The following is a 57671-nucleotide window of genomic DNA, read 5'->3' on the forward strand; positions in this document are numbered from 1 at the left end:
TCCGGATCGAGGTCGTGGTGCTCCGCCTCCTCGTCGCCGACGCCGAGGGCCGGCGGAACGAGGTCGTGGGCCGGGGCGGTGCCCTCGAGGAAGACGTCGCTGGAGGCCAGCCGCCCGCGGTCCACCGCGTGGGCCACGGCCTGGCGCAGATGCTGGGAGCGCAGCTGCGGATGGGCCAGGTTCATCCCGAGGTAGAGCACGGCCAGGGGATCGCGGGGAAGGACCTGCGTGCCGGCCTCCACGAGGGGGCGCAGCTGGCTGGGGGCCACCACGTCGATCACGTCCGCGGTGCCCCGGCGCAGCTCCCGCAGGCGGGTGCTCGCCCGGCCCCACGCGTGCACGGCCACCGGCCCCGTGGCGGGCGCGTCCCCGCGGTGGCGGTCGGCGGGCATGAGCAGGGTGACGTCGGCGGGGTCCGCGGCCGCCGGCTCCCGCGCCGCGTGCGCGGCGGCCTCCTCGGCCGTGGCCCAGCGGAAGGCCCCGGTCCCCGCGGGGGTGACGACGTCGGCGTCCCCCACCCGGACCGTCCGGTCCCACGAGCCGGGGGAGGAGATGGCGAAGGGCGGGGAGCTCAGCGCCGCGGGGAGGTGGTGGAGGCGGGAGCGCAGGCGCAGTCGGACGGTCCGCTCGTCGGGCGTCTCGACGCCCGCGAAGGCGGTCTCCTCGGTCCCCGCGTGTCCGCCGAACGCGGACACGAACGGGGAGGGCATCGCGACGGTCCCGTCCACGGGGGTCGGCGGCGTGGACCAGCGCGTGACGTTGGCGGCCACGGCGGCGGCGTCGCACGGTGCGCCGTCCTCGAAGACCACGCCGTCGAGGAGGCGGAACTCGTGGGTGAGGCCGTCGTCCGAGACCGTGTGGGACTCCACGAGCTGGGGGGTCGGGGCCCCCGTGTCCGGGTCCACGCCGAGCAGCGTCTCGAGCACCTGGCGGGAGAGGCGGAAGGTCTCCGCGTCCCAGGCGCCCGCGGGGTCACGCGTGAGCGGGCGGCCCGGCGCGCCCACCACGAACGGCCGAGGGACCGCGGGGGCTGCGGGCGCCGCGGACGGGACGGTGGGGGTGGACGCGGCAGGCGTGGCCGGGGCCTCCCGCGCGCACCCGCTCAGGCCCACGCCGAGCGAGGCCAGGCCGAGGCCCATGAACCCGCGACGGCTGAGCTCCATGTCCGTCTCCTCGTGTCAGTGCTGTGCGGGCGGGGGGACTCGAACCCCCACGTCCTTCGACACTGGAACCTAAATCCAGCGCGTCTGCCAATTCCGCCACGCCCGCCTGCCCCGCTCCTCGGGGGCGAGCTCAGATCCTACCGGCCGGTCCCTCAGTCGGTGACGCCCAGGAGGCGCCGCAGGCGCTCGACGTGGCCCGTGGCCTTCACGTTGTACAGCGCGTGGACGACCCGGCCGTCGGGGCCGACGACGACGGTGGAGCGGATCAGGCCCTCGTAGACCTTCCCGTAGTTCTTCTTCTCCCCCCACGCGCCGTAGGCCTGCGCCACGGCGTGGTCCTCGTCCGAGAGGAGCGGGAACGTGAGCTGCTCCTTCTGCGCGAAGCGGATGATCTTGCCGATCGGGTCGGGGGAGATGCCGAGGACCACGTGGCCGGCGCCGGCGAGGGAGGCGAGGCTGTCGCGGAAGTCGCACGCCTGGGTGGTGCACCCGGGCGTGGAGGCCGCCGGGTAGAAGTAGACGATCGTGCTCTTGCCCGCGCTGTCGCGCAGGGAGACGGGGCGCCCGTCCTGGTCCTGGAGGGTGAACGCCGGGGCGACGTCGCCGGGCTGGAGGCGGGAGGAGGTAGCGTCGGTCATGCCGCCCACGATAGGCGGGGCGCCCGCGCGGAGGCGAGCGGTCCGCGGAGACGACCCGCGGAGACGAGAAGGCCCCGTCATCGCGGCGGCGATGACGGGGCCCTCTCCTTCTGGTGCACCCCCCGGGACTCGAACCCGGAACCTGCTGATTAAGAGTCAGATGCTCTACCAATTGAGCTAGAGGTGCAGGCGCCGTACGGCCTTCCGATTCTCACCGGCGCGCCGTGCAACGAGTGGAAACCCTACCAGGTCTTCGGGGCGCCGTCCAAGCCTGGGTCGGGCGTGACCGCCTCCGCCGGGTCCGAGACCGCATACAGCCGGTCCAGCTCGTCCATGAACGCGGTCATGAATCCGTGGAAATCCGCGGCGTCCGCGCGCTGGTCGAGATCTGCGACACCGTCCTCGGTGAGATCCCCCACAGGGACACGCGCGTGCTCGGACACGTCGAACCACGTGCGGAAGCCGGTGACGGTCTCCACCTGGTAGCCGGAGCCCGTGTCCGCCACGGTCGCCACGTTGTGCAGCCCCACCGTCACGGGGTCCGGCTCCTGCGGCGCGCGGAGCACCGGCTCGGTGGCCGGGTCCACAGGGCAGAGGACCATCTCGAGAGGCACGTGGCGGTAGCCGATCACGAGGGGCGTGGAGGAGCCGGAGGGCTGCCCGTACACGAGGTTGTAATCGCCGTGGTTGAACACCCGCGCGTCGAATGCGGCGCGGAGGCGGCGCATGAGGTGGGGGGAGTCCATGTGTCCCACGCTACGCGTCGCGGCAGGAGGGCGCCACGTGAGGCGTCCGAGCGGAACCCCTCCGCGTCGTGTCACATCGTGACCCGTCCCATGGCCGGCGGGCCCGCCGTCCCTAGACTGCGCCCATGGAGAACACCGAGGCCCAGGGCTCCGCAGCCCCCGTCAGCACCGCCCCCGCCACGCCCGCCCCGGACATGAAGCCGCGCTCGCGCGACGTCACCGACGGCATGGAGCGCGCCGCCTCGCGCGGCATGCTCCGCGCCGTGGGCCTGGGCGACGACGACTTCGCCAAGCCCCAGATCGGCATCGCGTCCTCCTGGAACGAGATCACGCCGTGCAACCTCTCCCTGGACCGTCTCGCCCAGGCGGCCAAGGAGGGCGTCCACGCCGACGGCGGCTATCCGCTCGAGTTCGGCACCGTCTCCGTCTCGGACGGCATCTCGATGGGCCACGAGGGCATGCACTTCTCCCTCGTCTCCCGCGAGGTGATCGCCGACTCCGTGGAGACGGTCATGATGGCCGAGCGCCTCGACGGCTCGGTGCTCCTGGCCGGCTGCGACAAGTCCCTGCCCGGCATGCTCATGGCCGCGGCCCGCCTCGACCTGGCCAGCGTGTTCGTCTACGCCGGCTCCACGATGCCCGGCCACGCGCGCCTCTCCGACGGCACCGAGAAGCAGGTGACGATCATCGACGCGTTCGAGGCGGTCGGCGCGTGTGCCCGCGGCCTCATGAGCGAGGAGGACCTGCTGCGCATCGAGAAGGCGATCGTCCCCACCGAGGGCGCGTGCGGCGGCATGTACACCGCCAACACGATGGCCTCGATCGGCGAGGCGCTCGGCATGTCCCTGCCCGGCTCGGCCACGCCGCCCTCGCCGGACCGCCGCCGCGACGACTTCGCGCGCCGCTCCGGCGCCGCCGTCGTCCAACTCCTGCGCCTCGGCATCACCGCCCGGGACATCATGACGAAGGAGGCGTTCGAGAACGCCATCGCCGTGACCATGGCGTTCGGCGGCTCCACGAACGCGGTGCTGCACCTCCTCGCGATCGCGCGGGAGGCCGGCGTGGACCTCACCCTGGACGACTTCAACCGCGTGGGCGACCGCGTCCCGCACATCGCCGACCTCAAGCCCTTCGGCCGCTACGTGATGACGGACGTGGACCGCGTGGGCGGCGTGCCCGTGGTCATGAAGGCGCTGCTGGACGAGGGGCTGCTCCACGGCGATGCGCTCACGGTGACGGGAAAGACCCTTGCCGAGAACCTCGCCGCCCTGGCGCCGGACCCCGTGGACGGCACCGTCATCCGCCGCATGGACGAGCCCATGCACCCCAACGGCGGCATCGCGGTCCTGCGGGGCAGCCTCGCCCCGGAGGGCGCCGTCGTGAAGTCCGCCGGCTTCGACGCGGACGTCTTCGAGGGCACCGCCCGCGTGTTCGACCGCGAGCGCGCCGCCATGGACGCCCTCGAGGACGGCACCATCGCCGCGGGCGACGTCGTCGTGATCCGCTACGAGGGCCCGCGCGGCGGCCCGGGCATGCGGGAGATGCTCGCCATCACCGGCGCGATCAAGGGCGCCGGCCTCGGCAAGGACGTCCTGCTCCTCACCGACGGGCGCTTCTCCGGCGGCACCACGGGCCTGTGCATCGGGCACATCGCGCCCGAGGCGGCCGACGGCGGGCCGATCGCCCTGGTGCGCGACGGCGACCGGATCCGCGTGGACATCGCGGGCCGGACGCTCGACATCCTGGTGGACGCGGCCGAGCTGGAGGCGCGCCGGGCGGACTGGACGCCCGTCCCGCCGAAGTTCACCACGGGGGTGCTGGGCAAGTACGCCAAGCTCGTGCACTCCGCGGCCGAAGGTGCGTACCTGGGCTAAGGCCTGAGGCCTGAGGCCTGAGGCCTGAGGTGGGCGCGGGCGCGCGGGTGCTGCGGCATGGACGCATGGGGGGCGCCACGTGGGCCACGTCTCACATGGCGAGACATGGATGTCTCAAGTGGTGGTCGCCACGCAGGGGTCCCCATACTGGAGCCACCGACGAACGACCCGGCGGTCGGCGGCCCCACCTCAGGCCGTGACCGCACTCCGATCCGCCCGGCACTGCAGGACACCCCCAGCCACCCCGACGGATCACCCGGACCATCGTCCGGCGTGCCCCGCATGCCGGACGCCAGCAGCGATGAGCGCAGTGAGGTGCACTGATGAGCCCGACCCCCCGCCCCGAGTCCGCGGCGCCGCGCGTCCCCGGCCCGGGGAATCGCGTGGAGCCCACCCGCATGACGGGGTCCGAGGGCCTGATCCGCGCGCTCGAGGAGCTCGGGGTCACGGACGTCTTCGGGCTGCCCGGCGGAGCGATCCTCCCCACGTACGACCCGCTGATGGACTCCTCCGTCATCCGCCACATCCTGGTGCGCCACGAGCAGGGCGCGGGCCACGCGGCCCAGGGCTACCACCTCGCCACGGGCCGTCCCGGCGTGGCCATCGCGACGTCGGGGCCGGGGGCCACCAACCTCGTCACCGCGATCGCCGACGCGCACATGGACTCCCAGGCCGTCGTGTTCATCACGGGCCAGGTCACCTCCGCGGCCATCGGCTCGGACGCCTTCCAGGAGGCGGACATCGTCGGCATCACGATGCCCATCACGAAGCACTCGCGCCTCGTCACCCGCGCGGAGGACATTCCGCTGGCGCTCGCGGAGGCCTTCCACATCGCGACCACGGGGCGTCCGGGCCCCGTGCTGATCGACGTCACGAAGGACGCCCAACAGGGCGAGCTCGAGTTCTCCTGGCCGCCGCGGCTGGAGCTGCCCGGCTACCGACCCGTGCTGCGCGGCCATCCCCGCCAGGTCAAGGAGGCCGTCCGCCTCATCGCCGAGGCCCGGCGCCCCGTGCTGTACGTGGGCGGCGGCGTGGCCCGCGGCGAGGCGTCCGCGGAGCTGCGCGAGCTGGCCGAGGCCACCGGCGCCCCCGTGGTCACCACGCTCACGGCGCGCGGCGTGTTCCCGGACTCCCACCCCCAGCACCTCGGCATGCCCGGCATGCACGGCTCGGTGCCGGCGGTCGCCGCCCTCCAGCAGGCGGACCTGCTCATCGCCCTCGGCGCCCGCTTCGACGACCGCGTGACCGGGCACCTCGAGTCCTTCGCTCCGGGCTCGCGCGTGATCCACGTGGACGTGGACCCCGCCGAGATCTCGAAGAACCGCCTCGCGGACGTGCCGATCGTGGGGTCCGTCAAGGAGGTCATCCCGGACCTCACGGCGGCGCTGCGGGCGGCGGCCGAGCAGGCGCCGCTGCCGGACCTCGCCCCGTGGTGGGCCGTGCTGGACCGGCTGCGACAGACCTACCCGCTCGGCTGGACCGATCCGGCGGACGGGCTCATGGCCCCGCAGCACGTGATCTCGCGGCTCTCCGCGCTCTCCGGCCCCGAGGCCGTGTACGTGGCCGGCGTGGGCCAGCACCAGATGTGGTCCAGTCAGTTCGTGCAGTACGAGCGCCCCCGGCAGTGGCTGAACTCCGCGGGCCTGGGGACCATGGGCTTCTCCGTGCCCGCCGCGATGGGCGCCAAGGTCGGAGACCCGGACCGCGTGGTCTGGGCGATCGACGGCGACGGCTGCTTCCAGATGACCAACCAGGAGCTCGCCACCTGCGTGATCAACCGGATCCCCATCAAGGTGGCGGTGATCAACAACTCCTCGCTCGGCATGGTGCGCCAGTGGCAGACCCTGTTCTACGACGGCCGCTACTCCAACACGGACCTCAACACGGGCCACGGCACGGCCCGCGTGCCCGACTTCGTGAAGCTGGCGGACGCCTACGGCGCGGTCGGGCTGCGCTGCGAGCGCACCGAGGACCTGGACGACACCATCCGCCGGGCCCTGGAGGTCGACGACCGCCCCGTCGTCGTCGACTTCGTGGTCTCCCGCGATGCGATGGTGTGGCCCATGGTCCCCGCGGGCGTGAGCAACGACGCGATCCAGGTGGCCCGAGGGATGACGCCCGAGTGGGACCAGGAGGACTGAGGAGCGATGACCGTGGAACGACACACCCTGTCCGTGCTCGTGGAGGACGTCCCGGGCACGCTCACCCGCGTGGCCGGCCTGTTCGCCCGCCGCGCCTTCAACATCCACTCGCTCGCCGTGGGCGTCACCGAGGTGCCCGGGGTCTCCCGGATCACCGTCGTGGTGGACGCGGACGCCCACCTGCTGGAGCAGGTCACGAAGCAGCTCAACAAGCTGATCAACGTGCTCAAGGTGGTGGAGCTGGCCGACGACTCCTCGGTGCAGCGCGACCACCTGCTGGTCAAGGTCCGCGCCGACGCCGCCACCCGCGGCCAGGTGGTGCAGGCCGCCGACCTCTTCCGCGCCCACGTGGTGGACGTGGCCCCCGACTCGCTCACCCTCGAGGCCACCGGCACCCGGGAGAAGCTCCAGGCCTTCCTGGACCTCATGGAGCCGTACGGCGTGCGCGAGCTCGTCCGCTCCGGCACCGTGGCCCTGTCCCGCGGCTCGCGCTCCATGACCGACCGGGCCCAGGCCCGCTGAGCCGGCCGCCGAGCCCGCACACCCTCTGATCCCCCTCACCGCTAGGAGACCGCAATGACCGCCACGAAGTTCTACGACGACGACGCCGACCTCTCGATCATCCAGGGCCGCACCGTGGCCGTGATCGGCTACGGCTCGCAGGGCCACGCGCACTCGCTGTCCCTGCGCGACTCGGGCGTGGACGTCCGCATCGGCCTCGCCGAGGGCTCGACGTCCTGTGCGAAGGCCGAGGCCGAGGGCCTGCGCGTCGTGGACGTGGCCACCGCCGCCGCGGAAGCCGACCTCATCATGATCCTCACCCCGGACCAGGTTCAGGCCGACGTGTACGCCGAGCACATCGCTCCGAACCTCCAGGACGGCGACGCCCTGTTCTTCGCGCACGGCTTCAACGTCCGCTACGGCTACATCAAGGCCCCCAAGGGCGTGGACGTCGCCCTCGTGGCCCCCAAGGGCCCGGGCCACGTGGTCCGCCGCGAGTTCGAGGCCGGCCGCGGCGTGCCCGCCCTCATCGCGGTCGAGCAGGACGCCTCCGGCGAGGCCCGCGCGCTGGCGCTGTCCTACGCGAAGGCGATCGGCGGCACCCGCGCCGGCGTCATCGAGACCACCTTCACCGAGGAGACCGAGTCGGACCTCTTCGGCGAGCAGGCCGTGCTGTGCGGCGGCGCGTCCCAGCTGGTGCAGTACGGCTTCGAGACCCTGGTGGAGGCCGGCTACCAGCCCGAGATCGCCTACTTCGAGGTGCTGCACGAGCTCAAGCTGATCGTGGACCTCATGGTGGAGGGCGGCATCGCCAAGCAGCGCTGGTCCGTCTCGGACACGGCCGAGTACGGCGACTACGTCTCCGGCCCGCGCGTGATCGACCCCTCCGTGAAGGAGAACATGAAGGCCGTGCTGGCCGACATCCAGGACGGCGCCTTCGCGAAGCGCTTCATGGAGGACCAGAAGGCCGGCGCCCCGGAGTTCAGTGAGCTCCGCGCGAAGGGCGAGGCCCACCCGATCGAGAAGACCGGCCGTGAGCTGCGCCAGATGTTCGCGTGGCTCAAGGACACCGACGACGACTACACCGAGGGCACCGCGGCCCGCTGAGCCGCGGTCCGGACCCTCGAGTGGTCACGACACGCCACGTGCACCGCGGACGTGACGGCGTGTCGTGACCACTCGGCTGCGGCGTCGAAAGGGACTCCCTGCGGCGTCGAAAGGGACTCCCTGCGGCGCCGCCGTCGTCTGCGGTCCATGACAGATCCATGCGGCTAGGCTCGAGGCGGCGACGCGGGCCGCGCACCATCTGCCCACGTCGCCCCACCGTGCCACCGCCGAACAAGGAGCCGCCCGTGAGCGCCGCCCAGCCCGTCGTCCTCATCGCCGAGGAACTCTCGCCCGCCACCGTCGAGGCCCTCGGCCCCGACTTCGAGATCCGCCACACCGACGGCGCCGACCGCGCCCGCCTGCTGGCGGACCTGCCCGGCGTGGACGCGATCCTCGTGCGCTCCGCCACGCAGATGGACGCCGAGGCCATCGCCGCGGCCACGGACCTGAAGGTCATCGCGCGGGCCGGCGTCGGCCTGGACAACGTGGACGTCCCCGCCGCCACCGCGGCGGGCGTCATGGTGGTCAACGCGCCGACCTCCAACATCGTCTCGGCCGCCGAGCTGACGTGCGGCCACATCCTCTCCGTGGCGCGCAACATCGCCCCGGCGAACCGCGCCCTCAAGGCGGGGGAGTGGAAGCGCTCCAAGTACGCGGGTGTGGAGCTGTTCGAGAAGAAGCTCGGCGTGATCGGCCTCGGCCGCATCGGCGCGCTCGTGGCCGAGCGCATGAAGGCCTTCGGCATGGAGATCCTCGCGTACGACCCCTACATCAGCGCGGCCCGGGCCCAGCAGCTCGGTGCGACGCTCGTGGACCTGGACACCCTGCTCGAGCAGTCCGACTTCGTCACCATCCACATGCCCAAGACGCCGGAGACGGTCGGCATGATCGCGGACGAGCAGTTCGCGCGCATGAAGGACACCGCGTACGTGATCAACGTGGCCCGCGGCGGCCTCGTGGACGAGGACGCCCTCGCCCGCGCCCTGGACTCCGGAGCGATCGCCGGCGCCGGCATCGACGTGTTCAGCTCCGAGCCCGCCACGGACCTCGCGTTCTTCCAGCACGACTCCGCCGTCGTCACCCCCCACCTGGGCGCCTCCACCGCCGAGGCGCAGGAGAAGGCCGGCGTCGCCGTCGCCAAGTCCGTGCGCCTCGCCCTGGCCGGCGAGCTCGTGCCCGACGCGGTGAACGTGGCCGGCGGCGTCATCCACGAGGACGTGCGACCCGGCCTGCCCCTGGCCGAGAAGCTCGGCCGCACGCTCCGCGCGCTCGTCGGCGAGGCCTCTCTCGAGTCGGTGGACGTGGAGGTGGCCGGCGAGATCGCCGAGCATGACGTGAAGGCCGTCCGCCTCGCCGCCCTCAAGGGCGTGTTCACCGACGTGGTCTCCGAGCAGGTCTCCTACGTGAACGCCCCCGTGCTGGCCGAGCAGCGCGGCGTGGAGAGCCGCCTCACCACGACCCCGGTGGCGGAGTCCTACCGCAATGCCATCACCGTGAGCGGCGTGACGTCCACGGGCGGGAAGACCTCCGTGACCGGCACCCTGACCGGCCCGAAGCAGGTGCAGAAGCTGGTGGGCGTGGACGGCCACGAGATCGAGGTGCCCCTCGCCGAGCACCTGCTCGTGTTCGGCTACGCCGACCGCCCGGGCGTCGTCGGCATCCTCGGCCAGGCGCTGGGGGAGCAGGGCGTGAACATCGCCGGCATGGACGTGTCCCGCGATGCGGAGGGCACCGCGCTCGCGGTCCTGACCCTCGACGCCGGCATGGCGGCGGGAACGGTCGGCGCCCTCGCGCAGGCCATCGGCGCCGAGCGGGCCGCGGAGATCGACCTCTCCGAGTGAGCCCGCGGCCGGCGTCGACCGGCCCGTCGCCGACGTCGGCGCGTCGGGCCCGCCGCCGACGTCGGCGCGTCGGACCCGCCGCCGACGTCGGCGCGTCGCCTCCCCGAGGTGGCGCGCCGACGTCGTGGAGGGGAGCGGGACGGCCGGGGGCCCCGCCGGTAGACTCGCTGACCGTGACTGACGAGCGTGTGCCCTACTACCTGACCACCGCGATCCACTACCCGAACGGCGAGCCGCACATCGGCCACGCCTACGAGATGGTGGGCGCCGACGCGATGGCGCGCTTCGCCCGGCTCGACGGCCGCGACGTGCGCTTCCTCACGGGCACGGACGAGCATGGCCAGAAGATGGCGCAGACCGCCGAGCGTGAGGGCGTCACGCCCCTGGAGCTGGCCACGCGCAACTCCGGTGCGTTCCGGCGCATGGACGACGAGGTCCTGGACGTCTCCTACGACCGGTTCATCCGCACCACGGACGCCGACCACCACGCCGCCGCCCAGGAGATCTGGCGCCGCATGGAGGCCAACGGGGACATCTACCTGGACCGCTACGCCGGCTGGTACTCCGTGCGGGACGAGCGCTTCTTCACCGAGGAGGAGACCGAGGTCCGCGAGGACGGCACCCGCTGCGCGACCGAGACCGGCACCGAGGTGACGTGGACGGAGGAGGAGTCCTACTTCTTCCGCCTCTCCACGTACCAGGAGCCGCTCCTGCAGATGTACCGGGAGAACCCCGGCTTCGCCGCGCCGTCCTCCCGGTTCAACGAGGTCATCCGGTTCGTGGAGGGCGGCCTGACCGATCTCTCGATCTCCCGCACGTCCTTCGACTGGGGCATCCCGCTGCCCGCACCGGCCGACCCGTCCGCCGAGGATGCCCAGTCCCGAAAGAACCACGTCATGTACGTGTGGGTGGACGCGCTCGCGAACTACCTCACGGGCGCCGGCTGGCCGGAGACGGACCCGGCCGCGGTGGAGCGGTACTGGCCGGCCGACGTGCACATCATCGGCAAGGACATCTCCCGCTTCCACTGCGTGTTCTGGCCGGCGTTCCTCATGTCCGCCGGGATCGAGCTGCCGAAGCGCGTCATGATCCACGGGTTCCTGAACAACAACGGCGAGAAGATGTCCAAGTCGCTGGGCAACGTGGTGGCGCCCGCCGACTGGGTCGCCCGGTACGGCCTCGACGCCGTGCGCTTCTTCCTGCTGCGCGAGTTCCCCTTCGGCGCGGACGGCTCGTACAGCCACGACGCCGTGGTGGGCCGCAAGAACGCGGACCTCGCCAACAACCTCGGCAACCTGGCCCAGCGCTCGCTCTCCATGGTGGCCAAGAACTGCGACGCCGCCGTGCCCCGGCCGGGCGGGCTCAGCGAGGCGGATGCCGCGATCCTCGCCCAGGTGGACGCGCTCCTGGAGAAGACGCGCGCCGCCTATGCGGAGCAGGACTTCCACGCGGCGCTCGAGGAGACGTGGCGCGTGCTCGGCGAGGTCAACGCGTACTTCGCGGACCAGGCCCCGTGGGTGCTGAAGAAGTCCGACGAGCCGCGCATGCGCACCGTGCTCTACGTGACGCTGCAGGCCGTGCGCCGCGTCGCGCTGCTCGTGCAGCCCGTCATGCCCGGCTCGGCCACGCGCCTGCTGGACCTGCTCGGCGTGGCCGCCGAGGGCGACGCCGGCCGCACCGGCGCCTCGGGCACCGGCGCCCGCTCGTTCGCCGCGTTCGGCGACGACCTCGTGCCCGGAACGCCCCTGCCGAAGCCCGAGGGCGTCTTCCCGCGCCACGAGGAGGCGGCCGAGGGCTGAGCGGCGCCTCACCCCGCCCCGGACGGCGGCGCCCCGGTCCCGCGGCCGGCGCGCCGCCGTCGCCGTCCTGCTGTCCACGAGGTGAGACGCCGCGTCACGCAATGTGGTCCGGGCGGGGCCCGGTCCTAGCCTGGAGCGCATGACCGAGACGCCCCGCACCGACGCCCTGCGCAGCACCGACGTGACGGCCCTGGACCTGGCCGTGATCGGCGGTGACGGGATCGGCCCCGAGGTGACGGAGCAGGCCGTGGCCGTCCTGCAGGCGGCGCTCGCCGCTGAGGGCCGCCCCGAGGCCCGGCTGACCGACTACGCGCTCGGCGCCGAGCACTGGCTGGCGACCGGCGAGACCCTGACCGATGAGACCCTCGAGGCCCTGCGCGGCCACGACGCGATCCTCTTCGGCGCGGTGGGCGCCGCCCCCGGGGACACGCGCGTCCCGTCCGGGCTGATCGAGCGCCAGATGCTGCTGCGCCTGCGCTTCGCGCTGGACCACGGCGTGAACCTGCGTCCCGCCACCCTGTACCCGGGTGCGAAGAGCCCGCTGACGCAGCCCCGGGACATCGACTTCACGGTGGTCCGCGAGGGCACCGAGGGCCCCTACGTGGGCAACGGCGGCGTGATCCGCGAGGGCACCGAGCACGAGATCGCCACCGAGGTGTCCGTCAACACCGCCCACGGCGTGCGCCGCGTGGTGCGGGACGCCTTCGAGCGCGCGGACGCGGGGGAGCGCAAGCGCCTGACCCTCGTGCACAAGCACAACGTGCTGGTGCACGCCGGGCACCTGTGGCGCCGCACCGTGGAGGCGGTGGCCGCCGACTTCCCCGAGGTCACGTGGGACTACATGCACGTGGACGCCGCGACGATCTTCCTGGTGACGGACCCCTCCCGCTTCGACGTGATCGTCACGGACAACCTCTTCGGCGACATCCTGACGGACCTCGCCGCCGCGATCACGGGCGGGATCGGCCTCGCCGCCTCGGGCAACATCAACGTGGAGGGCACGGCACCGTCCATGTTCGAGCCGGTCCACGGCTCCGCGCCGGACATCGCCGGCCAGGGCGTCGCGGACCCGGTCGCCGCGATCCTCTCCGCCGCCCTGCTGCTCGAGCACGTCGGGGAGGCCGGCGCGGCGGGACGCGTGCGCACTGCGGTGTGGGCGCACCTCGAGGACCGCGCGGACGGCGATCGGGGCTCGACCGCCGAGGTGGGCGCCGACGTCGCCCGCCGCGTCTGAGACGCGCGCCACAGACCGCCGCCCCCACGGGTCTACGATGGACCCGCGCCCACCCGCCCCACCCCGATGGAGGATCCCTCGTGTCCGAGACCGTGTTCACCCGGCAGCCGCACCTCTCCCCGCTCTCGGAGGAGGAGCGCGTGGAGATCCTGCAGGACCCCGGCTTCGGCAAGGTCTTCACGGACCACATGGTCTCCGTGGACTGGACGTGGAGCGAGGACGGCGGCGCGTGGCACGACGCCCGCGTGGAGCCCTACGGCCCCCTCTCCCTCGACCCGTCGGCGTCCGTGCTGCACTACGCCCAGGAGATCTTCGAGGGCCTGAAGGCCTACCGCCACGGGGACGGCTCGGTGTGGACGTTCCGCCCCGAGGCCAACGCCGCGCGCCTCAACCGCTCCGCCGTGCGCCTGGCCCTCCCCGAGCTGCCCGAGGAGATCTTCCTCGGCTCCCTGAAGGCCATCGTGGAGGCGGACCAGGGGTGGGTGCCGGACGGCGAGGGCCAGTCCCTCTACCTGCGCCCCTTCATGATCGCCACGGAGGCGTTCCTCGGCGTGCGGCCGGCGCGCGAGGTGCGCTACATGGTGATCGCCTCGCCGGCCGGCAACTACTTCGGCGGCGAGGTCAAGCCCGTCACCATCTGGGTCTCCCGCGAGTACGCCCGCGCGGGCAAGGGCGGCATGGGCGCGGCGAAGACCGGCGGCAACTACGCGGCGTCCCTCCTCCCGCAGCTGCAGGCCGCGTCGAAGGGCGCGGATCAGGTGGTCTTCCTCGACTCCGCGAACGACGACGCCATCGAGGAGCTCGGCGGCATGAACGTGTTCTTCGTGTTCTCCGACGGCCGCCTCGTCACCCCCGCGCTGAGCGGCAGCATCCTCGAGGGCGTCACCCGCTCCTCGATCCTCCAGCTGGGTCGTGACATGGGCCTGACCGTGGAGGAGCGCCGCATCACCCTGGCCGAGTGGGCCGAGGGCGTGCGCTCCGGGGAGATCACGGAGGTGTTCGCGTGCGGCACGGCCGCGGTGGTCACGCCCATCGGGCGCCTGCTCGACGGGGACGACGTCATCGAGTCCGCCGGCGGTGCCGACGTCACCTTCAGGATCCGCGCCGAGCTCGAGGGCATCCAGACCGGCACGGTCGAGGACCGCCACGGCTGGCTGCACCGCCTGGTCTGAGCAGGCCCGAACCAGGGTCTGCATGCATGGACAGGGTCTGCGTCCAGGACGCAGACCCTGTCCACGTCGTCAGATCCGACGGCGGCCCGACCGCCGACGCCGCCGTCGCCGAGCGACCGGCGCGCGGGCACCGCGGTGAGACGTGAGACACTCCCGGGGTCGAATCCGTCACCCGCGATCAGGAGTCTCCGTGAGCTCGCACCGCTCCTCCATCCCCGCCCCCGCCGAGGGGACATCCCCCCACCCCGAGGAAGGCCAGGCACAGCTGCCGCCCGTCGAGGCGGAGCACCGCCCCCGCTGGACCCCCGTGAGCATCGCCGTCTGGGCCCTGCTCGCCCTGCTCGGCGGCGTCGCCTGGACCATGCTCGCCCTGCACCGCGGCGAGTCCATCAACGCCATCTGGTTCGTGTTCGCGTCCGTGGCCACGTTCCTGATCGGCTACCGCTTCTACTCGCGGTACGTGGAGCGCCTCATCGTCCGCCCGGACGACACCCGCGCCACCCCGGCCGAGTACCGCGCCGACGGCCGCGACTACGTGGCCACCGACCGCCGCGTGCTCTACGGCCACCACTTCGCCGCCATCGCCGGCGCCGGCCCGCTCGTCGGCCCGGTGCTCGCCGCGCAGATGGGCTATCTGCCGGGCACCATCTGGATCATCGTGGGCGTGATCCTCGCCGGCGCGGTCCAGGACTACCTCGTGCTGTTCTTCTCCATGCGCCGCGGCGGCCGCTCCCTCGGCCAGATGGCCCGGGAGGAGCTCGGCCGGTTCGGCGGCACCGCTGCCATCATCGCCACGCTGCTCATCATGGTGATCATCACCGCGATCCTGGCCCTCGTCGTCGTCAACTCCCTGGGCGAGTCCCCGTGGGGCGTCTTCTCCGTCGGCATGACCATCCCGATCGCCCTCTTCATGGGCCTGTACCTGCGCTACCTGCGCCCGGGCCGCATCACCGAGGTCTCGGTCATCGGCTTCGTCCTGCTCATGGCCGCCATCGTCGGCGGCGGCTGGGTGGCCGGCACGGAGTGGGGCGCGGCCCTCTTCACCCTGGACCGCGTCACGATCTCCTGGGCGATCATCGCCTACGGGTTCATCGCCGCCGTGCTGCCCGTGTGGCTGCTGCTCGCCCCGCGCGACTACCTCTCCACCTTCATGAAGATCGGCGTCATCGCGGGCCTGGCTGTCGCCATCGTCATCGTCCAGCCGCGCATCACCGCCCCGGCGTTCTCCGAGTTCGCCTCGGGCAACGCCGGCCCCGTCTGGCCGGGTTCGCTGTTCCCGTTCCTGTTCGTGACCATCGCGTGCGGCGCGCTCTCCGGCTTCCACGCCCTCATCGCCTCCGGCACCACGCCGAAGATGGTGGAGAAGGAGCGTCAGACCCGCTTCATCGGCTACGGCGGCATGCTCATGGAGGCCTTCGTGGCCATCATGGCGCTCGTGGCGGCCGTGTCCATCGACCGCGGCGTGTACTTCGCCATGAACGCCCCCGCCGCGCTCACCGGCGGCACCCCGGAGTCCGCGGCGGCCTGGGTCATGTCCCTCGGCCTGGCCGGCGTGGACGTCACCCCGGAGCACCTGACCACGCTCGCGAACCTCGTGGGCGAGGAGACGGTGGTCTCCCGCACGGGCGGCGCCCCGACGCTCGCCGTCGGGCTCTCCCTCATCATGGGCCAGCTGGTCGGCGGCGAGGCCCTCATGGGCTTCTGGTACCACTTCGCCATCATGTTCGAGGCACTGTTCATCCTCACCGCCGTCGACGCCGGCACGCGCGTGGCGCGCTTCATGCTCCAGGACTCCCTCGGCAACGTCGTCCCGCGCTTCCGGGATCCGTCCTGGCGCGTGGGCGCGTGGGTGTGCACCGCGATCATGGTGGCCGCGTGGGGCGCCGTCCTGATCATGGGCGTCACCGACCCGCTCGGCGGCATCAACACCCTGTTCCCGCTGTTCGGCATCGCCAACCAGCTGCTGGCGGCGATCGCGCTCGCCGTCGTGCTCACCATCGTGGCGCGCCGCACCCGCGGGAAGGGCCTGTGGATCGTGGCCCTGCCGCTCGCGTTCATCACGGTGGTGACCACCGTGGCGAGCTTCCAGAAGATCTTCTCGCCGGTGCCGGCGGTCGGCTACTGGGCGCAGCACCGTGCGTTCCAGGACGCGATCGCGGCCGGCAAGACGAGCTTCGGCGCCGCCAAGACGCCCGAGGCCATGGACGCGGTGGTCCGCAACACGGCCATCCAGGGCACGCTCTCGGTGGTGTTCCTGGTGCTCGCCCTGATCGTGATCACCACGTCCGTGCTCGCCACCCTGCGCGCGCTGCGCGGTGTGGACGCGCCCAACCACGAGGACCCGTACGTGCCCTCGACGCGCTTCGCCCCGGCCGGCCTCGCGGCCACCGCCGAGGAGAAGGAGATCCAGCGTCAGTGGGACGCCCTGCCGGCGGAGAAGCAGCCGGTGCGGGGGCACTGACGTGCCCGGTCCGCACGCCACGACGCCGGACGTCGCCTCCCCCGCGGAGGCCGCGTCCGGCGTCGGCGGCCGGCGCGGCGCGTGGGCCTCGGCCCGCTGGTGGCTGCGCCAGCTCACGGGGGAGGGGAAGTACGACGCCTACCTGGCCCACCACCGGGCGCACCATCCGGGCGAGGAACCGATGACCGAGCGCGAGTTCTGGCGCGACGAGTACGCGAAGCAGGACGCGAACCCGGGCAGCCGCTGCTGCTGAGGGGCAGCGCCCTGCCACTAGGCTGGCCCCATGCGCATCGCCCGTTTCGTGGACCAGGCCGAACCGACCTACGGCATCGTGGAGGGCCCGGCCGACGCCGACCCCGCCGAGCTGAGCATCACCGCCCTGCAGGGCGACCCGTTCTTCCACGGGATCCAGCCCACCGGCACCAAGCACCGCCTCCAGGACGTGCGTCTCGTGGCCCCGATCATCCCGCGCTCGAAGATCGTGGGCGTCGGCCGCAACTGGGCCGAGCACGCGAAGGAGCTCGGCAACGAGGTCCCCGCCTCGCCGCAGTTCTTCCTCAAGCCGAACACCGCCGTCGTGGGTCCGAACGAGCCCGTGACCCTGCCCAGCTGGTCGGACGAGGTCTCCTACGAGGCCGAGCTCGCCGTCGTCATCGGCACCATCTGCAAGGACGTGCCGGTGAGTCGCGTGGACGACGTCGTGTTCGGCTACACCGTGGGCAACGACCTCACCGCCCGCGACGCCCAGCGGACCGACCTGCAGTGGGCCCGCGCCAAGGGCTTCGACGGTGCCTGCCCGCTGGGCCCGTGGATCGAGACGGAGCTGGACGTGGAGGCCGCCGGCGGCCTGCGCATCACCTCCCGGCTCGACGGCGAGACCCGCCAGGACGGCACGACGACGGACATGGTATTCGGCGTGCGCGAGCTGGTGGCCGCCGCCTCGGAGATCTTCACCCTCCTGCCGGGCGACGTGATCCTCACCGGCACCCCGGCCGGCGTCGGCAGGGTGGCCGAGGGCCAGCGCGTCGAGGCCGAGGTGGAGGGCATCGGCGTGCTCGCCACCCCCGTCCGCCGCTGAGCCTGGGGGAGCCCCGCGTAGACTCGGGACATCATGACTGAGCCCACCGCCCCCGTGTCCGAGAACACCACCGCCCCCGAGAACGCGCCCGCGATCTTCGCCGACGTCCCCCAGGTGGACGCCGACACTCCCGTGCGCGTGCGCTTCTGCCCCTCGCCCACGGGAACTCCGCACGTCGGGATGGTCCGCACGGCGCTGTTCAACTGGGGCTGGGCCCGCCACACCGGCGGCACGCTCGTCTTCCGCATCGAGGACACGGACGCGAAGCGCGACTCCGAGGAGTCCTACCAGCAGCTGCTCGACGCCCTGCGCTGGCTCGGCATCGACTGGGACGAGGGCGTCGAGGTGGGCGGCCCGCACGAGCCCTACCGCCAGTCCCAGCGCGGTGAGATCTACGCCGAGGTCATCGAGAAGCTCAAGGCCGGCGGCCACATCTACCCCTCCTACTCCACCCCGGACGAGATCGAGGCGCGCCACCGGGCCGCCGGGCGCGACCCCAAGCTCGGCTACGACGGCGTCGACCGCGACCTGACCGAGGACCAGGTCGCCGCCTTCGAGGCCGAGGGCCGCACGCCGGTGTGGCGCCTGCGCATGCCGGACACGGACATCACCTTCACCGACCTGGTGCGCGGGGAGATCACCTTCAAGGCCGGCTCCGTGCCGGACTTCGTGGTGGTCCGCGCGGACGGCTCGCCCCTGTACACCCTGGTCAACCCGGTGGACGACGCGCTCATGGGCGTCACCCACGTGCTGCGCGGCGAGGACCTGCTCTCCTCCACCCCCCGGCAGATCGCGCTCTACCGCGCCCTGTACGCGATCGGCGTCGCCCAGTACATGCCGGTGTTCGGCCACCTGCCGTACGTGATGGGCGAGGGCAACAAGAAGCTCTCCAAGCGCGACCCTCAGTCCAACCTGTTCCTGCACCGGGACAACGGCTTCATCCCGGAGGGCCTGCTGAACTACCTGGCCCTGCTGGGCTGGTCGCTCTCCGCGGACGAGGACATCTTCACGCCCGAGCAGTTCATCGAGAACTTCGACGTGCACAAGGTCCTGGCCAACCCCGCCCGCTTCGACGAGAAGAAGGCGATCGCCATCAACGGCACCCACGTGCGCATGCTGGAGCCGGCCGACTTCCAGGCCCGCCTGGTGCCGTACCTGCACGCCGCCGGCCTCGTGGACGCCCAGCCCACGGAGCGCGAGCAGCGCATCCTCGCCGCCGCCGCGCCGCTCGTGCAGGAGCGCGTCCAGCTGCTCGGCGAGGCCGTCGAGATGCTGCGCTTCCTCTTCACGGAGGACGGGGACATCGCCACGGAGGCCGGGGCCCTCAAGGGCATGCCCGCGGACCTGCGCGCCGCCGTCGCCGCGGCCCGCGAGGCGCTGGCCGCCCTGCCGGCGGATGAGTTCACCACCGAGCGGATCGAGGCCGCGCTGCGCGAGGCCCTCGTGGAGCGACTCGAGCTCAAGCCGCGCCAGGCCTTCGGGCCCGTGCGCGTGGCCGCGACCGGCCGCAAGGTGTCCCCGCCGCTGTTCGAGTCCCTCGAGATCCTCGGTCGCGACTCCGCGCTGGCCCGCCTGGACCGCTTCGCCGCGGAGCAGGGCCTCGACGCCGCGCTGCCCACGGACGCGTGAGCCGCGCCGCGGGGGCCGGCGGCCCGTCGGCCCCCGCGTGGGACGGGGTCCTCTTCGACCTCGACGACACGCTGCTGGACCTGCGCACGGCCCAGCACGCCGCGTTCCACGCCACCATGCGCCACCAGTGGGCCGGGGTGGGCGGCGTGGCCCCAGGGGTGCTCGCGGCAGCCGTCGAGGCGTTCGCCACGGACGCCGACGGCCACTACGACCGCTACCTCGCCGGCGAGCTGACCTTCGCGGGGCAGCGGCTGGCCCGGGCTCGTTCGGCGCTCGAGCGCCTGGGCGCGCCCGCGGAGGCGGCCGAGCCGCTCCAGGCGCTGTGGCTCACGGACTACGAGGACGAGATCCGCGCGCACTGGGCGCTCTTCCCTGCGACGGCGGACGTGCTGGCCGCGGTGCGCGCGTCCGGCCGCGCGGTGGGGATCGTCACGAACAACGTGGAGGAGTACCAGCGGGGCAAGGCGGACGCGCTCGGCCTGGACTGGGTGCGCGTGCTCATCGGCTCGGACACGGCCGGTGCCCCCAAGCCGGACCCCGCGCCGTTCCTCGCCGGGTGCGCGCGGATGGGGACCGAGCCGGCCCGCACGCTCATGGTGGGGGACAGCCTGTCCAGCGACGTCGCCGGGGCTCGCGGCGCCGGGCTGGTCCCCGTCTGGCTCGCGCCCGACGACGCGGGGGTCCCGCGCGACGCCACGGCGCCCGAGCCCGATCAGGACCCGGCGGCCGATGCCGCCCCCGTCGCGCCGCGCTGGGACGCGGAGCGGGAGTGCTGGCGGATGGACGCCGTCGGCGGCCTGCTCACCTGGCTCTGACGCCGATGTTGCGTGGGCGCCGGGCATGGGGTAGAGTTCCTACTCGTTGCCGGAGAGGTCCGGGGACATCCAGCTTGTGAATAGCACTGGTGGCAAGCGATGCTTGACATGCAGTGGGGTATGGTGTAATTGGCAACACAACGGTTTCTGGTACCGTCATTCTAGGTTCGAGTCCTGGTACCCCAGCGAGTCTTCGACTCAGTGAGCGCTGACAGCAGTCGGCGCGCACGGCCCCATCGTATAGCGGCCTAGTACGCCGCCCTCTCACGGCGGTAACGCGGGTTCAAATCCCGCTGGGGTCACGCACGCATCACGTCCACGGACGCGGTGCACGGACGGTCATACGAGCCGTCCACCTGCTCGGTGAGGCAGGCGCACAGAACTCTCCACCCGCTTCCGGCAGCGATGCCGGGGGCAGCTCGGCCCCATCGTATAGCGGCCTAGTACGCCGCCCTCTCACGGCGGTAACGCGGGTTCAAATCCCGCTGGGGTCACGTGAGTGACGCAAGCCCGGTCCATCTGGACCGGGCTTGCGCCGTCTCCGGGGCAGTGCCCACCCGTCCTGTTCCGGGCCCGGACGGGCCCCTCGTGTGAGAATGGGACGCGTGCATCCCACTGACGAGAACGCCGCCACTCCGCCGCAGGGCACCGCCACGCCGGGCATCGACACCGCCGTCCGCCGCGTACGCGACCACGTCGCCGACCTGGACCTCGGCTTCGAGACGCCGTCCGCGCAGGCGGACCGGGCCGAGCGCGAGCGCACCCTCCACCAGATCGACGACTACGTCCTTCCCCGCCTCGACTCCCTCGACGCCCCCCTGCTGGCCGTCGTCGGCGGCTCGACCGGCGCGGGCAAGTCGACCCTGGTCAACGCCCTCGTGGGGCGCCTGGTCTCCCGCTCCTCGGCCCTGCGCCCCACCACACGCCAGCCCCTGCTCGTGCACAACCCGGCCGACGCCGCGTGGTTCACCGGCCCCCGCGTGCTGCCGGACCTGGCCCGCGTGACCGTGCACCGCACGGAGGCCGGCGGCCCCGTGGAGCCGGACTCGAACGCGATGGACACGGTCGCGCTCGTCGCGGAGCCCTCCCTGCCCGCCGGCATCGCGCTGGTGGACGCCCCGGACATCGACTCCGTGGCCGACCAGAACCGCGCCCTGGCCCGCCAGCTCCTCGAGGCCGCGGACCTGTGGATCTTCACGACGACGGCGCACCGCTACGCCGACGCCGTCCCGTGGCAGCTCCTCGACCAGGCGGCCGCCCGCGACATCACGGTCGCCGTCGTGCTGGGCCGCGTGCCTGAGGGCGACGCCGAGTCCATCACCCCCGACCTCCAGCGCATGCTCACCGAGCACGGCCTGCCCGACGCCCGCATCCACGTGATCCCGGAGACGCGCTTCGACGAGACGGGCCTGCTCCCGCAGGAGCATGTGGCCAGCCTCCGCGCGTGGCTCGAGGAGCTCGCGCACGACGCCCAGACCCGCTCCGCCGTGGCCCGCCGCACCGTGGACGGCGTCCTCGCGCAGCTCGCGGACCGGGTGGAGGACCTCGCCCGCGCCGAGGAGGACCAACAGGTGGCCGCAGCCGGCCTGGCCCGCTCCGTCACGGACGCCACCGAGCAGGCCGTGGAGACCGTCCAGCACGCCACCTCGGACGGGACGCTCCTGCGCGGGGAGGTGCTGGCCCGCTGGCAGGACTTCGTGGGCACCGGCGAGTTCTTCCGCGGAGTCGAGAGCGCGATCGGCCGCATCCGCGACCGCGTGACCGCCCTCGTGCGCGGCCGCCCGGCCCCGGTGGAGGAGGTCGAGTCGGCGCTCGAGACCGGGCTGCACGCCGTCATGGTGGAGGCCGTCGCCACGGCCGCGGAGCAGGTGGAGCGCCGCTGGGCGGCCGAGCCCGCGGGCCGTGCCCTCGTGGCCGGCCGTGACCTCGGCGCGCTGCCCGCGGACGTGTCCGAGCGCGCCGCCGCCGTGGTCCGCACGTGGCAGCAGGACGTGCTGTCGCTCATCGAGGAGGAGGGCGCCGGCCGCCGCACCAGGGCTCGCCTGGCCGCCTTCGGCGTCAACGCGGCCGCCGTGTCCCTCATGGTCCTCTCGTTCGCCTCCACCGCGGGGCTGGCCGGCATCGAGGTCGGGATCGCCGGCGGCGCCGCCGTGGTGGGCCAGAAGCTGCTCGAGTCGATCTTCGGCGAGGACGCCGTGCGCCGCATGGCCAAGCGCGCCAACGACCTCCTCGAGGTCCGGGTGCGGACGCTGCTCGAGGAGGTCCTCGCGGGCCGCTTCCTGCCGCTGCTCGCCCTGGACCGCGACCCCTCGGACACCGCGGCGCTGCGCGCCCTCGTCCCGACCCTGCGTCGCGGCGTGGAGGCCGGCCTCGACGGCCACCCCGGTGAGGAGGGCGATGCGCCCGCCCTTCCCGGCGTCGACCTCACCGCGGCCGCACCGGCCGAGCGGAGGACCCCTCCCGCCGACGTCGTCGAGGGCCGCCTCGTCGCCGAGTCCGAGGAGGACGCCCGATGAGCCGCGCCGTCGCCACCCTGGACGAGCGCCTGAGCGCACTCGGCGAGGCCGCCGACCTGGGGCGGAACCGCCTGCCGGACGGGCCCGTGGACACCGCCGAGGCCGCCGTGCGCGCCGCGGGCGAGCGCCGCTCCCTGTCCGCCGAGCACACCGTGGTCGGCTTCTTCGGGGCCACCGGCTCCGGCAAGTCGTCCCTGTTCAACGCGCTGACCGGGCGTGACCTCGCCCGCGTGGCCGCCACCCGCCCGACCACGTCCGAGCCGCTCGCGGCGGTGTGGGGCGTGCGCCACGGCCAGGGCCTCGGCGGCGGCCCGGACGCGGACGGCACGGGGGAGGGCGGCGGCGCCGCGGCCCTGCTCGACTGGCTCGGCGTCACGCGCCGCCACCTGCTGGACGAGGCCCCCGTGCTCGACGGCGGCCGGAGCGGGTTCCTCGGCATCGGCCACAAGGACGGCGCGGACGCCACGGGCCTCATCCTGCTCGACCTGCCGGACATCGACTCGGTGGAGCTGAACAACCGGGAGATCACGTCCAAGCTGGCGGGCCACGTGGACGTGCTCGTGTGGGTCGTGGACCCGGAGAAGTACGCGGACGCCGTGATCCACCGCGACTTCCTCGCCACGATGGGCTCGCACGCCGCCGTCACGCTCGTGCTGCTGAACCAGGTGGACCGCCTCACCGTGGCGGACCGGGACACCGTGCTCGCCTCGCTGCGCCACATGCTCACGGGCCACGGCCTCGCGGACGTGCGCGTCCTGCCGGTCTCCGCCCGCACGGGCGAGGGGCTCGATGAGGTCGGCCGCCAGCTCGCGTCGATCGTCGCGGCCCGGGGCGCCGCCGTCGAGCGCCTGGGCGCCGACGTGGCCGCCCGGGCCGATGACCTCTCCGCGGCCTCCGGCACGGGCGATCCCGCCGGCGTCACGGACGGGCTCGAGCACCGCCTCGGCAAGGACCTCGCGGTGGCCGGCGGCGTGCCGGCCGTGGTGCGCGCGGTGGAGGGCTCCTACCGCCTCCGCTCGGCCAAGCAGACCAGCTGGCCGGTGCTGCGCTGGATGCACTCCTTCCGGGCCGATCCGCTGCGCCGCCTCCACCTCATGCCCGAGCGGGCCTCCGCCCGCCGCGACCGGGACGAGATCGAACGCGACCCCGCGGTGCACCGCACCTCGCTGCCCACGCGCACGGGGACCCAGCGGGCCGTCGTCGAGGGCGCTGTGCGCACCGTGGTCACGGAGGCGTCCGCGGGCGCGCCGGAGCCGTGGGCCGCGTCCATCCGCCGTGCCGGCCGCGCAGAGCTCGACGCCGTCCCGGACGCCGTGGACCAGGCGATCTCCGCCACCGACCTGGGTGCCGCCCAGGGCAGCTGGTGGTGGCCCGTCCTGAACGTGCTGCAGTGGCTCGCGCTGCTGACCGCGGTGGTCGGCGCAGGCTGGCTCGGCCTGCTGGCCCTCGCCGTGTACCTGCAGTTCGCGCTCCCGCCGGCGCCGAGCGTGGAGGGCTTCCCGATCCCGACGCTGCTGCTGGTCGGCGGCCTCGCGCTCGGCCTGCTGCTGGCGCTCCTGGCGGTCCCGCTCACGCGCTGGACCGCGGCGGCGCGCGGCCGCCGCGCCCGCCGTCGCCTCGAGGAGTCGACGACGGCGGTGGGCCGCCGCCTCGTGGTGGACCCCGTGACCGCCGAGATCGAGCGCTACCACCGCTTCCAGTCCGCGATCGGGACGGCGGCGGGCACGTCCGCCCGCGGCCGGGGACGGGCGCGCCGGTGACGGGTCCCGGTGGTGCCGGCCTCACGGTCGGCGAGCTGTCCGAAGAGGGCCTCCTGGAGATCATCCAGGGGGCCCTTGCCCCTGCCAGTGCCCCCGCGCTGTGGCCGGCCGACTCCGTTCCGCCCGGGGACGACGCCGCCGTCGTCCCCGCCCCGCGCGGCGCCGTGGTGGTCTCCACGGACGCCATGGGCGAGGGCACGGACTTCCTGCTGATGTGGCCTGCCGGGGTGCGCACGCGGGGCTACGACGCCGGCTGGAAGGCCGCCGCGCAGAACCTCTCCGACATCAACGCGATGGGGGCGAGCTCCTCCGCGCTCGTCACGGCGCTGACGCTCCCGGAGGGCACGGACGTCGCGTGGGTCCGCGGGTTCGCGCGGGGGATCGCGGGCGCCATCGCCCGGCTCGGCGCCGGCGGGTGCCGCGCCGCGGGCGGCGACCTCGGCACGGGGGAGCGGATCCAGGCCGCCGTGACGGTGCTCGGGGATCCGGGTGCGGGGGTGCTGGAGCGCCGACCGCGGCGCGCGGAGGACCGGGACCGCCTGCTCGCCGAGGGCGCGGACCTGGTCCACTGCCAGGTGCTCGGGGGACTCGTCGGCGGCGGACCGGGCTGGGCTGCCGCCGGGCTGCGCCTCCTGCTGACCGAGCGGGCCGAGCTCGAGCGCCGCTGGGACGCCCTGCCCGCGGAGCAGCGGCCGGGCGCCCGCGAGATCGCGCGCGCCGTCCGGGGGCAGCTGCGCCCGCGGCCGCCCCTCGCCGCGGGACCGGCCGCGCTGGCCGCCGGGGTGCTCACGCTCATGGACGTCTCCGACGGGATCGGCCGGGACGCGCACCGCATGGCGCGGGCCTGCGGCACGGGGGCCTCGGGCGGTCGGGTCGAGGACGGCCGGGCACGGACCCTGACCCCGTGGGTGGCCGACACCTGGGTGGCCGAGGTCGCCCGTCCGCTGGGGCCCGTGGCCGCGCTGGCCGGCGTCGCGCCGGAGGCCCTGGTTCTCGCAGGCGGCGAGGACTACGGGGTGGTGGGCCTGGCCTGGCCGGAGACCGCGCTGCCGGCGGGCTTCACCCGGATCGGGCGGATGCTCCCGGCCGGCGCCGAACCACCGGCCGGCCATCGGCCCCTGCCCGAGCGAGGCTGGGACCACTTCGGCGGCTGACGCGCCTCGGGCTGTCGCGCGCCGGGGCCGATGGCCGGCGGCCTCAGCGCCGCGCGGTGACCGACGCGGGGTCGAACCGGTGGCCCAGCCCCGTGACGGCCCAGCCGGCGGCCTCCCACGCGGCGGTGTCCAGCACGTTGCGGCCGTCGATCAGCAGCCGGTCGGCGACCTTGCCGCCCACGGCCTCCGGGTCCATCTCCCGGAACTCCTGCCACTCGGTCAGCAGGAGCGTCAGCTCGGCGCCCTCCACGGCCTCGTCCAGCGAGCCGACGTAGTCCAGGCGCGGGAAGCGGGCGGCCGCGTTGGCGCTGCCCTCGGGGTCGTACACCCGCACGTCCGCGCCGGCCGAGTAGAGGCGCGCGGCGACGTCGAGTGCGGGGGAGTCGCGCACGTCGTCGGAGTCCGGCTTGAAGGTCACGCCGAGCACCGCGATCCGGGCGCCGTTCAGGACCTCCTCGCCCGAGCCCGTCGTCGTGCCGCCGTACGGGCCGGCCGCCGCCGCCTCGTGGCCGTGGGCCGTGGAGAGCATCTCCACCGCCAGGTCCACCACGCGCTCCCGGCGGCGCAGGTTGATGTCGTCCACCTCGGCGAGGAAGCGCATGGTGCGGTCCAGGCCGAGCTCGGAGACGCGGGCCTGCAGCGCGCGGATGTCCTTGGGCAGGCAGCCGCCGCCGAAGCCCACGCCGGCGTTCAGGAATCGGCGGCCGATGCGGGCGTCGTGGCCGATCGCATCCGCCAGCGTGCGGATGTCCCCGCCCACGGTCTCCGTGATCTCGGAGAACGCGTTGATGAAGGAGATCTTCGTGGCCAGGAACGCGTTCGCGGCGACCTTGACGAGCTCCGCGGTCTCCAGGTCCGTGGAGACCCACGGCGTCTCCGCGGCCAGCTGCCGCGCGTAGACGCGGCGCAGGATCGGCTCGGCGCGCGGACCGGAGGTGCCGATCACGAGGCGGTCCGGGGTGAGCGTGTCCTGCACGGCGAAGCCCTCGCGCAGGAACTCGGGGTTCCAGGCGAGCTCGACGTCGCCCGGCAGGCCGGCCGCGGCGCGCACCTCGGCGACGAGGCCGGTCAGGCGCCGCGCGGTGCCCACGGGCACGGTGGACTTGCCCACGATCAGGGCGTCCCGGTCGATCGCCTGGGCGAGCGAGGTCACCGCGGCGTCCACATAGGTGAGGTCGGCGGCGGACGAGCCCGCCTGCTGCGGGGTGCCGACGCCGATGAAGTGCACGTCCGCCCAGCGCGCGGCCTCCTCGACGTCCGTGGTGAACCGCAGGCGGCCGGACTCCACGTGCGTGCGCAGCAGCTCCGGCAGGCCGGGCTCGTGGAACGGCACCTCGCCGCGGGCCAGCCGCTCGATCTTGGCCGGGTCCACGTCCACGCCCAGGACCTCGAAGCCGAGCTCGGCCATGCACGCCGCGTGCGTGGCGCCGAGATAGCCGGTGCCGATCACGGACAGACGCGGGCTCGCCGGCCGGCCGACCCCGTCCTCCCGTCCGGTCTCGACGGGGCTCGCGGGGGAGGTGCTCGGCTGCGTCACTTCGGACTCCTTGCGGGTGGGGCGGGCGGGGGCGGGCGGGCGACGGACGCCCCAAGGCTAAGCCGGACGCGTGAACACGCGCCGAACGCGGCGCGGACGCGGGGTGTTCCCGCGGTGGTCGCGGGACGAACCGGCCGCGGCGGCGCGGACTCAGGCCTCGCCGGAGCGGATCAGCTCGGTGAGGCGTGTGGCGGCGGCGACGACGGCCTCGGCGTGCACGCGCCCCGGCTGCCGGGAGAGGCGCTCGAGGGGGCCGGAGATGGAGACGGCGGCGATCACGCGGCCACTCGGCCCGCGCACCGGCGCGGACACGGAGGCGACGCCGGGCTCCCGCTCGGCGAGCGACTGCGCCCAGCCGCGGCGGCGCACGGCCGCGAGCACGGTGGGGGTGAAGACGGCCCCGGCGAGGCCCTCGACGAGACGCTCGTGGTCCTCCCAGGCGAGCAGCACCTGCGCCGCGGATCCGGCCTTCATGGACATGCGGGCGCCCACCGGGATGGTGTCCCGCAGGCCCCACGGTCGCTCGGCCGAGGCCACGCACACGCGCGAGTCGGCCTGGCGGCGGAACACCTGCGCGGACTCGCCCGTGGCGTCCCGCAGCCAGAGCAGGACGGGACCGGAGGCCGTGGTCAGCCGGTCCTCGCCCGCGGCGGAGGCCAGCTCGGCCAGGCGGGAGCCGAGCACGTAGCGGCCCTGCAGGTCCTTGCCCACGAGGCGGTGGTGAGCGAGCGCCGCCGCGAGGCGGTGCAGTGTGGGACGGGCGATGCCCGTGGCGGCCACGAGCTGGGCGAGGGTGGCCGGGCCGGACTCGAGCGCGTCCAGGATGGCCACGGACTTGTCCACCACGCCCACGCCGCTCGGGTGGCGGTGCAGCGCGGGTCCCAGGGCGTCGTTGCCCCGGGGGTCAGGAGAGTGGGGGAGGGTCATGTCGCGATCATAGCGTCTTGCAATGTGAGACGTTGCGGTTCGCGGGTCGAGATCCCCGGGGGCGGGGCGGCACAGTGGGACGACGACGCCGGGCCGCACCGCGGGGGCCCGCGGAGGACGAGGCGACCGCGGCACGACGAGGAGGACGACCCATGGGTCCCACGACGCATCCGCGCACGCTGGCCGAGAAGGTCTGGGACGAGCACGTGGTGGTCCGCGGCGAGGGCGAGGGGGCCTCCCGTGCGCCAGACCTGCTGTACATCGACCTCCACCTGCTGCACGAGGTGACGAGCCCCCAGGCGTTCGAGGGGCTGCGCCTGGCCGGCCGGCCCGTGCATCGCCCGGACCTGACGATCGCGACCGAGGACCACAACACCCCCACCCGCGAGATCGACCGGCCCATCGCCGACCCCGTCTCCCGCCTCCAGATCGAGACGCTGCGCTCCAACGCCGCCGAGTTCGGCATCCGCCTCCACTCCCTCGGGGACGTGGAGCAGGGGATCGTGCACGTGGTGGGCCCGCAGCTCGGCCTCAGCCAGCCCGGCCTGACCGTGGTGTGCGGCGACTCCCACACCTCCACGCACGGCGCGTTCGGCGCCCTCGCGTTCGGCATCGGCACCTCCGAGGTGGAGCACGTCCTCGCCACGCAGACCCTGCCGCTCAAGCCCTTCAAGACGATGGCGATCACGGTGGACGGCACCCTGCGCCCGGGCGTCACGGCCAAGGACATCGTCCTCGCCGTCATCGCGAAGATCGGCACGGGCGGCGGCCAGGGCTACGTGCTGGAGTACCGCGGCGAGGCCATCCGTGCTCTCTCCATGGAGGGCCGCATGACCATCTGCAACATGTCCATCGAGGCCGGCGCCCGCGCCGGCATGGTGGCCCCGGACGACACCACGTTCGAGTACCTGAAGGGGCGTCCGCACGCGCCGGTCGGCGAGGACTGGGACGCCGCCGTCGCGCACTGGCGCACGCTGGCCACGGACGAGGGCGCACGGTTCGACGCCGAGGTGGTCCTGGACGCGGACACGCTCGAGCCGTTCGTCACGTGGGGCACCAACCCCGGCCAGGGGATCAGCCTCAACGACGCCGTCCCCGCGCCGGAGGACTTCGCGGACCCCGCCGCCCAGGAGGCGGCCCGCAAGGCGCTGCGCTACATGGACCTCGCTCCCGGCACCCCCATGAAGGACGTGGCGGTGGACACGGTGTTCATGGGCTCGTGCACCAACTCCCGCATCGAGGACCTGCGCACCTTCGCGGAGATCGTGAAGGGCCGCACCAAGCCCGAGGGGCTGCGCGTCATGGTGGTCCCCGGCTCCGCGCGGGTGCGCCTGCAGGCCATGGAGGAGGGTCTGGACCGCGTGATCCAGGACTTCGGCGCCGAGTGGCGCTTCGCCGGCTGCTCGATGTGCCTGGGCATGAACCCGGACCAGCTCGCGCCGGGGGAGCGCTGCGCCTCCACCTCGAACCGCAACTTCGAGGGCCGCCAGGGCAAGGGCGGGCGCACCCACCTGGTCTCGCCCGTGGTGGCCGCCGCCACCGCCGTCCTCGGGCGCCTCGCGAGCCCGTCCGACCTGCCCGCCCTCACCGTCCAGGAGGCCTGAGCCATGGAGAAGTTCACCACCCACACCGGCATCGGCGTCCCGCTGCGCGCCTCCAACGTGGACACGGACCAGATCATCCCCGCCGTGTACCTCAAGCGGATCTCGCGCACGGGCTTCGAGGACGCCCTGTTCGCCGGCTGGCGCCAGGACCCGGAGTTCATCCTCAACACGGAGCCCTACAGCGCCGGCTCGGTGCTCGTGACCGGCGCGGACTTCGGCACGGGCTCCTCCCGTGAGCACGCCGTGTGGGCGCTCAAGGACTACGGCTTCAAGGCCGTGCTCTCCCCGCGCTTCGCGGACATCTTCCGCGGCAACTCCGCCAAGCAGGGCCTCGTGGCCGCCCAGGTGGAGCAGGCGGACATCGAGCGGATCTGGAAGGAGCTCGAGAACGAGCCGGGAGCGGCCGTGACCGTGGACCTCGAGCGCCGCACGGTGGAGTGCGGCGGCTTCAGCACCACCTTCCAGATCGACGACGACGCCCGGCGTCGCCTGCTCGCGGGGATCGACGACATCGGCGCCACCCTCGGCCACCGGGAGGCGATCGACGCCTACGAGGCGGCCCGCCCCGCCTGGAAGCCCACCACGCTGCCCGCGCGCACCGCCGCCGACTGACGCGCGCGCCGGGGCGGCGTCGGCGTGGCCGACGGCACAGGCGCCCAGCTGTCCGCCGCGCGGCGGGGCGTTGCGGCCGCGGCCCCCCCAGCACCTATGCTGGGTGCGATTCCGGGGCCGAGCGCGTGCAGCGCGGCCGGTGCCCGAACCCGCACGCCTCCGCTTCCCCCGGGGCGTCGCCGAGACCGTGGCCCGAGCGTCACGTTGAGGAAGGACACGAGAATGGCGAAGCTGCTGACGATCCACGGCGGAAAGCCGCTCACGGGCGAGGTCACGGTGCGCGGCGCCAAGAACCTCGTCCCGAAGGCCATGGTGGCCGCTCTGCTGGGCAACACGCCCTCCACGCTGCGCAGCGTCCCGGAGATCAAGGACGTGGACGTGGTCAGCTCCCTCCTCGAGATCCACGGCGTCACCGTGGACTGGGACAAGGAGTCGGGCTCCATCACCATGGATCCGGCCGGCGTGAAGTCCGCCCTCACCGCGGAGATCGACGCCCACGCGGGCGACTCGCGCATCCCGATCCTCTTCTGCGGCCCGCTGATGCACGCGATCGGCGAGGCCTTCATCCCCGACCTGGGCGGCTGCAAGATCGGCGACCGCCCGATCGACTACCACCTCGAGGTGCTGCGCAACTTCGGTGCGGTGGTGGACAAGCGCCCGGGCGGCATCTCCATCTCCGCCCCCAAGGGGCTGCACGGTGCGAAGCTCGAGCTGCCCTACCCCTCCGTGGGCGCGACGGAGCAGGTGCTGCTCACCGCCGTGAAGGCGGAGGGCATCACCGAGCTCAAGGGCGCCGCGGTGGAGCCGGAGATCCACAACCTCATCGACGTCCTCCAGAAGATGGGCGCGATCATCACGGTGCAGACGGACCGCACCATCCGCATCGAGGGCGTCGCCGAGATGCGCGGGTACAACCACGTCGCCCTGCCGGACCGCAACGAGTCCGCCTCGTGGGCCTCCGCAGCCCTGGCGACGCGCGGCGACATCTTCGTGCGCGGCGCCGCGCAGAGCGACCTCACGGCGTTCCTCAACACGTACCGCAAGATCGGCGGCGAGTTCGACGTCACCGACGACGGCATCCGCTTCTGGCACGCCGGCGGCGACCTCAACCCGCTCGTGCTGGAGACGGACGTGCACCCCGGCTTCATGACCGACTGGCAGCAGCCGCTCGTGGTGGCTCTGACCCAGGCCACGGGCGTCTCGATCGTCCACGAGACCGTGTACGAGAACCGCTTCGGCTTCACCGACGCGCTCGTGCGCATGGGCGCCTCCATCCAGCTGCACCGCGAGTGCCTGGGCTCCGTGCCGTGCCGCTTCGGCCAGCGCAACTTCCTGCACTCCGCCGTGATCTCCGGCCCCACGCCCCTGCACGGCGTGGACTTCGACATCCCTGACCTGCGCGGCGGCTTCTCCCACCTCATCGCCGCGCTCGCGGCCGAGGGCACCTCCACCGCCACGGGCCTGGAGATCATCAACCGCGGCTACGAGCACTTCATGGACAAGCTCCAGGGGCTCGGCGCCGACGTCGAGCTGGCCGAGACCGATCGATGACGTCCGTGGGCCCCGCGAACGCGACCCCTGGGACGGCCGCCCCCACCCGGGCGGAGCGACGGGGCTACGTGGTCCCGGCCGCGCTCGTCCGGCCGCTCATGCGCTCCCTCGTGCGCCAGCGCTGGGAGCACACGGACCGGATCCCGCGCACCGGAGCGATCCTCGCGGTGAACCACATCTCGGAGATCGACCCGCTCTCCGTGGCCCACATGGTCTACAACCAGGGCCTGCTGCCCACCATCATGGCGAAGGCCGAGCTGTGGAAGGTCCCGGGCCTGAAGCAGATGCTCCAGTCCACCCGCATGATCCCCGTGGACCGCTCCCGCGACGGCGGCCGCTCGCTCGAGGCGGCCCGGGCCGCCCTCGCCGCCGGCCGCGTGATCGTGGTGTACCCCGAGGGCACGGTGACCCGCGACCCCGACGGCTGGCCCATGGCGGCCCGCGCCGGCGCCGTCCGCCTGGCCCTGCAGACCGGCGCGCCGCTCGTCCCCGTGGGCCAGTGGGGCATCCAGGAGCTGCTGCCGTACCCGACCCACGCCCTGAAGCCCTTCCCGCGCAAGACCGCGCGCATGGTCGTGGGCGAGCCCGTGGACCTGGACGACCTCCGGGACGTCCCCCTCACGGCCACCGTCCTGCGCACCGGCACCGATCGGATGATGGACGCCGTCACGGACCTCGTGGCGCAGCTGCGCGGCGAGCCCGCCCCGGAGGGCCGGTGGAACCCGATGACCGGACGCCGGGAGCCCCGAGCGTGACGCACGCGAGTCCACAGGGCCTGCGCCCCGCCGGGGACCCCGCCGTCGTCGCCGTGCTGGGCGCCGGCAGCTGGGGCACCGCCTTCGCCCGCGTGCTGGGCACCAGCACGAGCCCCGAGGGGGCCCGCGCCCGCGAGGTGGTGGTCTGGTCGCGCCGCGCCGAGGTGGCCGAGGCCGTCAACCGCGACCACGCCAACCCGGAGTACCTGCCGGGGATCGAGCTGCCCGCGTGCGTGCGCGCCGTCACCGACGCCCGCGAGGCCGTCTCCGGCGCCGGCGTCGTGGTGGTCGCGGTGCCCGCACAGAGCGTGCGCGCCACCCTCGAGTCCGTGGCGGACGCGATCGCGCCGGACGCCGTCGTCGTCTCGCTCGTGAAGGGCCTCGAACGCGGCACGGATGCGCGCCCCTCCCAGGTGTGCGCCGACGTCCTGGGTCTGGCCGCCGACCGCTTCGCCGTGGTCTCCGGGCCCAACCTGGCCCTCGAGATCGCGCGCGGGGAGCCCACCGCCACCGTGGTCGCCTCGACGTCGGCGGCGACCGCCGAGCGCGTGGCCGCGCTCACCGCGGGCCGCACCTTCCGCCCCTACACCAACACGGACGTCGTGGGCGTGGAGATCGGCGGGATCGTGAAGAACGTGATCGCCCTCGCCGTGGGCATCTGCGACGGCCAGGGCCTGGGGGACAACTCGAAGGCCTCGATCATCACGCGCGGCCTGGCCGAGACCACCCGCCTGGCCGTGCGCCTGGGCGGCGACGCCGGCACCCTCGCCGGACTCGCGGGCCTGGGCGACCTCGTGGCCACGTGCGCCTCTCCGCTCTCGCGCAACCGCAGCGCCGGCCGTCTGCTCGGCACCGGCATGGGCGTGGACGAGGCCGTGGCCGCCATGAACCAGACCGCGGAGGGCCTGAAGTCCGTGTCCGCGATCGTCCACGTGGCCCGCGCGCACGGCGTGGAGATGCCCATCAGCGAGGCCATGGACCGGGTCGTCGCCGGCTCCGTGGACGTGCACCACCTGGCCGGCCTCCTGCTCGGCCGGGACCTGAAGTCGGAAGGACGCACCGCATGACCGCCACCCCCGAGGCCGTCCCGGCCGCCACCGTCCACGATGCCTCCGCCGCGGGCGGGCCTGCCGGCCGCCGCCCGCGCGTGCTCCTGCTGTTCGGCGGCCGCTCGAGCGAGCACCCCATCAGCTGCGTCACCGCCGCCGGTGTGCTGCACGCGGCGGACCCCGCGCGCTGGGACGTGGTGCCCGTGGGCGTCGCGCGCTCGGGCCTGTGGTCCCACGGCGAGGTGGACGTCGCGGGGTTCCGCCTCGACGCGGGCGAGCTCCCGGAGGTCCCCGAGCCGCAGGGCCCGGTGAGCGTGCGCACGCGCGCGGACGGCGCCGTCGAGCTCGTGGCCGAGGACGGCGCCTCCCTCGGCCCGGTGGACGTGGTGTTCCCCCTGCTGCACGGCCCGTTCGGCGAGGACGGGACGCTGCAGGGCATGTTCGAGTCCCTGGGCCTGCCCTACGTGGGCTGCGGCGTGCTCGCCTCCGCCGTCGGCATGGACAAGCACTTCATGAAGGTGGCCTTCCAGGCCGCCGGCCTCGAGGTGGGGCCGTGGGAGACCATCACGGACCGCCAGTGGGCGCGGGACCCCGAGGCCGCGCTCGAGCGCGCCGGCCGCCTCGCGCACCCGCTCTTCGTCAAGCCCGCCCGCGGCGGCTCCTCGTTCGGCATCACCCGCGTGGCCGAGGGCGAGGACCTGCGCGCCGCGATCGAGGAGGCGCGCCGCTACGACCCCAAGGTCGTGGTGGAGGCCGGCATCCTGGGCCGGGAGATCGAGTGCGCCGTCCTGGACGGCCACCGCACGGAGGCCCCGCGCGCCTCCCTGCCCGGGGAGATCGTGGTGAAGGGCTCCGAGGCCGGCCACCAGTTCTACGACTTCGAGGCGAAGTACCAGGACCGCGAGGCCGCGCAGCTCTCCTGCCCGGCCGAGCTGCCCGAGGAGCAGATCGCGCGCCTGCGCGAGCTCGCCGTCACCGCCTTCGAGGCCGTGGACGGCTCCGGCCTGGGCCGCTGCGACTTCTTCCACACCCCGGACGGGCGCTGGGTCGTCAACGAGATCAACACGATGCCCGGCTTCACCCCGATCAGCATGTACCCCGCGATGTGGGAGCGCACGGGCCTGCCCTACGCCGAGCTCATCTCGGAGCTGCTGGACCTCGCGCTCGAGCGCGGCACCGGCCTGCACTGAGCCGGGCCGCGCCGCGCGGCGGGCGGCCTCAGCCCACGGGCGTCGCGTCCTCCAGGTTCACGCACGCGCGCTCGGCGGGGATGCGGGCCACGGCGGAGGACAGGCCGGTCATCACCGAGTCCGAGCTCGCCCGGTCCTTCGCGAAGAGCACCTCGACGGCGGGCGTGCGGCCGTACGTGGTGAGGCGCCAGTTCGCGTCCTCGTCCCGCACCACCCAGTCCACCTCGTCCACGCGCAGGCACGGGTCCGTGGTGGGGCCGGGGGAGGGCACGCCGCAGCGCAGCACGACGGCCGCCGGGTCACCCCACACGGCGGTGGCCTGGCTGTCCGTGGGGCGCAACGGGAGGTCGGCCAGCTCGTCCGGCATGGCGATCATGGCGGGGGCGCACGCGGGGTCCGCGGCGTCGGGGGCGGCCTCCACGGTGGCCGTGCGGCCGGAGCACGCGGTGGTGGCCAGGGCGACGGCGGCCAGCAGGGCGGACAGGCGGACCGGAGCGGGGACGCGGGACGGCATCCTCCCAGGATAGGGGGCGGGCCCTGTCGCGTCGCCCCGGTGGCCTAGCATGGACGGGATCGACCCGCCGACCCGCGCGCCGCGTCCGGCGCCCCCGCACAGCAGGAGTACACGCCGTGAACAGCGCCCCCGCCTCCGCACCGGACGAGACCCTGCACCGCGCGCCGCGCCGCCGCCGGCCCGTGCTGCTCATCGTCCTGGCCGTCCTCCTGGCCGCCGTGCTGGCCCTCGGCATCACCGCCGCCGTGTACCTCTCCGGTCTGGCCCGCTCGGTGGACGAGGACACCCAGCGCTTCGACGGCGGTGCGTTCCCCGCGGAGTCGCTGCGTCCGGCGGAGCCCGGGAAGGACGGCGCGGGATCGGACGGCGACGGGAGCGGCGGGAACGACGGCAAGGGCGCGGCCGCCGGCAACGCCGCTCCCGGCGTGTGGACCCCCACCGCCCCGCCGCCCGGCGTGGACCCGACGATGGCCGAGGCCGCCGCCCAGGGCCCCGAGGCCCCCGCTGCGGACGAGAAGGCGGACGGCGCCGCCGTCGACTTCCTCCTCGTGGGCGAGGACGCCGGCGCGGAGGGCCGCGGCGAGACCGGCCGCTCCGACACGATGATGTGGGTCCATGTGCCCGGCGACCGCAGCCGCGTGGACGTCATGTCCGTCATGCGCGACCTCTGGGTGCCGATCCCCGGCCAGGGCGACCGCAAGGTCAACGCCGCCTACTCGCTCGGCGGGATCCCGTTGACCGTGAGCACCGTGGAGAACATGTTCCAGGCGCGCGTGGACCACGTGGTGGCGGTGGACCTGGCCGGCTTCCAGGGCCTCGTGGACGCCCTCGGCGGCGTGACCGTGCTGAACCCCACCGCGTTCACCTCCACCGGCGGCGTGGACTTCCCGGCGGGGACGGTGCAGATGGACGGGGCGAAGGCCCTGGTCTACGCCCGTGAGCGCTACACCCTGCCGCGCGGCGACTACGACCGCGTGGAGAACCAGCAGCGCCTCGTCAAGGCGATCATGGCCGAGTTCCTCTCCATGGACACCCTCTCGGACCCGGGCCGCGTGCAGCAGTCCGTGGAGCGCTTCGCCCCCTACCTGACCCTGGACGACTCCCTGGACTCGGGCGCCCTCGCCTCCCTCGCGTGGTCCCTGCGCGACGCGCGGGACGCCCCGATCGTCACGAGCACCGTGCCCACGCTGGGCGTCGGCACGGCGGGGGACAACCAGTCCGTCGTGTGGCCCGACTGGGCCGGCATCCGCGCGATCGGCAAGGGTATCCGCACGGGCGGCCTCGGCGAGGTCGTCGGGCAGTGAGCACCCCGAGCGGGCCGACGTCCGTGGAGCGCTGGCTGGTCCTCGCCGAGGACCTGGTCGGCCGTGCCGCGCCCCGCCTCAACGCCCTGAACGTCTTCCCGGTGCCGGACGCTGACACGGGGTCGAACATGCTCGCGACCCTGCGAGCCGCCCGCGCGGCCGCGGAGTCGGCGGAGACCGCTGACGTCGGGGCGGTCATGGCGCGGGTGGGCCGGGCCGCCCTGGACGCGGCGCACGGCAACTCGGGGACGCTCCTCGCCGTCGCCCTGGCCGGCGCGTCCGGGCCGCTGCGCGGCCGCCGGGAGGTGCGCGTGGCGGACCTGGCCGCGGCCTTCGGCGCGGCGGACGAGGCGGCGCGCGCCGCGCTCTCCGAGCCCCAGGAGGGCACCATCCTCACCGTGCTCACCGCGGCGGCCGAGAGCCTGGAGCGCTCGGCGGCCGAGGCGCCGTCGGGCACCGGGGAGGACTCCCGGCTGGCGGACGCCGTCACCGCGATGGTGGCGGGCAGCCTGCGAGCGGTGGAGGGGACGGAGGCGCTCCTGCCCACGCTCGCGGACGCCCACGTGGTGGACGCCGGCGCCGTGGGCCTGCTGTGGGTGCTCGAGGCCCTGCGCTCGGCCGTGACCGGCACCGAGGTGGACGCCGAGCTCGCCGCCGCTCTGCACGGGTACGCGGACGAGTCCCGCGAGGCCGTGGCCGCGCCCGCGGGGCACACGGCCGGCGTCGAGGTCATGGGCACTCTCGCGCTGACCCCCCTGGACGCCGCGGAGCTGCGCCGCCGCCTGGACGCGGTGGGGGACTCGCTGATCCTCGCCCCCGTGTCCAGGGAGCTGGACGAGCAGGGGCGGGTGCCGTGGCGCGTCCACGTGCACGTGCCCCGCGCCGAGGACGCCGTGGACGTGCTGCGCGCGGCGGGCGAGCCCGCGGGCCTGTCCGTCACAGACCTGAGCGCGCCGGCCCACGCGCACCGTCACGAGGCCGACGGGCGCCATGGCCGCTGACGTCGCCGTCACGGACCTGCCCCTCACCGAGGTGCTCTCCGGCACGCTGCCCGGGCGCCTCGAGAAGGAGCTCGGGCTCCGCACCGTCGGGGAGCTGCTGGACCACACGCCGCGCCGCTGGGTCGAGCGCGGGGAGCTGACGCCGATCGCGGCGCTCCCGTGGGACTCCGAGGTCACCGTGGTGGCCGTCGTCGAGTCCGTGAGCACCCGCCAGATGCGCAGCCGCGGCGGGTTCATCGTGGACGTGACCGTGGCGGACCCCTCCGTGGCCGGCGTGCCCGGGGCGAGCCTGTCCATGGCCTTCTTCAACGGCCACGACGCGCGCCGCCGCCTGGCCCCCGGCGTCACCGCCATGTTCCAGGGGAAGACCACCGAGTACCGCGGGCGGATCACGCTCAACAACCCGGACTTCGCGCTCCTGGACGACGACGTCGCGCCCGGCGAGGTGGACGTGCGCCCCGTGCCGATCTACCGCTCCACGGGCAAGCTGCCGAGCTGGACGGTCCGCTCGGCGCTCCAACGGGTCCTCGAGACCGTGGACCTGGACCGGATCCCGGAGGTCCTGACGCCCGAGATCCGCGCGATGACCGCCGCCGACCTCGACCTGGACGCACCCCTGCCCGGCACCGCCCAGGCCTACCGGGACCTCCACGCGCCGGACGACGTGGCCGACACCGGCCCCGCCCGCACGGCCCTCGCCCTGCGCGAGGCACTCGTGGTGCAGGCCGCGCTGGCGTGGCGCCGCAGCCGGGAGCGGGCCGTCCCCGCGGTCCCGCGCCCGCCCCGCGCCGGCGGGCTGCGGGAGTCCCTCGACGCGCGCCTGCCCTTCACGCTGACCGCGGGCCAGCGGCGCGTGGGGGAGGAGCTCGCCGCCGAGCTCGCCCGCGAGAGGCCGATGAGCCGCCTGCTCCAGGGCGACGTGGGCGCGGGCAAGACCCTCGTGGCCCTGCGCGCGATGCTCCAGGTGGTGGACGCCGGCGGCCAGGCCGCACTCGTGGCCCCCACGGAGGTCCTCGCCGCCCAGCACCACCGCGCCCTGCTGCGCCTCATGGGCCCGCTGGCCGACGACGGCGCCCGCGGGCTCGGCGGCGTCGGCACCCTCGGCCTCGACGACGGCCGGGAGGGCCCCCACACGGGCGTCGTCCTCGTGACCGGGTCCCAGCGGGTCGCCGCCCGGCGCGAGGCGCTGCTCGCGCTCGCCTCGGGGGAGGCGGGGATCGCCGTCGGGACGCACGCCCTGCTCTCGGACACGGTGGGGTTCGCGGAGCTCGCGCTCGCCGTGGTGGACGAGCAACACCGCTTCGGCGTGGACCAGCGCGAGGCCCTGCGCCGCGCCAACCCGGGCACGCACCTGCTCGTCATGTCCGCCACGCCCATCCCGCGCTCGGTGGCCATGACCGTCTTCGGCGACCTCGACCTCACCGTCCTCGAGGGCCTGCCCTCCGGCCGCCAGCCGGTCACCACGCACGTCGCGCGGATGGCGCACGGCCCGCGCGTGATCGGGCGCGTGTGGGAGCTGATCGCGGAGCACGTCGCCGCGGGGCACCAGGCCTTCGTGGTGTGCCCGCGGATCGACCCGGACGACGCGGACCCGGGCCACGCGAACGTGACGGAGATGGCCCCGCGGCTCGAGGCGCTGCCCGCGCTCGCGGCCGCCCGCCCGGGCGGGGCGCGGATCGGGGTGGTGCACGGCCGGATGGACCAGGCCGAGCAGGACACCGCGATGCAGGCGTTCGCGCGCGGGGAGACGGACGTGCTCGTGGCCACCACCGTCGTGGAGGTGGGCGTGGACGTGCCCAACGCCACCGTCATGGCCGTGCTGGACGCGGACGACTTCGGCCTCTCCACCCTCCACCAGCTGCGCGGCCGCGTGGGCCGCGGCCCCGGCGCGTCCGTGTGCCTCCTGGCCACGCGCCTGCCGGACGGGCACGCCTCCCTGCGCCGCCTCGAGGTGCTCGAGCAGACCCAGGACGGTCTGCGGATCGCGCAGGAGGACCTGGCCCACCGCGGCGTCGGCGACGTCCTCGGGGCGCAGCAGTCCGGCCTGGCCTCCGGGCTGCGCCACGTGGACGTCATCGCGGACGCCCCGCTCATCGGCCTGGCCGCGGACGCCGTGGCGCGCATCATGGCAGCCGGCGAGGGGCTCTCCGCGCACCCGGCGCTGGCCGCCGAGGTGACCCGCTGGGAGGGCGAGCACCTCATCGCCGCCGACTACCTCGAGAAGGGCTGACCCCGTGTCCCGCATCATCGCCGGCGCCGCCGCCGGCCGCCCCCTGCGCTCCGTGCCCGGCACGGGCACCCGCCCCACGACGGACCGCACCAAGGAGGCCCTCTTCTCCTGGCTCTCCGCGCGGGACTGGACGGACGGCACCCGCGTGCTCGACCTCTACGCCGGCTCCGGCTCGCTGGGGTGCGAGGCGGCGAGCCGGGGCGCGGCGAGCGTCGTGCTCGTGGAACGGCACCGCCGCGCCGCCGAGGTGTGCCGCGCCAACGCGGCGATGGTCAACGAGGCCCTCGGGAGGACAGTGGTGAGCGTGCGCGCCTCCTCCGTCGAACAGGTGCTCGCCGTCGGCGGGGCGCAGGGCCTCGAGGACGGAGGCGAGCCCGTGGACCTCATCCTCGCCGACCCGCCCTATCCCGAGGCGGGGGAGGCGTTCCACGCCGTCCTCGCCGCTGCCGCCGCGCGGCTCAGCCCCGGCGGGCTGCTCGTGCTGGAGCGCTCCGCGCGCGACCCGGCCCCGCGGCGCCCGGCCACGCTCGAGGAGGTCGACGTGCGCGCGTACGGCGAGACCGCCCTCTACCTGTGGCAGGACGAGCGCTGAGCCCCGTGTCCCCGCTCGGCGGGTGGGGGCCCGACGGCACGCGGCCGCGCGGGAGAGGGGAGCGTCAGCCCCGGCGCAGCCGGGGCGCGGCCTCGGCGAGGCGCCGCATGCCCTCGGCCACCACGTCCTCGGACTTGCAGAACGCCAGCCGCAGCCAGGAGGCGAGGTGGGCGTCGGCCGGATCGTCCGTCGGCCGGCACAGCGCGCTCACCGGGATGCCCGCGACGCCGGCCTCGCGCACCCAGTCCCGCACGGCCGCCGAGGCGTCCGTCACGCCCCAGGGGGCCAGGTCCACCACCACGAAGTAGCCGGCGTCCGGCACCACGGGCTCCAGGCCCACGGCGCGCAGCCCTGCCACGAGGGCGTCCCGCGTGGCGCGGTACCGCTCCCGCTGCCCCACGAGGTGCGCCTCGCCCCGCGGCAGGTAGGCGGCCATGGCCGCCTGGTACGCCGGGCCCGTGGAGAAGGTGAGGTACTGCTTCACGGCGCGCACCGCGGCCACGAGCTCGGCGGGCCCGGCCAGCCAGCCCACCTTCCACCCGGTCACGGCGAACGCCTTCCCGGCCCCGGACGCCGTCAGGGCGATCTCCCGGGCCCCGGGGATCGAGCGCAGGGAGACGTGCTCGCCCTCGAACACGAGGTGCTCGTACACCTCATCGGAGAGGATCAGCACGCCGCGCTCCCGGCACAGCCGCACGATCTCCTCGAGCAGGGCGCGCGGGTACACCGCGCCGGTCGGATTGTGCGGGGTGTTGAGGATGAGCAGCCGGGTGCGGTCGGTCAGCGCCGCCGCGATCCGGGCCGGGTCGGGCAGGAACGCGGGCGGCTCCACGGGCACGGTCACGTGGCGGGCGCCGGCCAGGGCGACGGTCGCGGCGTGGGAGTCGTAGAACGGCTCCACCGTCACCACCTCGTCGCCGGGGCCGACGAGGGCCAGCACGGTGGCGGCGATCGCCTCCGTCACCCCGGCGGTGACCAGCAGCTCGGCGTCCGGGTCCTCCGTCACGCCCCAGTGCGCCCGCCGGTGCTCGACGACGGCGCGGCGCAGCGCCGCGTCCCCGCCGCCGGGCGCGTACTGGTTCGGGCCCGCGAGGACGGCGTCCGCGGCCAGGCGCAGCAGGTCCGCGGGGCCGTCGGCGTCGGGGAAGCCCTGCCCCAGGTTCACGGCACCGTGCTCGGCCGCGAGGGCCGTCACCGTCTCGAAGACGGTGGGCGCGGGGACGCCCCCGCGCAGCAGCCCGGTGGCCTCGGCGGCGCGGCGCCATGGTCCGGGGACGGCGGCGGGAGTCGGGCGGGGGGCCGGGGTGTCCATGGCGGCCACTGTACTTTCCGGCCGGCCGGCCCGCGGGCGGGGGCGGAGAGCGGTCCTCGCCCCCGCCGGTCCCCCGGGGTAGGTTGGGCGCATGCGCCGTGCCGTCTGCCCCGGATCCTTCGACCCGCTGCACAAGGGTCACGTCGAGGTCATCATGCGGGCCGCCAACCTCTTCGACGAGGTGATCGTGGCCGTCTCCGTGAACCCCAAGAAGACGTACCGGTTCACCGTGGACGAGCGCATCGAGATGGTCGAGGCCACGGTCTCCTCCCTGTCCGGCGTGAGCGCCCGGCCCATGGGGACCGGCCTGCTCGCCGAGTTCTGCCGCTCCGTGGGCGCGGACACCATCGTGAAGGGCCTGCGGGACGGCGCCGACCTCGCCTTCGAGGCGCCCATGGCCACGATGAACCGCCACCTCACGGGCGTGGAGACCGTGTACCTGCAGGCCGATCCGCGGTTCGCCCACCTCTCCTCCTCCCTCATCAAGGAGGTCCACGGCCTGGGCGGAGACGTCCGCGACTTCGTCCCCGCCGCCGTGCTGCGGCGCCTGAACGCCGCACCGTCCCCGTCCGCCGTCCCCGACCCGTCCAGGAGCACCCGTCCATGACCGAGCAGACCCCCACCCGCCCGCGCACGCGCAAGGCCGTCATCCCGGCCGCCGGCCTGGGCACGCGCTTCCTCCCGGCCACGAAGGCCATGCCCAAGGAGATGCTGCCGGTGGTCGACCGCCCTGCCATCGAGTACGTGGTGGCGGAGGCCCGCCGCGCGGGGCTGTGCGACGTCCTGATGATCACAGGCCGCAACAAGCGCGCCCTCGAGGACCACTTCGACCGCCACCCGGCCCTCGAGGCCACGCTCGAGCGCAAGGGAGACCAGAAGCGCATCGACCTGATCCGCGAGTCGGACCTCGTGGGGGACATCCACTACGTGCGCCAGGGCGCCGCGCTCGGCCTCGGCCACGCCGTCGGCTGTGCGCGCCGCCACGTCGGGGACCAGCCGTTCGCGGTGCTCCTGGGCGACGACCTGATCGGCGCCGACGACGACCTGCTGGTCCGCATGATCGACGCCCAGGAGCGCCTCGGCGGCTCCGTCGTCGCGCTCATGGAGGTCCCGGAGGAGGCCGTCTCCTCGTACGGCGTGGCCGCCGTCGAGGCCGTGGAGGGCACCGACGAGGTGGTGCGCGTGACCGGGCTCGTGGAGAAGCCCGCCCGCGAGGACGCCCCCTCTCGTCTCGCGGTCATCGGCCGCTACGTGCTCTCCCCGGCGGTGTTCGACGTGCTCGAGGAGACCGCTCCGGGCCGCGGCGGCGAGATCCAGCTGACGGACGCGCTGCAGACCCTCGCGGAGGGCGAGGGCGAGGGGTACGGCGTGCACGCCGTCGTCTTCGAGGGCCGCCGCTACGACACGGGGGACAAGCTGGGCTACCTCCAGGCCGTGGTGGAGCTCGGCGTGGACCACCCCGAGCTCGGCGACGACCTGCGGGCCTGGCTCAAGGGGTTCGCCGCCGGACTCTGAGGCGCGCCGCCCGTGCGCCGCTTTGGCGTGGAACGGGGCAGCCGCTAGGATGGGCTGTCGGTCCATCGTGGCCTGACCCTGCCTGCACGCGTCGAACGGTCCGATCCGGACAGTCGGCGCGGCCCGTCCCACCGCCGAGAGGAGCGATCATGGACACCGACGAACGCCCCGACGCGGGGTCGCCGTGGGTCATCTCCGTGCGCGACCTCCTGCGCGGAGCCGGGATCCAGCGTCACGTGACGGCCCAGTGGCCCGCCCCCGAGGGGGTGAGCACGCCTGTCCTCGGCGTCCCCGCGGGGGACCTCGTGGACGTCGAGCTGCGCCTCGAGGCCGTCCACGAGGGCGTGCTCGTCACCGGCACCGCGGACGCGGACCTGGTGGGCGAGTGCGGCCGCTGCCTGACCCCTCTGCGCGAGGGGATCACCGTGGACCTGCAGGAGCTGTTCCTCACCGGCGCGTCCCGGGACGAGGCCGGCGACCAGCCGATCGTGGTGCACGAGACCGTGGACCTGGAACCCGTGTTCCGGGACGCCGTGGTCATCACCCTGCCGTTCCAGCCGCTGTGCCGGCCGGACTGCGAGGGCCTGTGCGCCGACTGCGGCATCCGCCTCGAGGACGCGCCCGAGGGGCACGTCCACGAGCGCGTGGATCCGCGCTGGGCGGCGCTCGCCGCCCTCGCGGGCACCGAAGAGACCTCCAACACCGAGACAGAAGAGAGATAGCCGTGGCAGTCCCGAAGCGGAAGATGTCCCGTTCCAACACCCGTTCCCGTCGTTCCCAGTGGAAGGCCGAGGCCCCCACGCTGGTCAAGACCGTGGAGAACGGCCGCGTGTCCTACCGCCTGCCCCACCAGGCCGAGCTGAAGACCGACGCCGCCGGCACCCCGCTGTTCTTCGAGTACAAGGGCCGCAAGGTCGCTGACGCCTGAGATGGCGTCGTCACCGGCTCGCCGCGGGGTCGCCCCCGCGCCGGAGACACCTGAACTGTTCGAGCGTCTCGGCGTGCACATCACGTCCGAGACGCTCGAACGTGCTTTGACGCACCGTTCGTACGCGTACGAGCACGGCGGCCTGCCCACCAACGAGCGCCTCGAGTTCCTCGGGGACTCGGTGCTGGGCTACGTGGTCACGGACCACATCTTCGCCGTGTACCCGGACCTGCCCGAGGGCGACCTCGCCCGGCGCCGGGCCGCCGTCGTCTCGACGCGTGCGCTCGCGAAGGTGGCTCGCCGGATCGGCATCGGCCCGTTCATCAAGCTCGGCACGGGCGAGGCCCGCACGGGCGGCGCGGACAAGGACTCGATCCTCGCGGACAGCCTCGAGGCCCTCATCGGCGCCACCTACGTGGACCACGGGGCGGTGGCCGCCGCGGCCCTCGTGCACCGGCACGTCGTGCCGCTGCTCGACGAGCCGGACCTGATGCGCGAGAGCACCGACTGGAAGACCGTGGTGGCCGAGGCCGCCAGCCGGCACCGCCTCGGCGAGGTCGTGTACGTCATCGAGGGGCAGGGCCCCGCGCACGACCCGCGCTACCGCGCCACCCTGCGTGTGGGCGGGAAGGACTACGGCTCCGCCGTCGCCAGCTCGAAGAAGCAGGCCGAGCGCGAGGCCGCGGCCGAGTCCTGGCCGGCCCTGGAGGCCGACCTGCCCGCCGCGGGGCGCTGAGCCCGCCGTGCCGGAGCTCCCCGAGGCCGAGGTCGTGCGCCGGGGCATCGCCCGCAGCGCCGCCGGTGCCGCCGCCGGCTCCCTCGAGGTGCTCGACGCCCGCTCGGTGCGCCGCAGCCCCGGGGGACCCGCCGCGCTGCGCGCGCGCCTCGACGGGGCCGTCCTCGCCGAGCCCGCGCGGCGCGGCAAGTTCCTGTGGCTGCCGCTCGCGGACGGCGACGACGCCGTCGTCGTCCACCTGGGGATGAGCGGCCAGGTGCTCGTGGACGAGCCCGCCGATCCTGACCCGCGCCACCTGCGGCTGCGCCTCCCGATCACCACGGGCGACGGCGCGGCGCGCGAGCTGCGGTTCGTGGACCAGCGGATCTTCGGCGGCTGGTGGCTGGACCCGCTCGTCACCGAGGCCGCGACGGGGGAGCGGATCCCCGCGACGGCGGCTCACATCGCCCTGGACCCCCTCCACCCGCTCTTCGACCCCGCGGCCGTGCACGACCGCCTGGCGCGGCGGCGCAGCGTCCTCAAGCGTGCGCTCCTGGACCAGTCGCTCGTGTCCGGGATCGGCAACATCTACGCGGACGAGGCGCTCTGGGCGGCTCGGCTGCACCCCGAACGCCCCACCTCCCGCCTGCGCCGCGCCGAGACCGTGGGCGTCCTCGAGGCCGTGCGGGAGATCATGGGGCGCGCCCTCGAGCAGGGCGGCACGAGCTTCGACGCGCTCTACGTGAACGTGGACGGGCGCTCCGGCGAGTATGCCCGCTCCCTGCAGGCGTACGGCCGCACGGGCTCGCCGTGCCGGCGCTGCGCGGCGGAGGGCGTCGTCTCCCTGATCGTGCGCGAGCCGTTCATGGGGCGGGCCTCCCACCGCTGCCCGCGGTGCCAGCCGCGACCTCGGCGGGCCTCCGCGCGCCCCGGTCCCTAGACTGTGCGGAGCCATTCCCGACAGGAGCCGACGTGACCCAGCCCCCGCAGACGCCGTGGACGCCTCGTGACCCCGCAGACGGCACGCCGCCCGAGGACTCCGTCGCGGAGCACTGGCAGCCGGCGGGGCCCACGCCCGCGTCGTCCCCCGCCCGGGGCCGACGCCGGCGTCGCCGCCGCTGGCCGTGGGTCCTCGGCCTCCTCGCGCTCCTGCTGGCGGCCGCCGTGGTGCTCGCGGGCTGGTACGCCGTCTCGCTCGGGCGCGTCTACGACGAGCAGCGGAAGACCGTGGACACCGGGGCGCTCGACGACGCCGGCTCCGGACCGATGAACATCCTTCTGCTCGGCTCCGACTCCCGCTCCGAGGAGGAGGGCGCGGACGCGGGCGACGGGCGCTCCGACACGATGATGCTGGTGCACCTCCCAGCGGACCGGGAGCACGTCTACATCATGTCGATCCTGCGCGACACGTGGGTGGAGATCCCCGGTCGCCACCAGGACAAGGTCAACGCGGCGTTCGCGATGGGCGGCTACCCGCTGGCCGTCGACACCGTGGAGCAGCTGATGGGCGTGCCCGTGCACCACCTCATGGAGGTGGACTTCCAGGGCTTCCGCGGCGTCACGGACGCCCTCGGCGGCGTGAAGGTCTGCAACCCCACCGCCTTCTCCTCGGGGCAGACCAATCCCTCCTACTTCCCGCGGGGCGAGATCCTCCTCCAGGACACCGCGGCCCTGCGCTACGTGCGGGAGCGCCACGCGTTCGAGGACGGGGACATGACCCGGGTGGAGAACCAGCAGCGCTACGTGGGCGGGGCCCTGGGGCGCTTCCTGAGCCCGGAGATCCTGGCGAACCCGGGCCGCACCTCCGACGTCGTCTCCGTCCTCTCCCGGCACCTCTCGGTGGACGACGGCCTGGACGCCGCCACCGTGGCGTCCCTGGCATGGCAGCTGCGCGAGGTGGGCCGCGAGGACGTGGAGATGTTCTCCGTGCCGATCGCCGGGTTCGGCCGCTCTCCCGGCGGCCAGTCCATCCTGGAGCTGGACCCGGCCAGGATGGACTCGCTGCGCTCCGCCCTCGCGGCGGACGACGTGCAGCGCTACATCGAGGCGGAGGAGGCCGCGCGCAGCCGCCGCGCGGCCGAGAAGGCCGCGGAGGCGTCCGCGTCCCAGAGCGCGTCCAGTTCCTCGACCACCGCGGAGCCGAGCCCGTCCTCGCCGTCCGCCCCGAGCTCGTCCGCGCCGCCGGCCCCGAGCCCCGCCGTCCCCGAGGAGGTCTGCGGTGGCTGACGCCCGCTCCGCGGGCCGTGCCCGCCCCCCGCGTCTGATGCTCGTGACGCACTCCTACCGCCCGGAGCGCACGCCTCCGGCGCGACGTTGGGCCGTCGTGGTCCGCGTGCTGCGCGAGGCCGGCTGGGACGTGGACGTGATCGCCCCCGGCGGACTGCGCGCCTCCCACGGCGACGACGGCGAGCGCCTCCTCCCCACGCCGCGGCTGGCACGCGGGGCCGGGAGCCGCAACGGACGCTTCGTGGAGGCCGTGGTGCACAGCGTGCTCGCGGTGCCGCGGGGCCTGCTGGCACCCCGCCCCGACGTCGTGGTGGCCACCGTCCCCGCCCTTCCCGTCGTGGTGGCCGGCTGGGCCCTGTCCCGCCTGCGCCGACGCCCCCTCGTGCTCGAGATGCGCGACGCGTGGCCGGACCTCGCCCACGAGGCCGGGGTGCACGAGGGCCCGCTGGGCAGGGCCATGGAGCGCGTCGTGGCGGGCGGGCAGCGGGCCGCGGACGTCGTCGTGACGGTGACCGAGGGCTTCGCCGAGACCCTGCGCGCGCGGGGGATGGGCGCGGTGGTGACGCTGGGCAACGGCGTGGATCTCGGCCGCGTGCGCACCGTGCCGCCCCGGGAACGGGCCGCCGGGGAGCTGCGTGTCCTCTACCTGGGCAACATGGGGGAGAGCCAGGGTCTCGAGCGCCTCGTGGAGGCCGCCGCCCGGATGCGCCGGACGCACCCCGGCGTGCAGGTGCGCCTCGTGGGGGATGGCACGCGCCGCGCGGCGCTCGAGGAGCTGAACGCCCGCCTGGGCGGCGCCGCGGAGCTCCTCGATCCCGTGTCCGGGGACGCGGTCGGCGAGCAGTACGCGTGGGCGGACACCCTCGTGGTCTCCCTGCGGCCGGACTGGCCGAGCTTCCGCCACACCGTCCCCTCCAAGACCTACGAGGTCCTCGCGGTCGGCCGTCACGTCACCGGCCAGGTGACGGGGGAGGCCGCCCACACGCTGGAGGCGGCCGGCGGCGCCGACGTCGTCGGCCCGGGCGTGGACGACCTCGTGGCGCACCTGGCCGCGCTCGCCGCGGACCCCGCCCGGACGGCCGTCGGCGACGGCGGGCGGGCGTGGGTGAGCGAGCACGCCCACCTGCCCGCGGTGGCGGCGCGGTACGAGCGACTGCTGCGGGGGTTGGCGGCGCCGGGACGGCGGTCCACTGCTACCCTCGAAGGGCCTGTCGGCCTTCCCTAAGGCTTTCCCCCACCCCCGTCAGATCAGGTCTCTTCATGCCTCGTCCCGAGATCCAGCACGGCCTCCGTCGCGCCGCCCGAGCCCTGCCGCCGGATGCCCGTGCGCGGTTGCGACGAGCCGGCGGGGTCGTCCTGCGTCAGCTCCCCACCCCCGTCGCCCAGGAGATCCGCGGCGTGTTCGGGGTCCGCTGGGGAACGGTCGGCAAGCGTGAGGCGGAAGCCGCGCGTGACGCGCTCGGTCTCGCGGGCGGCTCCAGGGGCCACACCGCGCCCAAGGGATTCGCGGGGCGGGCGGCCGCGTCCGTGGGCAGCGCCCCGGACGCCGGGGATCGCCTGGAGCGCGCTCTCGGGACCGTCGACACTGGGCGCTCGGGTGCGGGCCATCGTACGGTGGTGGGTCTCCTCGCTCCCGACGTGCGCGGGAGACTCGAGGCGGACGGGTACCGGGTCCTGCCGCTCCAGCCCGGGACCAGTGTGGCCGTGGCCACGCGAGCCGAGGTCGTCGTCATCGACCTCGAGGCCTTCACCGGGGTCTGGGCCGAAGCGCTCTCCACGTCCGGCGTCAGCCTGCTTCTGGAACTCCTTGCGGGCATCCGCGCCGCCTCCCGCGGCGGCGCCACCTGCTGGCTCCTCGTGCGCGGGGCACGCCGGTTCGAGATCGGTGCCCTCCTCCTGCAGCGCCACTCCTCGCTCATGCCCATCCATCCGGGCCGTTCTCGACCCGCGGTGCACTTCACCGAGGATCCGGGTGACGCGTCGTTCGGAATCGCCGACCTCCTGACCTCCGCCGAGGAGACCGCCCATGCCTGACACGTCCGTCCCGAACATCTCTTCGGTCCGCGTCCTCCTCTACGGTGACGTCAACCTCAACGTGATGGACGGCTCCGCGATCTGGCTCCCGTCCCTGGCCGAGACCTTCGCCCTCACCGGCGCCGAGGTCCACGTCCAGCTCAAGGCGGTGGAACGTCGCGACCTGCTGACCGGCCCGCTCCGCGCGCTGCCCGGGGTGACCGTGCACGATGCGCGGCTCCGACCGGGCGAGGAATCCATGACGCCGGCGCAGGCGGCCGAGGCTCTCGAGTCCCTGGACGCGGCACTGGACTTCGACGCCGTCCTCGTGCGCGGCAGCGAGATGTGCTTGGAGCTCGTGGAGCGCGGGCACCTGCAGGGCAAGCTGTGGTCCTACATCACCGAGTACGGCTACATCGGGGGCGGCTTCCCTGACGCGCTGGTCCGGCGTGTCAGCCGCATCGCTGAAGGAAGCCGGCTCATGCTGGCGCAGACCGAGCACGCCCGCGCGGTCCTCGAAGCGCTGGTGCCCGCGGCGGCGGGGAGGACCGAGATCCTCTCTCCGATGGTGCCGGACCACGTCCGTCCCCTCCTCGCGGCGGAGCGGGCCGAAGGCGCCCTCCACCTGATCTACACCGGCAAGTTCGCGCATGACTGGCGCACCGATCGCATGCCCGAGATCCTCGAGGCACTGCGGCAGAGCGGGATGGACGCCCGCCTGACGATGGTGGGCGACAAGGTCCACCGGGAGCCGAATCACCCCGGCTGGGCGGCACGCATGCAGGAGACCCTGGCCTCCCAGACGCCCGGATTCACCTGGACCGGCGCCATGAGCCGGGAGGACAGCATGGCCGCCATGGCCCGCTCGCATGTGTCCCTGGGCTGGCGCGCGCCCGCCCTCGACCTCTCCCTCGAGATCTCGACCAAGGTGCTGGAGAGCTGTGCCTTGGGGGTGCCCCCGCTGGTCAACCGCACCACGATCCATGAGGACCTGCTGGGGGCCGACTATCCGCTCTTCGTCGACGCGCTCGGGGACGGCCCGGATGAGATCGCCGCGGTCCTCGCGTCCGCCCAGCCCCGGCTGGCCGAGCTGTCCGCCCACGTGCTTGAGGCGGCGGAGCCCTATCGGATGTCTCACCGCGCCGAGGCACTGACTCGCATCCTGGAGCGGGTGGGCGCGGTCCGCCGTCCTCGGGCGCTGGCGGTGCCTGCCGAGGCCCGAACCAAGGTCCTCCTCGCCGCACACGACCTCAAGTTCGCCGGGGAGCTCGTGGACCTGCTCCACGCCGACCCGGATGTCGAGCTGCGCATCGACCACTGGGAGAGCCTGCACAAGCACGACGAGGCCGCGTCAGGCCGACTGCTCGAGTGGGCGGACGTGGTGGTGTGCGAGTGGGCGGGGCCCAACGCCGTGTGGTTCTCCCAGCGGGTCCGGCCTGATCAGCGGCTCGTCGTCCGTCTCCACATGTTCGAATTCCGGGGCGCATGGCTCGCGGACATCGACGTGTCCCGGATCGACGCCCTGGTCGTCGTGTCTGACGTGACCCGTCGACGGGTCACCGAGGCGATGGACATCGACTCCGACCGGATCCATGTCATCCCCAATGCGGTGTCCTTCAGGGACCTGGCTCGTCCGGGGCGTGAGGGTCGGAGCTTCCGCCTCGGCATGGTGGGCATCGTCCCCCTGCTGAAACGACCCGATCGCGCGATCGACCTCCTCGCCCGCCTGCGGGCGCGCGACGACCGCTTCACGCTCCACATTCGAGGCCGCATGCCGTGGGAGTACCCCCACGTGTGGCGCAAGCCCCTGGAGCGAGAGGGCTACCTGGACCTCTTCGCGCGTCTCGGGGCATCCGGGCTGCGGGAAGCCGTGGCGTTCGAGCCGTTCGGCGCCGACATGGGGACCTGGTACACGAAGATCGGCTGGATGCTCTCACCCAGCTCCACGGAGAGCTTCCACCTCGCCCCCGTCGAGGGAATGGTCTCCGGCGCGGTGCCGGTGGTCTGGGACAGGGACGGCGCGAAAGGTGTCTTCGGGGAGCGGTGGGTCGTGTCCGATGCCGAAGGGGCGGCGCAGCGGATCCTGGGCGCGGTGACGACCGACGGTGGGTGGGAAGACCTCTCGGTCAGGGCCGTCGCGGATGCCGAGCAGTACGACGAGGTCGTCGTGGCGGACCTGTGGCGGGCCGTCGTGCTCCCACCCCGCGCCTAGCCTCGAGCGATCGACGCCTTCCTATACTCGAATGACATCTTGAGCTTGCACTGCACTGCAGGGTGGCGAGCCACACATCGAAGGGACTTCCGTGAGCAGCATCAACACCGTCGCCGTCATCGGCCTGGGATACATCGGTCTGCCGACCGCCGCCATCCTCGCCGAGAACGGCATGACCGTGCTCGGGGTCGACGTCAGCGAGCGCACCGTCGCCGCGGTGAACGCCGGCACCGTGCCGTTCGTGGAGCCTGACCTCGCCGAGTTCGTCCAGCGGAACGTGGAGGCGGGCCGTCTCTCGGCATCGCGTGAGACGCCCCAGGCGGATGCCTACATCGTCGCCGTTCCCACCCCCTTCAAGGGTGACCACGCCCCGGATCTCTCCTACATCGAGTCCGCCTCTCGTGCCCTGTCGCCCCAGCTGCGCGGGGGTGAGCTCGTGATCCTCGAATCGACGTCGCCCCCCGGCGCCACCGAGCACATGGCGGAGGTGATCCTGGAAGCGCGGCCGGACCTCAAGGACGCCGGTCTGGAATTCGCGCACTGCCCGGAGCGGGTGCTGCCGGGCCGGGTCATGGTGGAGCTCGTCACGAACGACCGCATCGTCGGCGGCTCGACCCTCGCGGCCGCCCGCCGGGCCGAAGAGCTCTATCGGACCTTCTGTGAGGGAGAGATCCTCCTGACGGACACCCGCACGGCGGAGATGGCCAAGCTGGTGGAGAACTCCTTCCGCGACGTCAACATCGCCTTCGCCAACGAACTGTCCCTGATCTGCGCCGAGCAGGGCATCGACGTCTGGGAGCTCATCGAGCTCGCCAACCACCACCCGCGCGTGAACATCCTGCAGCCCGGTCCCGGTGTGGGCGGGCACTGCATCGCCGTGGACCCCTGGTTCATCGTCGATGCCGCCCCGAGCACCGCCCGCCTCATCCGAGCCGCTCGCGAGATCAACGACGCCAAGCCCCGCTGGGTGATCGGCCAGGTGAAGGCCGCCGCCTTCGACGTGCAGCAGGAGACCGGTCGCGCCCCCGTCGTCGCCGCCCTCGGCCTGGCGTTCAAGCCGAACATCGACGATCTGCGCGAGTCGCCCGCCCTGAACATCGCGGTGGACCTGGCCGACCAGTTCCATGCCTCCTCGGTCCTGGTGGTCGAGCCGCATGTGGACGCGCTCCCGCCGCGCCTCGCCGACAAGCCCAACGTCCAGCTGGTGACGGCTGACGAGGCGGTGGCGCAGGCGGACATCGTCCTGCTGCTGGTGGATCACGACGCCTTCGCGGGGCTCGGTGAGCGGGTTCGGGACAAGCGTGTCATCGACACGCGCGGACAGTGGCGCCGGAGCTGACGGGCCGGTGACCCGGGGGCGGGCAGGAGTGCTGTCCCGCCCCGGAGGGAACCCCGCGGGTCATCTGGCGGCACCAGGTCCCACTCTGGCCGCCCGTCCGGGCGCCCGACCTGGATAGAGTGGGCGGCGCGCCGGACGAGTTCCATGTGCACCGGCGTCCGGGCGAGGTACACGGGAGGGTCAGTGGATCAGCAGAGCATCTCCGGTCTCCTGGGACGAGTGAGGGAGGTCCCCTGGGCGCGCCACGCCGCGCTGACCGCCCAGATCGTCGCCGAGCACGTCGTGGATGATCCGCTGCAGCTGCTCCTGCAGGGCTCCCGCCGGCTGCCCGCCGCGTGGCGGGGCCCCCTCGGCACGCTCGTCACCACGACCGCCGGCCGAGGTTCGGGGCTCGGCTCCGTGGCCGCCGCCGTTGGACTGGAGATGCAGGGCCGCACCGCCGAGGCCCGCGCCCGTGTCGCCGGAGGAACCGGCGATGCCCGGCCCGTCGCCGCCGCCGCCGTCGCCCGCGCGGACGCCGCCCTGCTGCTCGGCGACGCCGCCCTCGCCGCCGGCCTGCTGGAGGCCGTCCCGGAGAATGGCCGCGGCACCGCGTGGCACGCCGCCGCCGCCCGCCTGGCGCTGCACCGCGGGGACCTCGACGCCGCCGTCGCCGCGTCGGACCGTCGTGGGCTCGGCGACCTGCACGAGCGCATGGCGGGGGAGGCGGCCGCCTTCGCGGGGCACCGCCCGCACGTGCCCCGCCCCGCGTCCTACGCCCCCGTGCCGGGGCGCGTCCTCCACGTGCTCACCAACTCCCTGCCCCACACCGGGTCCGGCTACGCGCAGCGCAGCCACTCGACGCTGCGCGCGCTCGCGGACGCCGGGGTGCACGTGGAGGCCGTCACCCGGCCGGGCTGGCCGGCCCAGGTGGGCGTCCCGTGGGCGGCGCGCCAGGACATGGTGGACGGGATCCACTACCGCCGCCTCACCCCGTGGCGCCTGGCCCAGGGGACCGCGGCCCGCATGGATCAGCACGCGCGCCTCCTCGCGGCGGAGGTCGACCGGTTCCGGCCGCAGGCGCTGCACACCACCACCCACTTCGTGAACGCCGTGGCGGTGCGGGCCGTGGCCGAGGCCTATGGCATCCCGTGGGTCTACGAGGTCCGGGGCCAGCTCGCGGACACGTGGGCGTCCAAGCGCGACGCCGCCGCCCTCACCTCCCAGCGCTACCGCGAGTTCGTGGCGCGTGAGGAGGAGGCGGCACGGTCCGCGGACGCCGTCGTGACCCTGGGGGAGACCATGGCCGCCCGCCTGCGGGCCCAGGGCGTGGCCCCGCAGGACATCACCGTGTGCCCCAACGCGATCGGCGAGGCGTTCCTGGCCGAGCCGCCCACCCGCGCGGCCGCCCGCCGCCGTCTGGGGCTGGCCGAGGACCACGTCTACATCGGCACCGTGTCCTCCCTGGTGGGATACGAGGGGCTCGACACCCTCCTGCGCGCCGCGGCCCTCCTGATGCCGGACCACCCCTCCCTGCGGGTGTCCATCGCCGGCGACGGGGTCAGCCTTCCGGCCCTCCGCAGCCTCGCCTCGGACCTCGGGATCGCGGACCGCGTGCGCTTCCCCGGCCGCGTCGCCCGGTCCGAGGCGCTGTGGGAGCAGGTCAGCCTGGACGTGTTCATCGTGCCCCGCCGCGACCTGCCGGTCACCCGCGCGGTGACGCCCATGAAGTCGGTGGAGGCGTCCGCCGTGGGCACGCCCGTGGTGGCCTCGGACCTCCCCGCGCTCGCCGAGCTCGTGCAGGACGGCGTCACCGGACTGCTCGTGCCGGCGGAGGACCCGGCGGCGTGGGCGCGGTGCCTCGGGGACCTCCTCGCGGAGCCCGGACGGCGGGAGTCGCTCGGATCCGCCGGACGCGCCTGGGCCGTGGGCACCCGTACGTGGGAGGCGAATGCGCGGCGGTATCGTGACCTCTACGAACGGCTCGGCGTGGAGGTTCCTCCCGGGCGAGACTGACGTCCCCCCCGCCCCTGGTGCCGGGGTGTGATCCGAGACTGAGGAGAGACCGTGACCGACTTCCTGGTGGCCGTGCGCACGTCGCGGGTGGAGGAGCAGGACAGGGCGGCCACGGGACGCCTGCTCGAGTCCGTGGCACGCGGCTACGCGTCGTTCGTGGGTATGGACTACGAGCCCGAGCCGGCGCTCGTGCATCCGTCCGCCTCGACGTCGGCGCTGGTGTTCGCCCGGCGGGGCACCGAGCCCGTGCTCCCGGCGCGCGGCGATCGGTGGGCCGTGATGGCCGGTGCCGAGGACGCGGCCGACCTGGCGGACGCTGTGCGGCTGCGCGCGGGACGCCTGGTCTACGAGCGGCCGGTGTGGGGTCACTACGCCGCCGTGCTGGTGGAGCGCTGGACGGGCCGGGTCACCGCGTGGAACACGGTGCCGGCCTTCGAGGCCGTTCACTGGGGTCAGGACGGCCGACAGGTCTACCTGTCGAACCGGCCGCTGCTCGTCGCCCTGGCGCTGGCGGGCGGGCGACGCGACGCCGTAGCCCTCTCCCCGGCCTACCTGGCGGAGTACCTGTCCTTCGGCTACTCCATGACGGGGCAGTCCCCGTTCGAGAACGTGCGCGTGCTCCCCGTGGACCGCGCCGTCCAGGTCCATGACGGCCGGGTCACGGACGTCGACGCCCCCGCGGGGCTCACCCATCCGCTCTCCGCCGACCACACGCCCGAGGAGGGCGCCGACGCGCTGGCGGACGCGATGCGTGCGTCCGCCGACCGCGTGGAGCGACGCGTGGGAGACCGGCCGCTGCAGCTGCGGGTCTCCGGCGGCGCGGACAGCCGACTCCTCATCGGGCTGATGCGCGGACGCGGCATGTCGATCTCGACCCTGACGTACGGGCAGGACCACGATCTCGACGTCCGCCTCGGCCGCATCCTCTCGGAGAGTGCGGGCCTGCCCTTCCGCATGTCCACTCCGCCTCTCGCCCCGGGTGACGACGTCACGGAGCAGCTGAGCGCCACCCTCCGCCGGAGTCGGGGCGTCCCTCCGTCCGAGGCCCACACCGGTCGATACCTCGGTGCGGACGTCGGCGGTCCCGGGGAGGCCGTGATGCTGGGGAACTGGCCGCTCTTCAAGGGCGGGGCGGCCAAGAGCTTGCGCTACACGCAGGAGTCCGCCCAGGAGGCGATGCTCTCCTCGGCTTCCGGCGCGGTGCGCCCGGGCGTCCGCGCGGGGCATGACGCCTGGCTGCGCGACTGGTTCCGGACCCAGCCCGCCAACAATCCCGTCGAGTCGATGTACCTGTTCGCCCGCCAGTTTAGGTCGGGGCGGTGGATGCAGGGACACATCAGCCTCTACTCCGCTGACGCGATGGTCGCCTACCCCCTGGGCGACGCCGAGGTCACAGCGGTGGCGGACGTGCTGGCGATGGCGGAGAAGGTCTCGTACCGCGCCGCCTTCGGCGCGCTCGCCCGGGTGTGGCCCGAGGGGACGGCCATCCCTCTGGACGGCAAGCCGTGGAAGTTCGAGCTCGCCGGTCCCGACCCGTCCTGGTCGGGTGACCACTACGAGGATCGGATGCGTCCGTTGCCACCGCTCGAACCCCGGGCCGGCCACGTTCCTGCCGCTGAACGGGGGGAGCACTCCGGCGCCGCCGCCGCTGAGCTGGCCTCCGACATCGTCCGGTCGGAGGGCTTCGGCGCGCTGGCGCCGTTGCTCGCGGAGGAGTGGCTCCGGGCCATCGGCGCGACGGCGGAGTCCGGGAGTGCCGCCCTTCCGGCGGGGGTTTCCATGCGGGAGTTCCGCAAGACGCTCTGGCGCATTCGCACGGCGGACCTGTGGTTCGGGGCCTCCTGGCTGCGGGGCTGACGCCTCCGCCGTGCCGGGTCAGCGCAGGCCCAGCACGGCGTCGGCCAGCGCGGGCACGACGCGCCGCTCGCCGAAGCGCTCCTCCACGTACGCCGCCGCCTCCGCCGTGAGCTGGGACCAGCGTGCCGTGTCGGCGACCTCGTCGTGCAGGCGCCGGGCCATCTCGTCCGTCGACGCGGCCAGCCAGTCCGGCGGGTAGAGCAGGTCCGCGCCGGCCCACGCGAGGGAGCGCGGCAGGCACCCGTGCACGGCCCCGTCGGGCAGGGTGAAGTGGAAAGACTCGAAGTCGGAGACGGACAGGACGACGCCCACCCTCGTGTACCACGCACCCATGTCTGGGCCGTGCGGGTCCCAGCGCACCGCGCTCTCCAGCAGGGGATCCTCGGCCATCCGGCGGGCCTGCTCGGCGAAGTACGCGGCCTCCTCGGGGCGGGCCGTCATCCATGCGACGTCTTCCGGACGATGGCCGCGGATGACCAGCCGGAAACGCGACTCCTCCGCACGCAGCGTGGCGAGGAGGTCCAGGGCGCGATGCAACCCCTTGCGCGCGGGGAGGACACCCACCAGGCCCAGCGTGAACCGGCGAAGCGGGTCGGTCTCGTCGGTCGACGGAGGGCGGCGCCCGGGGATCCGGACGGCGTTGGGGATCCAGAGGGCGCGCTCCGCGGGGAAGCCGGTGTCCCGCAGCACCTGGGCGCGCACGTGCTCCGCCACGAACACCCATGAGTCGACGGCGTCCCGCCGCACCCGCCGGGGGAACTCGGTCGACGCCTCCTGGAGATGAGTGCGGACCGTGAGCCGGGTTCCGTCCGGCCGATGTCGTGAATACCACGCGGCATTGCCGAGCGACCACTCGCAGTGCACGACGTCGGCCCACTGGGCCAGGGCCGCGCTCGCGCCGGGATCGTGCCGGGCGTGACCGCGCCATTCGTCCACCCGCACCTCGTGCCCCCGGGCGCGGAGCTCCTCGAGGAGGCCGCCTGCGAACTTGAGGTCGTGGCCGGCTACGACCACCCGGCGCGGCTCGGCGCCCACTCGGACCCGAGGCGGCGGTGGTGCGGGCG

The 57671-nt window shown here is 74.1% G+C and carries 47 protein-coding genes and 5 tRNA genes (2 of these 52 running past the window's edge); 42 read left to right on the top strand and 10 right to left on the bottom strand.

Going from position 1 to position 57671, the window contains the following annotated elements:
• The 5 genes from LG274_RS00550 to LG274_RS00570 form a co-directional block, all read right to left on the bottom strand.
• Window positions 1-1163: the 5' portion of an ABC transporter substrate-binding protein gene (locus tag LG274_RS00550; RefSeq protein ID WP_404464814.1), read on the bottom strand. The gene continues 535 nt to the left of window position 1, outside the view; only the first 1163 of its 1698 coding nucleotides appear in the window; its start codon is at window positions 1161-1163; its stop codon lies beyond the left edge, outside the window.
• 24 nt (window positions 1164-1187) lie between these two features.
• Window positions 1188-1269, bottom strand: a tRNA-Leu gene (locus LG274_RS00555).
• A 46-nt stretch (window positions 1270-1315) separates the two neighbouring features.
• Window positions 1316-1801: a thioredoxin-dependent thiol peroxidase gene (bcp, locus tag LG274_RS00560; RefSeq protein WP_248115133.1), complete on the bottom strand. Its 486-nt coding sequence runs from the start codon at window positions 1799-1801 to the stop codon at window positions 1316-1318.
• 111 nt (window positions 1802-1912) lie between these two features.
• Window positions 1913-1988 (bottom strand) — tRNA-Lys (locus LG274_RS00565).
• Between the two features lie 55 nt (window positions 1989-2043).
• Window positions 2044-2547 carry a hypothetical protein gene (locus LG274_RS00570; RefSeq protein WP_298713087.1) on the bottom strand — a complete coding sequence of 168 codons (504 nt, stop codon included), beginning with the start codon at window positions 2545-2547 and terminating at the stop codon, window positions 2044-2046.
• A gap of 194 nt (window positions 2548-2741) precedes the next feature.
• Between LG274_RS00570 and ilvD the strand changes: the two genes are divergently transcribed.
• From ilvD to LG274_RS00665, 19 genes are all read left to right on the top strand, one after another.
• A complete protein-coding gene (ilvD, locus tag LG274_RS00575; protein WP_298713473.1) occupies window positions 2742-4421 on the top strand; it encodes a dihydroxy-acid dehydratase in 1680 nt (559 codons plus the stop codon).
• Between the two features lie 323 nt (window positions 4422-4744).
• Window positions 4745-6562: an acetolactate synthase large subunit gene (locus LG274_RS00580; RefSeq protein WP_298713090.1), complete on the top strand. Its 1818-nt coding sequence runs from the start codon at window positions 4745-4747 to the stop codon at window positions 6560-6562.
• A 12-nt stretch (window positions 6563-6574) separates the two neighbouring features.
• The gene (gene ilvN / locus LG274_RS00585) at window positions 6575-7084 is read left to right on the top strand and encodes an acetolactate synthase small subunit (protein WP_248115130.1); all 510 of its coding nucleotides are present in this window, start codon (window positions 6575-6577) and stop codon (window positions 7082-7084) included.
• Between the two features lie 54 nt (window positions 7085-7138).
• Window positions 7139-8170, top strand: a complete 1032-nt coding sequence (gene ilvC / locus LG274_RS00590; protein ID WP_298984655.1) for a ketol-acid reductoisomerase — start codon at window positions 7139-7141, stop codon at window positions 8168-8170.
• Between the two features lie 245 nt (window positions 8171-8415).
• Window positions 8416-10011 (top strand): phosphoglycerate dehydrogenase, encoded by a 1596-nt coding sequence (gene serA, locus LG274_RS00595; protein WP_298713096.1) that lies wholly within the window; start codon window positions 8416-8418, stop codon window positions 10009-10011.
• A 173-nt stretch (window positions 10012-10184) separates the two neighbouring features.
• Window positions 10185-11810, top strand: a complete 1626-nt coding sequence (gene metG, locus LG274_RS00600; protein ID WP_298713099.1) for a methionine--tRNA ligase — start codon at window positions 10185-10187, stop codon at window positions 11808-11810.
• 139 nt (window positions 11811-11949) lie between these two features.
• Complete coding sequence (locus LG274_RS00605; RefSeq protein ID WP_248115126.1) at window positions 11950-13044, top strand: 3-isopropylmalate dehydrogenase; 1095 nt, start codon at window positions 11950-11952, stop codon at window positions 13042-13044.
• 80 nt (window positions 13045-13124) lie between these two features.
• Complete coding sequence (locus LG274_RS00610; RefSeq protein ID WP_298713101.1) at window positions 13125-14216, top strand: branched-chain amino acid aminotransferase; 1092 nt, start codon at window positions 13125-13127, stop codon at window positions 14214-14216.
• Between the two features lie 190 nt (window positions 14217-14406).
• Complete coding sequence (locus tag LG274_RS00615; RefSeq protein WP_404464819.1) at window positions 14407-16677, top strand: carbon starvation CstA family protein; 2271 nt, start codon at window positions 14407-14409, stop codon at window positions 16675-16677.
• A gap of 1 nt (window position 16678) precedes the next feature.
• The gene (locus LG274_RS00620) at window positions 16679-16930 is read left to right on the top strand and encodes a YbdD/YjiX family protein (protein WP_298713104.1); all 252 of its coding nucleotides are present in this window, start codon (window positions 16679-16681) and stop codon (window positions 16928-16930) included.
• Window positions 16931-16960: 30 nt separating this feature from the next.
• A complete protein-coding gene (locus LG274_RS00625) occupies window positions 16961-17755 on the top strand; it encodes a fumarylacetoacetate hydrolase family protein (protein WP_404464821.1) in 795 nt (264 codons plus the stop codon).
• A 33-nt stretch (window positions 17756-17788) separates the two neighbouring features.
• Window positions 17789-19384, top strand: coding sequence for a glutamate--tRNA ligase (gene gltX / locus LG274_RS00630; RefSeq protein ID WP_404464823.1), 1596 nt, complete (start codon window positions 17789-17791; stop codon window positions 19382-19384).
• A complete protein-coding gene (locus LG274_RS00635; RefSeq protein ID WP_404464825.1) occupies window positions 19381-20199 on the top strand; it encodes an HAD family hydrolase in 819 nt (272 codons plus the stop codon). Before gltX ends, LG274_RS00635 begins: the two co-directional genes overlap by 4 nt.
• Window positions 20200-20313: 114 nt before the next feature.
• Window positions 20314-20385 (top strand) — tRNA-Gln (locus LG274_RS00640).
• A 43-nt stretch (window positions 20386-20428) separates the two neighbouring features.
• Window positions 20429-20501 (top strand) — tRNA-Glu (locus LG274_RS00645).
• A gap of 119 nt (window positions 20502-20620) precedes the next feature.
• Window positions 20621-20693: transfer RNA gene (locus LG274_RS00650), tRNA-Glu, on the top strand.
• Window positions 20694-20795: 102 nt separating this feature from the next.
• Window positions 20796-22715 carry a dynamin family protein gene (locus tag LG274_RS00655; protein ID WP_404464827.1) on the top strand — a complete coding sequence of 640 codons (1920 nt, stop codon included), beginning with the start codon at window positions 20796-20798 and terminating at the stop codon, window positions 22713-22715.
• Window positions 22712-24475, top strand: coding sequence for a GTPase (locus tag LG274_RS00660; protein ID WP_248115119.1), 1764 nt, complete (start codon window positions 22712-22714; stop codon window positions 24473-24475). The genes LG274_RS00655 and LG274_RS00660 overlap by 4 nt, the downstream gene beginning before the upstream one ends.
• Window positions 24472-25629, top strand: coding sequence for a thiamine-monophosphate kinase (locus LG274_RS00665; protein WP_298713118.1), 1158 nt, complete (start codon window positions 24472-24474; stop codon window positions 25627-25629). The genes LG274_RS00660 and LG274_RS00665 overlap by 4 nt, the downstream gene beginning before the upstream one ends.
• 43 nt (window positions 25630-25672) lie before the next feature.
• Here LG274_RS00665 and LG274_RS00670 read toward each other — a convergent pair whose 3' ends face one another.
• Both LG274_RS00670 and LG274_RS00675 read right to left on the bottom strand, forming a co-directional pair.
• A complete protein-coding gene (locus tag LG274_RS00670) occupies window positions 25673-27037 on the bottom strand; it encodes a UDP-glucose dehydrogenase family protein (RefSeq protein ID WP_404465960.1) in 1365 nt (454 codons plus the stop codon).
• 279 nt (window positions 27038-27316) lie between these two features.
• Window positions 27317-28093: an IclR family transcriptional regulator gene (locus LG274_RS00675; protein WP_298713120.1), complete on the bottom strand. Its 777-nt coding sequence runs from the start codon at window positions 28091-28093 to the stop codon at window positions 27317-27319.
• A gap of 152 nt (window positions 28094-28245) precedes the next feature.
• Here LG274_RS00675 and leuC point away from each other — a divergent pair, with 152 nt between their 5' ends.
• From leuC to LG274_RS00705, 6 genes are all read left to right on the top strand, one after another.
• Entirely contained in the window at window positions 28246-29697 is a 1452-nt protein-coding gene (leuC, locus tag LG274_RS00680) for a 3-isopropylmalate dehydratase large subunit (RefSeq protein ID WP_298713122.1), read from the top strand.
• Window positions 29698-29700: 3 nt separating this feature from the next.
• Window positions 29701-30309: a 3-isopropylmalate dehydratase small subunit gene (gene leuD / locus LG274_RS00685; protein WP_298713124.1), complete on the top strand. Its 609-nt coding sequence runs from the start codon at window positions 29701-29703 to the stop codon at window positions 30307-30309.
• 222 nt (window positions 30310-30531) lie between these two features.
• The gene (murA, locus tag LG274_RS00690) at window positions 30532-31860 is read left to right on the top strand and encodes a UDP-N-acetylglucosamine 1-carboxyvinyltransferase (RefSeq protein WP_248115114.1); all 1329 of its coding nucleotides are present in this window, start codon (window positions 30532-30534) and stop codon (window positions 31858-31860) included.
• 5 nt (window positions 31861-31865) lie between these two features.
• Window positions 31866-32615, top strand: coding sequence for a 1-acyl-sn-glycerol-3-phosphate acyltransferase (locus LG274_RS00695; RefSeq protein ID WP_298713127.1), 750 nt, complete (start codon window positions 31866-31868; stop codon window positions 32613-32615).
• Window positions 32612-33682 carry an NAD(P)H-dependent glycerol-3-phosphate dehydrogenase gene (locus LG274_RS00700; RefSeq protein WP_404464831.1) on the top strand — a complete coding sequence of 357 codons (1071 nt, stop codon included), beginning with the start codon at window positions 32612-32614 and terminating at the stop codon, window positions 33680-33682. The genes LG274_RS00695 and LG274_RS00700 overlap by 4 nt, the downstream gene beginning before the upstream one ends.
• Window positions 33679-34854 (top strand): D-alanine--D-alanine ligase family protein, encoded by a 1176-nt coding sequence (locus LG274_RS00705; RefSeq protein WP_404464833.1) that lies wholly within the window; start codon window positions 33679-33681, stop codon window positions 34852-34854. Before LG274_RS00700 ends, LG274_RS00705 begins: the two co-directional genes overlap by 4 nt.
• Before the next feature lie 28 nt (window positions 34855-34882).
• Here the strand turns inward: LG274_RS00705 and LG274_RS00710 are convergent, their stop codons facing one another.
• Window positions 34883-35368 (bottom strand): DUF3515 family protein, encoded by a 486-nt coding sequence (locus LG274_RS00710; protein ID WP_248115109.1) that lies wholly within the window; start codon window positions 35366-35368, stop codon window positions 34883-34885.
• Between the two features lie 116 nt (window positions 35369-35484).
• Here LG274_RS00710 and LG274_RS00715 point away from each other — a divergent pair, with 116 nt between their 5' ends.
• The 4 genes from LG274_RS00715 to rsmD are packed head-to-tail and all read left to right on the top strand — an operon-like array spanning window position 35485 to window position 40495.
• Complete coding sequence (locus tag LG274_RS00715) at window positions 35485-36672, top strand: LCP family protein (protein WP_404464836.1); 1188 nt, start codon at window positions 35485-35487, stop codon at window positions 36670-36672.
• Window positions 36669-37673, top strand: a complete 1005-nt coding sequence (locus LG274_RS00720; protein ID WP_404464838.1) for a DAK2 domain-containing protein — start codon at window positions 36669-36671, stop codon at window positions 37671-37673. The genes LG274_RS00715 and LG274_RS00720 overlap by 4 nt, the downstream gene beginning before the upstream one ends.
• Complete coding sequence (locus LG274_RS00725) at window positions 37663-39903, top strand: ATP-dependent DNA helicase RecG (protein ID WP_404464840.1); 2241 nt, start codon at window positions 37663-37665, stop codon at window positions 39901-39903. The genes LG274_RS00720 and LG274_RS00725 overlap by 11 nt, the downstream gene beginning before the upstream one ends.
• A gap of 4 nt (window positions 39904-39907) precedes the next feature.
• A complete protein-coding gene (gene rsmD, locus LG274_RS00730) occupies window positions 39908-40495 on the top strand; it encodes a 16S rRNA (guanine(966)-N(2))-methyltransferase RsmD (protein ID WP_248115102.1) in 588 nt (195 codons plus the stop codon).
• A 64-nt stretch (window positions 40496-40559) separates the two neighbouring features.
• Here rsmD and LG274_RS00735 read toward each other — a convergent pair whose 3' ends face one another.
• Window positions 40560-41807: an aminotransferase class I/II-fold pyridoxal phosphate-dependent enzyme gene (locus LG274_RS00735; protein ID WP_404464843.1), complete on the bottom strand. Its 1248-nt coding sequence runs from the start codon at window positions 41805-41807 to the stop codon at window positions 40560-40562.
• Window positions 41808-41898: 91 nt separating this feature from the next.
• On the opposite strand from LG274_RS00735, the gene coaD reads away from it, so the two are divergent.
• From coaD to LG274_RS00800, 13 genes are all read left to right on the top strand, one after another.
• Window positions 41899-42414: a pantetheine-phosphate adenylyltransferase gene (coaD, locus tag LG274_RS00740; RefSeq protein WP_248115099.1), complete on the top strand. Its 516-nt coding sequence runs from the start codon at window positions 41899-41901 to the stop codon at window positions 42412-42414.
• Window positions 42411-43322, top strand: a complete 912-nt coding sequence (galU, locus tag LG274_RS00745) for a UTP--glucose-1-phosphate uridylyltransferase GalU (protein ID WP_248115098.1) — start codon at window positions 42411-42413, stop codon at window positions 43320-43322. Before coaD ends, galU begins: the two co-directional genes overlap by 4 nt.
• A 149-nt stretch (window positions 43323-43471) precedes the next feature.
• Entirely contained in the window at window positions 43472-44044 is a 573-nt protein-coding gene (locus LG274_RS00750; RefSeq protein WP_248115097.1) for a DUF177 domain-containing protein, read from the top strand.
• Between the two features lie 2 nt (window positions 44045-44046).
• Window positions 44047-44250, top strand: a complete 204-nt coding sequence (gene rpmF, locus LG274_RS00755) for a 50S ribosomal protein L32 (RefSeq protein WP_248115096.1) — start codon at window positions 44047-44049, stop codon at window positions 44248-44250.
• Between the two features lie 73 nt (window positions 44251-44323).
• Window positions 44324-44986: a ribonuclease III gene (gene rnc / locus LG274_RS00760; RefSeq protein WP_248115095.1), complete on the top strand. Its 663-nt coding sequence runs from the start codon at window positions 44324-44326 to the stop codon at window positions 44984-44986.
• Window positions 44987-44993: 7 nt separating this feature from the next.
• Window positions 44994-45905: a bifunctional DNA-formamidopyrimidine glycosylase/DNA-(apurinic or apyrimidinic site) lyase gene (mutM, locus tag LG274_RS00765; RefSeq protein ID WP_404464847.1), complete on the top strand. Its 912-nt coding sequence runs from the start codon at window positions 44994-44996 to the stop codon at window positions 45903-45905.
• A 32-nt stretch (window positions 45906-45937) separates the two neighbouring features.
• Complete coding sequence (locus LG274_RS00770; RefSeq protein WP_404464850.1) at window positions 45938-47191, top strand: LCP family protein; 1254 nt, start codon at window positions 45938-45940, stop codon at window positions 47189-47191.
• Window positions 47184-48416, top strand: a complete 1233-nt coding sequence (locus LG274_RS00775) for a glycosyltransferase family 4 protein (RefSeq protein WP_404464853.1) — start codon at window positions 47184-47186, stop codon at window positions 48414-48416. Before LG274_RS00770 ends, LG274_RS00775 begins: the two co-directional genes overlap by 8 nt.
• Window positions 48417-48451: 35 nt before the next feature.
• On the top strand, window positions 48452-49225 hold the full coding sequence (locus tag LG274_RS00780) for a hypothetical protein (protein ID WP_404464855.1): 774 nt from the start codon (window positions 48452-48454) through the stop codon (window positions 49223-49225).
• Window positions 49218-51416 carry a glycosyl transferase gene (locus LG274_RS00785; RefSeq protein ID WP_343282372.1) on the top strand — a complete coding sequence of 733 codons (2199 nt, stop codon included), beginning with the start codon at window positions 49218-49220 and terminating at the stop codon, window positions 51414-51416. The genes LG274_RS00780 and LG274_RS00785 overlap by 8 nt, the downstream gene beginning before the upstream one ends.
• A gap of 91 nt (window positions 51417-51507) precedes the next feature.
• A complete protein-coding gene (wecC, locus tag LG274_RS00790; RefSeq protein ID WP_343282373.1) occupies window positions 51508-52755 on the top strand; it encodes a UDP-N-acetyl-D-mannosamine dehydrogenase in 1248 nt (415 codons plus the stop codon).
• A gap of 219 nt (window positions 52756-52974) precedes the next feature.
• A complete protein-coding gene (locus LG274_RS00795) occupies window positions 52975-54750 on the top strand; it encodes a glycosyltransferase family 4 protein (RefSeq protein ID WP_404464857.1) in 1776 nt (591 codons plus the stop codon).
• Window positions 54751-54801: 51 nt separating this feature from the next.
• On the top strand, window positions 54802-56607 hold the full coding sequence (locus tag LG274_RS00800; protein WP_404464859.1) for a hypothetical protein: 1806 nt from the start codon (window positions 54802-54804) through the stop codon (window positions 56605-56607).
• A gap of 18 nt (window positions 56608-56625) precedes the next feature.
• On the opposite strand, the gene LG274_RS00805 is transcribed toward LG274_RS00800, so the two are convergent.
• Window positions 56626-57671, bottom strand: the 3' portion of a protein-coding gene (locus LG274_RS00805) for a hypothetical protein (protein WP_343282376.1). 295 nt of this gene lie beyond the right edge of the window; the window shows 1046 of its 1341 coding nt (coding positions 296-1341); its start codon lies off the right edge, out of view; the stop codon is at window positions 56626-56628.

This window comes from Micrococcus antarcticus (assembly GCF_044872765.1).
Lineage (GTDB): Bacteria > Actinomycetota > Actinomycetes > Actinomycetales > Micrococcaceae > Micrococcus.

Coding starts and splice junctions, on each gene's coding strand:
- bcp (WP_248115133.1), bottom strand. CDS start 1,801: ATGACCGACGCTACCTCCTCCCGCCTCCAGCCCGGCGACGTCGCCCCG.
- LG274_RS00570 (WP_298713087.1), bottom strand. CDS start 2,547: ATGGACTCCCCCCACCTCATGCGCCGCCTCCGCGCCGCATTCGACGCG.
- ilvD (WP_298713473.1), top strand. CDS start 2,742: ATGAAGCCGCGCTCGCGCGACGTCACCGACGGCATGGAGCGCGCCGCC.
- LG274_RS00580 (WP_298713090.1), top strand. CDS start 4,745: ATGAGCCCGACCCCCCGCCCCGAGTCCGCGGCGCCGCGCGTCCCCGGC.
- ilvC (WP_298984655.1), top strand. CDS start 7,139: ATGACCGCCACGAAGTTCTACGACGACGACGCCGACCTCTCGATCATC.
- LG274_RS00605 (WP_248115126.1), top strand. CDS start 11,950: ATGACCGAGACGCCCCGCACCGACGCCCTGCGCAGCACCGACGTGACG.
- LG274_RS00625 (WP_404464821.1), top strand. CDS start 16,961: ATGCGCATCGCCCGTTTCGTGGACCAGGCCGAACCGACCTACGGCATC.
- gltX (WP_404464823.1), top strand. CDS start 17,789: ATGACTGAGCCCACCGCCCCCGTGTCCGAGAACACCACCGCCCCCGAG.
- LG274_RS00655 (WP_404464827.1), top strand. CDS start 20,796: ATGGGACGCGTGCATCCCACTGACGAGAACGCCGCCACTCCGCCGCAG.
- LG274_RS00660 (WP_248115119.1), top strand. CDS start 22,712: ATGAGCCGCGCCGTCGCCACCCTGGACGAGCGCCTGAGCGCACTCGGC.
- LG274_RS00670 (WP_404465960.1), bottom strand. CDS start 27,037: ATGGCCGAGCTCGGCTTCGAGGTCCTGGGCGTGGACGTGGACCCGGCC.
- LG274_RS00675 (WP_298713120.1), bottom strand. CDS start 28,093: ATGACCCTCCCCCACTCTCCTGACCCCCGGGGCAACGACGCCCTGGGA.
- leuC (WP_298713122.1), top strand. CDS start 28,246: ATGGGTCCCACGACGCATCCGCGCACGCTGGCCGAGAAGGTCTGGGAC.
- leuD (WP_298713124.1), top strand. CDS start 29,701: ATGGAGAAGTTCACCACCCACACCGGCATCGGCGTCCCGCTGCGCGCC.
- murA (WP_248115114.1), top strand. CDS start 30,532: ATGGCGAAGCTGCTGACGATCCACGGCGGAAAGCCGCTCACGGGCGAG.
- LG274_RS00705 (WP_404464833.1), top strand. CDS start 33,679: ATGACCGCCACCCCCGAGGCCGTCCCGGCCGCCACCGTCCACGATGCC.
- LG274_RS00710 (WP_248115109.1), bottom strand. CDS start 35,368: ATGCCGTCCCGCGTCCCCGCTCCGGTCCGCCTGTCCGCCCTGCTGGCC.
- LG274_RS00725 (WP_404464840.1), top strand. CDS start 37,663: ATGGCCGCTGACGTCGCCGTCACGGACCTGCCCCTCACCGAGGTGCTC.
- LG274_RS00735 (WP_404464843.1), bottom strand. CDS start 41,807: ATGGACACCCCGGCCCCCCGCCCGACTCCCGCCGCCGTCCCCGGACCA.
- coaD (WP_248115099.1), top strand. CDS start 41,899: ATGCGCCGTGCCGTCTGCCCCGGATCCTTCGACCCGCTGCACAAGGGT.
- galU (WP_248115098.1), top strand. CDS start 42,411: ATGACCGAGCAGACCCCCACCCGCCCGCGCACGCGCAAGGCCGTCATC.
- LG274_RS00750 (WP_248115097.1), top strand. CDS start 43,472: ATGGACACCGACGAACGCCCCGACGCGGGGTCGCCGTGGGTCATCTCC.
- LG274_RS00780 (WP_404464855.1), top strand. CDS start 48,452: ATGCCTCGTCCCGAGATCCAGCACGGCCTCCGTCGCGCCGCCCGAGCC.
- LG274_RS00785 (WP_343282372.1), top strand. CDS start 49,218: ATGCCTGACACGTCCGTCCCGAACATCTCTTCGGTCCGCGTCCTCCTC.